The sequence below is a fragment of the Rhodococcus sp. P4_C10 genome (assembly GCF_056402135.1).
The window spans coordinates 113,687-170,428 of the sequence record NZ_JBFUHZ010000007.1 but is presented as its reverse complement, the minus strand read 5'-3'; the positions used below and the strand labels follow the sequence as shown (position 1 = coordinate 170,428).

The following is a 56,742-nucleotide window of genomic DNA, read 5'->3' as shown; positions in this document are numbered from 1 at the left end:
CGGTGCCGACGATGACCAGCACTTCGACTCCACAGCGCGGACAGGAGTCGTCGCCGGCCCGCAGCGCGGAGGTTCGGCACAGGAAGCCGCAGTCCGAGCATCGCAATATCTGTCCACGAAGTCGGCTGAACGGTGTTACACGCATCATCTAACCTTCCATCGTTGCTAGTTGCTAACCTTAGCAATTAGCAACCTGGAGAGGTTGTTCCTATCCGAGGAAGCTGCACATGTCAGAACTGGGGGACCCGAACGGGCCCACGACAACAACTGGCCTCGCCGGTGGTCGCCTCAGCGGCGCATTACGGTCTGTCGCCGAACTACTGCCCCGGTGGAGCGAGTGGAAGCCCGCGCTCGGCGCCCCCGGCGCCGACTTGCTCTCGGGTCTCATCGTCGCGCTGGTCGCGCTGCCACTGGCATTGGGCTTCGGCATCAGCTCCGGCCTGGGGGCCGCCGCAGGTCTGACCACAGCCGTCGTTGCCGGCGCTGTGGCCGCGGTGTTCGGCGGCTCCCGCTTCCAGGTGTCCGGTCCGACCGGTGCGATGACGGTGGTCCTGGTTCCCATCGTCGCCCAGTACGGGCCGACGGGCGTGCTTGCAGTCGGTCTGATCGCCGGGGTGATGCTCGTCGCGCTGGCGTTCGCCGGTATCGGCCGGGCCGTGCGCTACATGCCGGCCCCCGTCATCGAGGGATTCACCGCCGGCATCGCGGTCGTCATCGCCCTCCAACAGGTCCCGGCTGCCCTGGGAATACAGGGAGCCGAGGGCGAAAAGGTGTGGCAGAGCGCGTTCGACGCGGTGCGCCGATTCGTGGAGAGCCCGTCGACCCTGACGCCGGTGATCGCGCTGGTGGTGGCCGTCGCGATCCTCGTCGGCGGACGCTACTTCCCGAGGGTCCCGTTCTCGCTCGTCGCGGTGGCCACCGTGACCGTCGTCGCGCAGCTCTTCGACATGGACATCGCGCGCATCGGCGCCATCCCGTCCGGTTTCTCCGCGCCGACACTGAGCTTTCTTCACCTGGGCGACCTCACGTCCCTGATTGCGCCGGCGCTCGCCGTGGCGGCACTGGCGGCGCTCGAATCACTGCTGTCGGCGACCGCGGCGGATTCGATGGGCGTCGGGACCAGGCACAACCCCGACCGGGAACTGTTCGGGCAGGGGCTGGCGAATATCGCCGCACCCCTGTTCGGAGGCGTGCCGGCCACCGGCGCCATCGCGCGGACCGCGGTCAATGTCCGCTCCGGTGCCCGCACGAGGCTCGCGGCGCTGACCCACGCGCTCATCCTCGCCGCGATCGTGTACCTGGCCGCCGGGCTGGTCGCCGAGATCCCCCTCGCCGCGCTCGCCGGAGTCCTGCTGGCCACGACCGTCCGGATGGTCGAGACCGCCTCCATCCTCGCCATCGCCCGCGCCACCCGCGCCGACACGGTGGTGATGATCGCGACGTTCCTCGTCACCGTCGTGTTCGACCTGGTCACCGCGGTCGCCGTCGGTGTCGGATTCGCCGCGATCCTCGCGCTGCGGGCGGTCGCCAGGTCAGCGCGGATCGAGCAGGTGCCCCTCGAGAACGACGATCACTTCACCGAAGAACACGAATTGCTGCGCGAGCACATCGTCGCCTACCGCATCGACGGCGCCCTGTTCTTCGCCGCCGCACACCGATTCCTCCTCGAACTCGCCGAGGTCTCCGACGTGAAGGTGGTGATCCTGCGCATGTCGCGGGTCACCGCCCTCGACGCCACTGGCGCCATCGTCCTCAAGGACGCCATCACCAAACTCGAACACCGCCACATCAGCGTGCTCATCTCCGGAATCAAACCCGAGCACCTGCGCCCCCTCGAAGCCCTCGGCGTGTTCACCACCACAGACAGCGAGGACCGGCACATCTTCGAGACCACCCCACGCGCGATCAGCTACGCCCGAATGCTTGTCCTGCCCGAAAGTCACTACACCTCCACGAGCAACGAGGACTGACCATGCCAGCCACCACTTCCGGCAACACGCCGTCAACGCGCCAACATGTCGGCTACCTCGCCGGCCGAACCCTGCCGGCCGACCTGCACGACTGGGTCGTCAAGGACATCACCGGACCCGGCGCCACCCGCCGCTACGTGATCCGCTGCCTGGTCCCTCTCGTCCCGATCCTCGCGGCCCTGCTGTTCATCTCCGGTCCATGGCTCATCCGAATCAGCATGGTCCTTCTGCTGTTTCTGCCGTTCGTCTACTTCCTGTTCGCCCTGAAGAACATCTACCTGCGTCACCGCCTCGTCAGCCACGGACTCGAGCCTGAGCTCCTCGTCAGGCACAGGCAACCGCGGATCGACAAGGAACGCGAGGAGTACGAGGCCCGGTACCGGGCGGCCGACTAGCAGGACCAGCGAATGATCGTGAGTGCATCCACGATCTGCGGCACGGGTCCTTCGCCGGGAGTTCAACTTTCCGTTTGGATCCTTCGGCGGACATGGCCGAACAGGCCGAACTGGCGCCCCCAAAGCCCGACACATGACAAAGGACTGACAGGTGAACCACACACCAGAAGCAGCAGCGGAGAACGCCCGCAGCGGCGGCGCTCATCGCCGCGAAGACGACGCACCGCCGAGCGCCCCTCTGCACGATCGCCCTGGTCGGCACGCTCGGATCGACCCACCGGCGCAGCCGCAAGAGCCCCTCCGCATCGAACGAGAACAGCCACGAGGCGCCACGAGGCGCCCCACCGTGTGACCGACGAAAGGACCACTCACGCATGCCCATCGCCACCCTCAACGGAATCCGACTCAACTACAACGTCACCGGCACCGGGCCGCTGGTTGTTCTGGTGATGGGGTCCGGTAGCCCCGGCCGCGTCTGGAACACCTACCAAGTGCCGGCCTTGGTGAAAGCCGGATTCCGGGTCGTCACCTTCGACAACCGCGGCATCGCGCCGTCGGACGAAGGCGCCGACGACATGAGCATCGACGATCTGGCGGCCGATACAGCTGCGCTGATCGAATACCTCGACGGTGCGCCGGCGCACGTCGTCGGCATTTCGATGGGAGCACGCGTGGTCCAAGAACTTGCCCTTGCCCGCCCCGACCTCGTCTCCAGAGCCGTCGTGCTCGCCGCCACCGGACGACCCCATCCGATCGAAAGCACACTGAATCTGGGGCGCCAGGGCCTCCACGACCAGGCGGTGGAACTGCCACCGAAATATGCCGCAGCAGTGAACGCGCTCCTGCACCTGTCTCCTCGGACACTCGAGGACCCCGCCAAGGCGCAGGAATGGCTCGACATCTTCGAATTCTCCGCTGCGCCTCGAACCACGGCGGGGGTGCGCGCCCAACTCGGAATGGACCGATCACGCAACCGGCTCGAGGACTATTCACGCATCGTCGTCCCCACCATGGTGATCGGCTTCGCCGACGACCGGATGACACCACCCACATACGGCCGCGAGGTCGCCCACGCCATCCCCGGCGCTCGATACGAAGAGATCGCCGACTGCGGCCACTACGGATACCTCGAGCGGCCCGACGAGATCAACCGTCTGCTCGTAGAATTCCTGGCCGGCGCCGGGCCGTCAACAACGAGATGAGCTCCATCGCTCCGCCCAGGACCGGATAGACCGAATTCGGCTGGCACGTCACGCCAGGGATTGCCGGCGCGGTACCGGTGCACGCTGCCCTCGAAGACCCGACGGTCGTCGCGAAACGGACGCCCGCTCCGGCTGCCGGAGGACGGGAGCATCGGCCGGTCGCGCTCAGCCGACGGCAACCAGCTCCTGGCGGCCCCCCGTGCGCTCGGCCTCGTCGACCAAGGCGACCGCCAGGTCGGCGTACGAAAAGGCCGGCTCACCTTCCACGCTCCCGAGCACCGCGGTGCCCCCGATCCGGTAGCGACCGGTGCGCTCGGCGGCCTCGTCGAGGACGATCGGCGGCGGGGCCAGCATCACCCAGTCCAGTCGACTGTCGACGGTCCGCAGCACCTCGAGTTCCGCGACGTGGCCCAGTGAGAACTCCCGGGCCGGCGCGGGAAACTCCGGGTCGTCCAGCACCCGGACACCGGGCGCGGTCTCGAGCATCGTGCCGATCCCGAGGGTCACCAGGCGACCGGTCCCGGCGCGACCGAGGCCGTCGACGAGGGCCCGGGCGGCGGCGACGTAGAACTCCGTCGACGGGACGTCGATGCGCGCCGCGGCGCTGATCGCGACGTCGTGGCCGGCCGCGAGCTCGGCCACGCTGTCGGCACTGGTGACGTCCCCGGGCCGCACCGTCACGTCGGCCAGCCCGGAGTGCGGCGCGCGGTCGAGGTCGCGGACCACGGCGGTGACCCGGTGACCGCGCGCGACCGCCTCCGCGACCGCGCGACGCCCGGCACGACCGGCGGCACCGAAGATGATGATCCTGCTCATGTGGGGCTCCGTTCGACGGGGCCGGCACGATCGCCGGCCGATGCCGCGAAGGTAGCGAGGAGGGTGCCGGTTACCGCAACGATAGTTACGCTGACCAGGTGAGCAATCGACTCGAGCGGGACATGTTCGCGGACTGCGCGTCGGGTCCGGCGCCGATCCGGATCGGCGACAAGTGGACCGCGCGGATCATCGCGTGCCTGCGCGAGGCTCCCCGCCGGTTCTCGGAGCTGCAGGTCCCGCTGCACATGGTCAGCCCGAAGGTGCTCACCGAATCGCTTCGGGCGATGGAGCGCGACGGAATGCTCACCCGGACGGCGTATCCGGAGATCCCGCCGCGCGTCGAGTACGAGCTCACCGCGCTCGGGCGGTCGCTGTTCGAGCCGATGGCGGCGGCCTGCGCGTGGACCCGCGAGCACCAGGACGCGGTCCGCGACGCCCGGGCCGCGCACGAGTTGCGGGCCGGCGCCTAACCGACGTCGCGGTGCAGCCAGGTGACCTCCGCGCCCTCGCCGCCGCTGCGGTAGGGCTCGAGCTCAGTGTCCCAGTCGGAGCCGAGTGCGACATCGAGTTCCGACGCCAGGTCGCCGGTGTCCCGGTGCGCCGCGATGATGGCCCGGAGCCGCATCTCGCCGAGGATGACGTCGCCGTTGGCGCTCATCGACCCGTGCCACAGCCCGAGTCCCGGTACATGACTGAATCTTTCGCCGTCCACGCCCTCGCTGGCGTCCTCGGTCACCTCGAACCTCAGCATCGGCCAGGGTCGCAGCGCGTTGACCAGCCTGGCGCCCGTGCCGACCGGCCCCGTCCAGTTGCTGGTCGCGCGCAGCAGTCCTGGCGAGGCGGGCTGGGAGGACCACTTGAGATTGGCCCGGCAGTCCAGGGTCGCGGTCAGCGCCCACTCGACGTGCGGGCATACGGCCGCGGGCGAAGAGTGCACGTGCAGTACACCATTCGTGCCTTCAGCGAACTGATTCAACGCGTGCACGGGATACCTCCAGCTTCGACGAGGGACGTCTTCCCCAACGACCTCGTGTCGGCTCCACGCGCTTTCGAGGTATCAGTGTGCACCAGGGGCCAGCTTTACGCATCACGAACAAGTAACCGGCAGTTGGCCGACGGTCCGGCGCCTTCTCGGCTACGGTCCGGACACCTCCGCGAGCACCGCGTCGCTCAGCGGCGGCCAGGCCTGCTTCGCCCAGTCCCCGAACGGCTTGTCCGCCAGCGCCACACACGCGAGCGACCGCGCGGGGTCGACCCACAGGAAGGTGCCGGACTGTCCGAAGTGCCCGTAGGTGGCGGGCGAGTTCGCGGCGCCGGTCCAGTGCGGCGCCTTGCCGCCCTTGATCTCGAACCCGAGCCCCCAGTCGTTGGGCCGCTGCGAGCCGTAGCCCGGCAGCAGGCCGTCGAGTCCGGGGAACTGCACCGCGGTCGCGTCGGCGGCGGTCTGCTCGGAGAGCAGGGTCGGGCGCAGCAGTTCGCGGGCGAAGCGGGACAGGTCGGCGACCGTGGAGCGGGCGCCGTGCCCGGCCGGGCCTTCGAGCGTGGACGCGGTCATGCCCAGCGGCGCGAACACCGCCTCGCGCAGGTACTCGGGGAACTCGATCCCGCTCTCGGCGGCGACCAGGTCCGCGAGCACCTCGAAGCCGGCGCTGGAGTAGATCCGCTTGGCGCCGGGCGGGGCCGCCACCACGTTCTCGCCGAACGCGAGGCCGGAGGCGTGCGCGAGCAGGTGCCGCACCGTGGACCCGGGCGGTCCGGCGGGCTGGTCGAGCTCGACGGCGCCCTCCTCGACGGCGACGAGCACCGCGTACGCCACCAGCGGCTTGGTCACCGACGCCAGGGCGAACACCCGGTCCTGCTCCCCCGCCACCCCGATCGGGCCGTCCGGTCCGATCACCGCCGCGGCGGCATGGTCGACGGGCCACTGGGCGATCGCATTGAGGCTCTGCACCCGGCCAGCCTACGAGACCGCCCTCAGCCCTCCGCCAGCCTGGCCAGCCCTGCCGCCAGCGCCGGATCCGCACCCGAGGCCGACTGGAGTGCGGCCAGGAACGTGCCGGCCAGCACCTGCTCGAGCGTCGCCCGCTCGACGTCCGCGCTCGCCAGCCACCGCAGGCACGCGGCCTTCTCGAACGCCAGGCAGCCCTCGATCACCATGACCGCGATCTCACTCGGCGTATCGATGCCGAGCGAATCGAGAATCAGCTCGAACGAGGCCGCGTCCACTCGGCGCCCCAGTTCGGCGAGGCCCGAACTCCCACCGGCCCGCATCAAGGCCTGCCACCCGACGCTGTGCAGCTGCACGTGATCGAGGTAGGCCCCGAGCCCGGCCGTCAGCCGGCCGAGCAGGGGTCCCTCGCCGGTGGCCGCGGTCAGGTCCGCGATCATCTTGTCCGCCGCGGACTCCATCGCCGCAAAGACGAGCGCGTCCTTACCGCCGAAGTAGTGGTACAGCAGCCCGACGGACACCCCGGCCTCCGCCGAGATCTCCTGCACGGAAAGCCGTTCCGGCTCCCGGGTGGACAGCGCACGCAGGGTCGCCTCGATCAGCTCGGCGCGACGCTGCCCGGTCGTCAGCCGGGTGCGTTGCTCGGGCATCGGCGCCCCTCCCCTCGGTCGCGCTCACTCCAGGTCTCGAACACTATTGAAATGGCGTTCAACAGAGGCTACCGTCGAGTTTGCTATTGAATCCACTTTCAATACAGGGAGCCCGACATGACGCAGAGCGGCACCAACCTGGAAACGGAACGCTGGATCGAGACCACCGCGGGCCCGGTCCATCTGCGCGAGGTCGGCGCCCCGACCGGCAGCCCGCTGCTGTTCGTGCACGGCGCGCTCGTCGACAGTCACCTCTGGGACGGCGTCGCCGACCGGGCCGCCGCCCTCGGCTACCGATGCCTGCTGCCGACGCTGCCCCTCGGCTCGCACACCCGGCCGATGAAACACGACGCCGATCTGAACCCACCCGCACTGGCCGACCTCGCCGCCGAGGTGGTCGGGCAGCTCGGGCTCCGCCAGGTCACGGTGGTGGGCAACGACACCGGCGGCGGCCTGAGCCAGATCCTGACCGCCCGCCATCCCGATCTCGTGCGGACGCTGATCCTCACCGCCTGCGATGCCTACGAGCAGTTTCCGCCCCGGTCGCTGCGCGTCTTCTTCGCGCTCGGCCGGGCACCCGGCGTCCTCGCCCTCGGCGGGCAGCTCATGCGGACGCGGGCGGCGCGACGCTTCGCGATTCCCCGGCCGCTCAGCCATCGCGGGGTCAGCGACGGGGTGATCGCCGGTTGGACCCGACCGTTGCGGGACCGGGTGCTGCGCCGGGACACCGTCAAGTTCATGGCGGGGATCGATGCCTCGCACACCCTGGCCGCCGCGCAGCAGCTGCGCACCTTCACCGGCGGGGCGTTGCTCGTCTGGGGCGCCGACGACCGCGTCTTCGGCCTCGACCTGGGCCGCAGGCTGGCGGCCGACATCCCGGACGCTCGGCTCGAGCGAATGAGCTGCCCGGCGCCGTCGAGTGGTGCGAGGTCTAGTGGTCCGCGTCGGTGTACTTGATGACGCCGCGGAGGTTCTTGCCGTCCAGCATGTCCTGGTAGCCCTCGTTGATCTGCTCGAGGCTGTAGGTGTTGGAGATCATGTCCTGCAGGTTCAGCTGACCGGACTTGTACAGGTCGAGCAGCATCGGGATCTCGTGACGCGGGTTGGCGCCACCGAAGACGTTGCCCTTGAGCGTCTTCTGCAGCATCGCGAAGAGGAAGAGGTTCATCTTCACGTCCATGTCGGACATGTTGCCCATGGAGGTCACGACGCAGGTGCCGGCCTTGGCGGTCAGGGTCAGCGCCGGGTCCACCAGCGCGCCGTCCATCTCGCCCATGGTCAGGATGACCTTCTGGCACATCTTGCCCCAGGTCAGCTCCATGACCGGGACGATGGCCTCCTCGAGGCTCGCATAGGCGTGGGTGGCACCGAACTTGAGGGCCTGCTCGCGCTTGAACGGGACCGGGTCGATGGCGATGACGTGGCGTGCACCGGAGACCACCGCGCCCTGCAGCGCGGCCATGCCGACGCCGCCGACGCCGACGATCGCGACGGAGTCACCCGGACGAACCTGCGCGACGTTGGTCGCCGAGCCCCAACCCGTCGTCGTGCCGCAGCCGACGAGCGCGGCGACCTCGAACGGGATGTGCTCGTCGATCTTGACCGCGGAGTACTCGTGCACGGTCATGTACGGCGCGAACGTGCCGAGAAGGGACATCGGGATGACGTTCTGGCCGCGGGCCTGGATGCGGAAGGAGCCGTCGGAGATGGACTCGCCGGTGAGCAGGCCCATGCCGAGGTCGCAGAGGTTCTGGTGACCCTGCGTACACGGGTCACATGAGCCACAGGCCGGGATGAAGGACAGGACGACGTGGTCGCCCTCCTTCAGCCTCTTGACGCCCGGGCCGACCTTGGTGACGACGCCCGCACCCTCGTGCCCGGCCAGGACCGGGAAGGACGGCAGCGGGGTGGCGCCGGTGACGAGGTGGTAGTCGGAGTGGCACATCCCGGCCGCCTCCATGCGGATCTGGACCTCGCCCTCCCGCGGATCACCGAGTTCAATCTCCTCGACCGAGAACGGCTCGTTCAGTCCCCACAACAGCGCGCCTTTAGTCTTCATATTCGTTCTGGCCTTTCGTCCGCGTCAGCTTGTCGTGATCGAGGTGACGGTGATCACACGGCACACGATAGCCGGAATCCGGCCAAATTGGAACACGTTCTAGGCGAATTTCGTATCAGGGTGAAACGAAGAAGGAAACGCGCAGTTCAACGGGGGTGCACCCGCCGAACTTCCGGCGCGTCGGCAGCCCCCGGAGGGCGGGATTCCGGCCTCGAACTGGACGCTCGTTCGTCAGCCTCGCACATCGTGCAGATGATGAACACACTCGTGGGCGAGGGACTCCATGGCGAAGGCGGCCCCACGGTACGAACCGCCCCGGCGCCGCGTCAGCCGATCCGCAGCGGCAGGCTGTGGTGCCGCCGCACGAAGATGCTGGGCACCCACGCCGCATCGCCGGCGAGCCCGACGTCGGCGCTGCGGTCGAGGAGCAGGGTGATCGCCGCGAGCGCCTCCATCCGGGCCAGCGCCGACCCGAGGCAGAAGTGCGCGCCCTTGCCGAAGGCCAGGTGCGCGCGGATGCTCGAGCGGTCGAGGACGATCTCGTCCGGACGCTCGAACCGCGCCGGGTCCCGGTTCGCGGCGCCCCACAGCAGCAGCAGGTGACTGCCGGCCGGCAGCGCGACCCCGCCGAGGGTGGCGTCGGAGACGACGTGCCGGTGGTGCGCGCGGAACGGCGACTCCAGCCGCAGCGCCTCGTCGAGGAAGGCGTCGACCAGCGCGGGCTCGGCGCGCAGCCGCTCCTGCACCTCCGGGCGGGTGGCGAGCAGTCGCGCGGCGCTGGCGATCAGCCCCGCCGTCGACTCGCCGCCGGCGCCGACCAGCTGGATCAGGATCAGAACCGCGACGTCGTCGGTGAGCTCCCCGGCCCGGCAGGCGGCCGCGAGCACGCCCATGAGGTCGTCGCGTGGGTCCGCCTTGGCCGCGACGAAGTGGGTGTGGAGGTAGCCGGCGAGCTCCACGGACGACGCGACGAGCTGACCGAGCCGGTCCCCCGTGACCACCCCGCCGAGCAGTTCGGTGCTGTCGTACGCCCAGGCCAGCAGCTGCGGCACGTCCTGCTCGGGCAGGCCGACGAGGTGCGCGATCAGCGCCAGCGGCAGCTTGTCGGCCATGTCGGCGGCGTAGTCGATCCGGCCGTCGCGCAGTCCCTCGGCCCACAACCGGTCGGCCAGCAGGTCGACGGTCGGCCCGAGCGCCCGGATCCGCTTGCCGAGGGTGTGCAGCACCAGCTTGCGGTGACGGCCGTGGGTGGGGTCGTCGGCGGTGGCCAGCACGTGCACGGCCCGCCCGCCGCCGTCCATGTCGAAGGTGACCGGCGGCCCGTCCGGCTGCTGGACGAGGACGCCGGTCAGGTTGGACGAGAAGTCCGCGACGCGGGCGGTCGCCTCGGTGACGAGGTCCCAGGTGGAGACGAGGTAGAAGTCGGTGCCCGGGACGCGGTGGACCGGCGAGCTCTCGCGCAGCGACCGGTACAGCGGGTTCGGGTCGTCGAGGTTCGCCGGGTCGAAGATGTCGATCCCGTCGAGCGGCAACGCGGTCATCGGCGACTCCCAGCAGTAGTAGAACCCGTTACAGATTCACCACCGTTCACCCTCGCCGCAGCCCTGTCAAGCAGGGAAAACGGGCTGAGATCGACGCCCGAGCACCGCCCGGGCCGGGCGTCTCAGCGGCCCGGCGGCGCCCCGGCCCGCCGCTGCTCAGCGCCACGCCGGCCGGCGCCGCGCCTAGACTCACCCGCAATCTCGTCTCACGCATGAGACGACCGTGAGACAGAGGATCGGGGGCCTGGTGGACGCGTCGCACCGTCGGCAGGACTGGCTGGGCACGGACCCGCGGCGCGCCGCCGCGATCGCGCGGATCCGGGGCGCCGCCGCCGAACTGTTCCTCGAGCGCGGCCTCGACCAGGTCAGCGTGGAGGACGTCGCGGCGCGGGCGGGATGCTCCCGCGCCACCCTCTACCGGTACGTCGGCGGCAAGTCCGCCCTGGTGGGCGCGGTGGTCGCGGCCGCCGCGGAGACGGTGGCCGAGCGGGTCGCCGCCGCGGTGGCGCCGCTGACCGGGTCGCGGCGGATCGTCGAGGCGATCCTGGTCTCGGTGGCGGCGGTGCGCGCGGACCCGGCGCTGGCCGCCTGGTTCGCCCACTCCGGGCCCGGACGCGGCGACGACTACCTGGCGTCGTCACCGGACCTCGGCCGGATCGCCACCGCGCTGACGGGCATCGCGCCCGACGACGACGCCGCTCAGTGGATCGTGCGGGTGGTGATGTCGCTGCTGGCGCTGCCCGCGGCCGACCCGGCCGTCGAGCGGCGGACCGTCGAGCGGTTCGTCGAACCGGCGTTCCGGTAGCGCCGACCGTTCACGGGACCGTCGACGGCGGTCCACCCGCGGTCGGCCGCTCGGCCACCGGGGCAGATCAAGGTGACTCGCACTTCCCCCGTCGACCAGGAGATCACCCACCCATGCCCCTCACCCCACGCAGCGCGTTCACGACGCTTGCCGCGTTTGTCCTCGTCGGCGCCGGCACCCTCGGCGCCACCGGGACCGCCCTCGCCGGACCCGACCTGAACTCGCCCACCTGCGGGCCCTCCGCGGGCAGCCTGTCCGACCTGCTCCCCAACGGTTCGTCGAGCGGGTCGGCCGCCGGCTTCTCCGACTCCCCCTACCGCTGCGCCGAGGCCGGCGACCTCGTCGACGTCCGGATCGGCGACGTGCGCGCCACCCAGCCCTCGCTCGGGTACGACGAGGTGTACTACAAGCTCGGCCGGTACACCCTCGGCAAGGACCCGATCAACAAGAAGTTCGACGACTGGTGCGAGGCGAACGGTCAGGTCAAGGCGGTGTCGGCGACCCCGGCCGCCAAGATCTCCGACCCGGGGTCGTTCGCCTGCGAGCTGCCCGTCGGCCAGGAGACCGCGGAGTCCATCGCGCCGATGAAGACCGTGGTGGTGGGCCCCGCCGGCAAGCTCTACCTGACCGACGGCCACCACACCCTGACCTCCTTCTACGAGACCGAGGGTCCCGACGTGCACGTGCGGTTGCGCGTGCTCGGCAACCTGAGCGCCCTGTCGGGCAACGCCTTCTGGGCCGAGATGCACAAGAACGGGTGGGTCTGGAACCGCGACGTCGACGGCAAGGAGGTCCCGGTCGCCGGCCTCCCCGCCGGGGTGGGCCTGGCCAACTTCGCCGACGACCGGTACCGCAGCCTCATGTACTTCGCCCGGGACATCGGCTTCACCGCCGGGACCATCCCGTTCCAGGAGTTCTACTGGGGCGCATGGCTTCGCGACACCCAGGCCGCCGACCTGACCGGCTGGAACCCGCGCGAGCTCGCCAGCTACCTCGACACCGTCAAGCGGGTCACCAAGGCGCAGACGGCCCTTCCGGCCGGCGCCGTGGTCGACGCCGGCTTCACCGCGAGCCAGCTCGGCGTCCTGGCGGAGTGGAACGACGGTAAGGCCGAGGACAAGGGCGAGTTCGCCAAGGTGTCCAAGCCGTACTCCGACGGCAAGCCCGGCAAGATCGCGTACGCACTGGAATACAAGGCGGCGCACGGGAAGTAGGCGCCGTCACCGCCCGAGAATCGGCGGTGTCCGCATGACGACGAAGGCCCCGGAGCGATGTGCCGGGGCCTTCGCCGTGCCCAGCGACGGTAGAGTGCGGCCATGGCGATCAGCCGCAAGTCCAGGTACGCGCGGCGACGCAAGCGGCGGATGGACCTCGTCGAGCACGACCTCACCGCCCCGCAGTGGACCGCGCTACAGGAGGCATGGAACGGCTGCGCCTACTGCGGCGCCCGGGACCAACCGCTGCAGCGCGACTGCGTCCTGCCGATCTCGCGAGGCGGCCGCTACACGCTGGGCAACATCGTGCCGGCCTGCGCCTCGTGCAACTCCAGCAAGTGCAACGGCGAGGTCACCGCCTGGATGCGCCGCAAGGGACACGACGAGAAGGCCTTCCTGCTGCGGCTTCACGAGATCGGCTCGGCAATGAGCGCGCGCTTCCCGAATCCGCCGGACGACGACGCTCAGACCCCGGCAGAGAGCACCCGTCAGGGCTGAGAGGTCACACCGTCACGACCGTCTTACCTCGGGCACGCCCCTCGCTCAGACAGGTGACGGCCGCGGCGGCGTCATCGAGCGCAAAGGTCCTGCCGACAACGGGGGTGAGCTTGCCCGCCTCGACGAGCTCCGTGAGAACCACGAGGTCGTCCGAGTTCTCCGACGCGACGAACGTGCGGAGGTTCTGACGGACGAAGGGCGACAACAGGAGTGCGCGGATCTGGCGGTCCGTACCGCCGAGCCACCGGCCCGTCGTCTCGGATCCCACGATGACCACGGTTCCCCTCGGCGTGAGCGCCCGCCGCAGGTGTGCGAGCGAGCGATGCCCGCCGATGTCCAGGATGACGTCGTACCGCGTCGGCGGTTCGGCGATGTCGCGGACCAGGTAGTCGATGACGTGGTCCGCGCCGATCGAACGGACCATGTCGACCTTCGCCGTGCTGCAGACGCCGGTGACCTCGGCCCCGAACGCCTTGGCGATCTGGACCGCAAAGGTCCCGACCCCGCCCGAGGCCCCGACGACCAGCACCCGCTGCCCGGGCTTCACCCGCCCGTGGTCACGAACGGCCTGCAGTGCGGTGAGCCCGGAGACAGGGACGGCGGCTGCCTGCTCGAACGTGAGGGCCACCAGCTTGGGTGCGAGCGCGGCCTCCGCGGCCCGCGCGTACTCGGCCAATGCGCCCTCGGCGATGCCGAACACCTCGTCCCCTGGCCGCCACCGGGTCACCTTCGTGCCGACCGCCTCGACGACCCCTGCCAGTTCGCGTCCTCGCACCCGCGTCCGCGGCGCGCGAATCCCGTAGCCCGCGAGGCGAACCGGATAGGGCAGTCCGGTCATGATGTGACAGAGGCCGCGGTCCACCCCCACGGCCCGCACCCCGATCAGCACCTCGTCGTCACCAATCGCGGGACGGTCGATCACTTCCAGCCTCAAGACCGCGCCGGCCTCGCCGTACTCGTCCTGGACGATCGCCTTCATCGTTGTCATCTCCGCCACGGCCTGTCGTATTCCGTCTGCCGGATCCACTCGTAGGCACTCTCGCCCGCGAGATAGACTTACGTCGTAAGTATTACGCTTACTTTGTAAGTCCCGCAAGATTCGGGGACAGCTTCGAGATTGGGGACAGATGGGGAAGTCATCCGGCGCACCAACGCCCCGGGCCCGGTTGGACCGGGCGCAGGTGTTGAGCGCGGCCGTTGCGATTGCCGACGCGACGGGGATCGAGTCGGTCACCATGCGCAAGGTCGGCGCGAAACTCGGCGTCGAGGCCATGTCGTTGTACAACCACGTGGCCAACAAGGAAGACCTCCGTGACGGGATGGTCGACAGCGTCTTCGGCGAGATCGAACTCCCCGACGGACGAGCCGACTGGCGAGGCGCCATGCTCCGTCGGGCAGCCTCGGCCCGCGACGCACTCTCTCGCCACCCCTGGGCCACCGCGCTGATGAGCTCGCGGACCAACCCCGGCGCCTCGACCCTGCGACACCACGACGCCGTAATCGGAACCCTTCGGGGAGAGGGCTTTTCGATCGCAATGGCGGCGCATGCTTTCTCGGTCATCGACAGCTACGTCTACGGATTCGCACTACAGGAGGCGAGCCTGCCGTTCGACACCGCGGAGGAGACCACCGAGGTCGCGCATGCGATCCTCGCGCAATCCACCGCCGACGAGTACCCGCACCTCACCGAACTGGCGGTCGAGCACGTGCTGGCGCCCGGCTACGACTACGGCAACGAATTCGAGTTCGGGCTCGACCTGATACTCGACGGTCTCGACCGCGCTCGACGCGCGACCCGGTGAAACCGGCCCCGGAGTGAACACCGGGCGAAGTGGGGCGGGCGGGGCTCGAACCCGCGACCAATGGATTATGAGTCCACGGCTCTAACCGACTGAGCTACCGCCCCATTTCCGCACGGGCGACGCCGGCGGACTGCAGAGCAGAATGCTACCGGCCCCCGCGACTCGCACGAGAGCAGGGTGCGGTTACCCATCCGGGCGTACGACCGCCGCGACCGCCCACCGAGAAGGTGATCCTCGTCACATCTCAAACTACAGCCCGAACCGGGCGAACCCCCGACACAAAAGAAGCCGGCCACCAGGTGATCCTGGTGGCCGGCTTCTCAGTGTGCTCCCCCGACTGGACTCGAACCAGTAACCGTCCGATTAACAGTCGGAAGCTCTGCCAATTGAGCTACAGGGGATTACTTCAGCGCCTCCCGTTTCCGTTTGGCTGCAGAGAGACTTTAACCCATAACCCCACCCAGGTGCCAAATCGCCTGCCCAACGCGTTGTCAGGCACACTGTGGGCAGGCCGTTCGTCGGGGAGGAAAGCAGGAAATGATGCGCTTGTTGATCGGTATCGCCGCGGGCTACGTGCTGGGAAGCAAGGCAGGCCGGGCGCGCTACGAACAGATCAGCCGGGCCGCCAAGGCCGTGGCCGGCAGCCCCGCCACCAAGAAGGTCATCGAGGTGAGCCGTCAGAAGCTCTCCGACAGCCTCAGCACCCAGCCGAAGCTCGAGCCGCTCAAGCAGATCGACACCGAACCCGACACCACCATCTACGTGCCGCGCGAACGCCTTTGACGTCCTCACCGGCCTGAAGGCCGGTGATCCCTACCAGCGCCGATCGGCGCTCTCGGTGGGTTCCTGTTTCGTCGAGTCGTGCTCCACACCAGGCGGGGAGTCTTACCGTCTCTCCACAGGCGTTTCGCCTCTCCGCCCGTCCGGCGGCGAGGACGGCCGGCCTTCTCCTCCAACATGCGGGTGAACATGGCCCAGCCGGCGTCGTGCATGGACTTCGCCAGGCGGGTGCGGGCCAACCCCTTCACACACAGGTCCTCGACGAACACCGCTTGGTTCTCGCGGATCAGGGTCGTGGACTGCTTGTGCGCGAAATCAAGTCGAGCATCCCGAACGTGGGCGTGTGCGCGTGCGACCCTCCTTCGGGCCTTCGCCCGGTTCTTGCTCCCCTTCTCCTTCCGGGACAGGGTCTGCTGCGCCGTCCGCAACCTGCGTTCCGCGCGGCGGAAGAACCGCGGGGACTCGATGACCTTCCCGTCCGAGAGCACCGCGAACGTCGTCAGTCCGAGGTCGATACCCACCTCCGAGTCCACCTCGGGCAGGGGTTCGGCGGCGACGTCGACGACGAACGACGCGAAGTACCGGCCCGCCGCATCCCGGATGACCGTCACCGACGACGGCTCGGCCGGCAGTTCCCGGGACCAGCGGACCTTCACGTCCCCGACCTTCGGGAGCCGCAGCTTCCCACCAGCAGTGACCCGGAACCTCGCGTTGCGGGTGAACCGGACAGCCTGCCGATGATCGCGGCGGGACCGGAACCGCGGCGCACCGACCCTCGGGCCCTTGCGTCTCCCGGTGATCGAGGCGAGAAAGTTGCGGTACGCGGTGTTCGCGTCCGCGAGAGCCTGCTGCAGCACCACCGACGACACCCCGGCCAACCACACCTCTCCGGAGTCTTCTTGGCCGCGGTGAGGGCTTTCGACAGTTCCGCGTCCGTGGGATATGGCAACCCGTCGCGGCGGGCGTGCTCGCGTGCGGCGATCGCGTCGTTGAACACCACCCGAGCGCATCCGAATGCCCGCGACAACGCCTCCTGCTGCCCCACCGTGGGGTTCAGGCGGTACCGGTATCGGAGCTGCACCCACCGGTCATGACACCAGCCACCGACACCCCCCCACCGGCTGCACACCGGTCAGTCACACCATCGTGTCCAGAGCGCACTCGGTCCTGGCGGGCCTCCCGCGTGGGTCTTCACGTCCTCCGTGAATGACGGAGCATCCGCCCCAATTCGGGTAGCGGCTCCCGTCGGGGGCACGGAACTAGCTAGAGGTCCTCCGAGTTGTCCCCGACCGCCTGCTCGAGCAGGCTGCGCCGGTACTGCTCGAGCGCCACCAGGTCGCCGAAGAGCGACATGTACTCGTCGGGGTGGTCGGCCTGCGACATCCGCTGCAGCTTGGACTTGAGGTCGGCGACCTGCTGGCCCACCCACACCTCCTGAAGCCGGGCGAGCACCCGCGGGATGTAGTCGGCCATGTCGGAGGCCCGTATCGGCTCGACGGCCAGCTCGGTGACCAGCGACTGCAGCGGCTCCACCAACCGTCCCACGGCCTCCATCCACTCGGCGCCGCCGAGGCCGGCCCCGGTCCCGCCGGCGTCGGCGACGGCCTGACGGATCATCACGTAGGCGGGGTGGCTGAACGTCTCGACGGGCAGCGAGTCGAACACCGACCCGGCGATCGCCGGGTACTGCAGGGCCGCCTTGAGCGCGTCGCGCTGCGGCCACAGGGACGGGTCCTTGGGGTTCGGGCGGGCGGGTGCGGCGGGGCCGTCGGCGGCCGGCGCGGGCGTCTCGGCGAACGACCCGGACTGCTGCGGCCGACCCCGGGCCGCGTTGCGCGGCGAGTTGCGACGCGCCTCGTCGCGGACCCGCTTGATGACGGTCGGGATGTTGTCCCAGCCCACCCAGCCCGCGAGCTGACGCGCGTAGTCCTCGCGCAGCGCCTCGTCCTTGATCCGGGCCACCACCGGTACCGTGCGGCGCAGCGCCTCGACCCGGCCCTCGCTGGTCTCGAGGTCGTGCTCGGTGAGCAGCGACTTCACCACGAACTTGTACATCGGGATCCGGCGCGCCACCAGGTCCCGGACCGCCGCGTCGCCGGCGGCCTGCCGCAGCTCGCACGGGTCCATCCCGTCCGGCGCGACCGCGACGAAGGACTGCCCGGACATCTTCTGGTCGCCCTCGAACGCCTTGAGCGCCGCCGCCTGGCCGGCCGCGTCGCCGTCGAAGGTGTAGATGACCTCGCCGCGAAAGTAGCTGTCGTCCATCAGGAGTCGGCGGAGCATCGCCAGGTGGTCCTCGCCGAACGCGGTGCCGCACGCCGCGACCGCGGTCTTCACCCCGGCCAGGTGCATGGCCATCACGTCGGTGTAGCCCTCGACGATCACCGCCTGGTGGCCCTTCGCGATCTCCCGCTTGGCCAGGTCCAGGCCGAAGAGCACCTGAGACTTCTTGTACAGCATGGTCTCCGGCGTGTTGATGTACTTGCCGGGCATGGTGTCGTCGTCGAAGAGCTTGCGGGCGCCGAACCCGATCACGTCGCCGCCGAGATTGCGGATGGGCCACACCAGCCGCCGCCGGAACCGGTCGATGGGGGTGCCGCGCTTGCCGGGCGTCGCCAGCCCGGCGTCGATGATCTCCTTGGCCTCGAACCCCTTGGTCATCAGGTGCTTGGTCAGGGTGTCCCAGCCGTCAGGGGCGTACCCGCAGCCGAAGGTGACGGCGGCCTGGCCGTCGAAGTTGCGTCCGGTGAGGTACTCGCGGGCGGTCTCGGCGTCGGGTTCGCGCAGCCGCGCCGCGTAGAACTCCTGGGCCGCCGCGTTGGCGGCCACCAGCCGGGCCCGGGTGCCGCGGTCGCGCTGCACCGACGGCCCGCCGCCCTCGTAGGAGATGGTGTAGCCGACCCGGTCCGCCAGCTGCTCGACGGCCTCGACGAAGGAGACGTGCTCGATCTTCTGCAGGAACGAGTAGACGTCGCCGCCCTCGCCGCAGCCGAAGCAGTGGTAGGTCCCGTGGTTGGGCCGGGCGTGGAAGGAGGGCGACTTCTCGTCGTGGAACGGGCACAGGCCCTTCATCGAGTCGCCGCCGCTGCGCTTGAGCGCGACGTACTCCCCCACGATGTCTTCGATGTGTACCCGGTCGCGAATGGCCGCGATGTCTCGTTCAGAAATTCGGCCCGCCACTGGGCCAGTCTAGGGCCTGCGCCGCCACACCCCGTCAGCTCAGGGTCGATCCGTGACGCACACCTTAGGATTCGCGTCATGTCGTCTCCGAAGCGCAGGTGGCTGCGTCCCATCCTGGTCGGTTCGCTGGTCCTCGGCGTCGTCGCCGTGGTCGGCTTCTTCACGATCGCGCCCGGCGCCGTCGAGCGAAGCATGAACAAGACCGTCGCCGCCGACCTGCCGGAGGTCAGCGCGCAGACGCGCGAGCTGCACGACAGTCTGCAGATCGCCGACATGCACTCGGACACCCTGATGTGGGACCGCGACATCCTGAAGCGGTCCAGCCGCGGGCACATGGACCTGCCCCGCCTGCAGGACGGCAACGTCGCGCTGCAGGTGTTCTCGTCGGTGTCGAAGTCGCCGAAGAACCAGAACTACGACTCCAACTCCGACCAGACCGACAACATCGAGCTGCTGACGGTCGCCCAGCTGCAGCCGCCGCGCACCTGGGGCTCCCTGCTGCAGCGCTCGCTCTACCACGCGGAGAAGCTGGAGAAGGCGGCCGCGGACTCGGACGGGCAGCTGCGGCTCGTCCGCACGAAGGCCGACCTGGCCAGCGTGCTCGAGGACCGGACGGCCGGGCAGAACGTGACCGGCGCGCTGTTCTCCGTCGAGGGCCTGCAGAACCTCGAGGGCGACGCCGGGAACCTCGACCAGCTCTACGACGCCGGCATGCGGATGGCGGGGTTCACCCACTTCTTCGACAACGAGACGGCCGGCTCGATGCACGGCGAGGAGAAGGGCGGCCTCACCGACCTCGGGCGGACGGTGTTCGCGGAGATGGAGCGGCGCGGGGTCATCGTCGACATCGCGCACGCGAGCCACCCGGCGATCAAGGAGATGCTCGAGCGGGCGACGCGGCCCGTCGTGGCGAGCCACGGCGGTGTGCAGGCGACGTGCGACGTCAACCGCAACCTCACCGACGACGAGATCCGCGGCGTCGCGGCCACCGGCGGCGTGGTCGGGATCGGCTACTGGGACGCGGCGGTGTGCGAGCTGACCCCCGCCGCGGTGGTCGACGCGATCGAGCACGTGATCGAGGTCGGCGGCCTCGAGACCGCGGCGCTCGGCAGCGACTACGACGGGGCGACGACGGTGGCCTGGGACACCAGCCAGATCGCGGTGATCACCCAGGAGCTGCGCGACCGCGGCCGCAGCGACGACGAGATCCGGGCGATCATGGGCGGAAACACGTTGCGGGTGATGGCCGAGGTGCTGCCGTAGCGTTCCGCGCCTAGCCCCAGGCGGCCTGCGCACCGAGGCTCTGCTTGTCCACCCGCTCGAGCCGGCTCTCGGTGTAGGACGCGATCTGGTCGACGATCACCCGGGTCCGCGCCGCGTCGTCGGAGGCCCGTTCCCACGCGGGCAGCAACAGCGGGTCCAGCCCGGACGGCGCGGTGCGCAGCAGCCACTGCGCCACCCGGTGGATCCGGTCGCGTTGGCGGTCCTGCCGGGTCCGGTGCCCGGCGTCGGACATCACGTACCGCAGCGCGACCGTCTTGAGCAGCGCCACCTCGGCCGCCACGATCGGCGGGATCTCCAGGTCTGCGTCGTAGCGGGACAGCGGCACCCCGCCGGTGACGGCCCGGGTCTCGGTGACCGCGGCGGTCGCGAACCGCCCGACCAGCTCGCTGGTCAGGTTCTTCAGCGCCACCGAACTGGCCAGCGTGCCGTCGTAGCTGCCGACGCCGACGACCACCGGCAGAACCGAGAGTCGTTTCGCCGCCTCGACCAGCTCGCCGACGACCAGCCCGCGGAACTCCGAGGCACCCATCTCCGCGAGCGCGCGCTGCTCGGCGGGGTCGGCCAGCGCCCGCAGGTCGATCCGGCCGGCGATCACCCCGTCCTCGACGTCGTGCACGGAGTAGGCGACGTCGTCCGCCCAGTCCATGACCTGCGCCTCGAGGCAGCGGCGGGTCCCGGGCGCGCCCTCGCGCACCCACTCCAGGATCTCCGCGTCGTCCTCGTAGGCGCCGAACTTCGCGCCGGGCGCCGGCCGGGTCCACGGGTACTTCACGGCCGCGTCCAGGGCCGCCCGGGTGAGGTTGAGCCCCACGCTGCGACCGTCCGCGTCGAGGACCTTCGGTTCCAGGCTGGTGAGGATCCGCAGGTTCTGCGCGTTGCCCTCGAAGCCTCCGCAGTCCGCGGCCACCTCGTCGAGCGCCTTCTCCCCGTTGTGCCCGTAGGGCGGGTGCCCGATGTCGTGCGCCAGGCCGGCCAGGTCCACGAGGTCCGGGTCGCAGCCGATGCCGTCGGCGATGCCGCGGCCGATCTGCGCGACCTCGATCGAATGGGTGAGCCGGGTGCGCGGGGTGTCGCCGTCGCGCGGGCCCACCACCTGCGTCTTGTCGGCCAGCCGGCGCAGCGCGGCGCAGTGCAGCACCCGGGCGCGGTCGCGGGCGAAGTCGCTGCGCCGGGCGGAGGTGCCGGGCAGCCCGCCGACCTTCGGCGCCTCCACGACGCGGCGGTCCACGTCGTGCGGGCGGTACACCGCGGTCACCGGTTCGCCGTTCATCACTGCACCGCGGTGTACGGGAAGTCGGCCGAGAAGTGGGTGAGCTGGTACCAGAGCAGCGCGCCGGTCTCCCGCATGATGCCGTGCGCCTGCGACTCCCGGGTGAACACCGCCGGCCCCTGCCGGGTCGGCGCGGTCCAGGCCTCGAGCCCGGCGTCGCGGGCCATGGTCCGGGCGCGCAGCGAGTGCCAGGGGTCGCTGACCAGCACGGCCGAGGTCATCCCGTTCTCGCCCATCACCCGGCTGACGCCCTCGACGCTGAGCAGGGTGTCCGAACCCTCCTCGACGGCGATGATGCTGTCCGCGGGCACGCCGCGGCCGATCATGTAGTTCTTCCCGGACGCGGCCTCGGTGTAGACGTCCCCGACCTGCTTGCCGCCGACGGTGACCACCTTCGGCGCGACGCCCTTGTCGAAGAGCTTGACGGCCTGCTCGAGGCGCGCCGCGAACACCGACGACGGGGTCCCGGAGTACTGGGCGGCGCCGAGCACCACGATCGCGTCGGCCGGGGTCACGTCGCTGATCCGGGCCACCTGCCACACCCGGACCGCGGTCCCGCCGACCAGCACCACCGCGATCAGGATCGACCCGGCCACGAAACGGCGGGTCCACCGGGCCAGGGTGCCGCCGAACCCGAGTCGGTCGGCGTCGCGCTCGACCAGTGCTGTTGAACTCACTCCGTAAGTCTGCCAGCAACCGCGCGCGGCGCGTGGCCCGGCGCGCCCGTTCGGCGCCGGTCGAGCCGCTGGACCGCGACCGTCGGCGTGGCTCGCCGGTCGCGGCGGTGACGACAGCGAGAAGTCGCCCCCTCCCGATAGATTCATCCCCATGGCATTCGCACAGCCGCGCGCTCGCGCTCGACACGCCGACCACCGGGCCGGGTTCGCCCGCTTCTCACTCGCGGCGGTGTTGACCACAGTCGCGGCCCTGCTCGGGTTGCTCACCCTGCCCGGGCTCGCGGCGGCCGAGGCGCCGTTCCGGATGCCGGGGCAGATCTCGGACCGGATCGGCGTCCTCGACGACACCCAGCGCGCCGACGTCCGCTCCGCGCTGGACACCCTCTTCGACGAGCAGCACGTGCAGCTGTGGGTGGCCTACGTCAGCAGCTTCGACGGCATGGACGCCGACAGCTGGGCCGCCAAGACCGCGCAGACCAGCGGGCTCGGCAGCCAGGACGTGCTGCTGGCGATCGCCACCGACGACCGCGCGTACGCATTCGACGCGCCCTCGGACCTGAAGAACGTGACCTCCTCCGAGCTCGACAGCATCGAACGTGACGGCATCGTGCCGGCGCTGCGCGAGGACGACTGGTCCGGCGCGGCGATCGCGGCGGCGGGCGGACTGTCCGACGCGATGAGCAGCTCCGGCTCGTCCGGCACCGCGAAGTACCTGCTGGTCGCCGGCGCCGTGGTGATCGTCGGCGCGGGCGGCACCGTGCTGTACACCCGCCGCAAGAAGAAGGACCGGATCCGCGCCGGCATCGACGCCGCGCGGGACGTGGACTGGACCGACCCCGTCGCCGTGGCCGCGTTGCCGCTGACCACGCTCGACGCCCGCGCCCGGGAGGTGCTGGTGGAGACGGACAACGCGGTCCGCACCAGCGAGGAGGAGCTGAACCTGGCCACCGGCGAGTTCGGCGAGCACGCCACCGCACCGTTCACCGCGGCCTTCGAGTCCGCTAAGACCGCGCTCGCATCGGCGTTCACCATCCGGCAGCGGCTCGACGACGACGTGCCCGAGACGCCGGAACAGCAGCGGGACATGCTCGTCACCCTGATCTCCACCTGCAGCAAGGCGGACGCCGAACTGAACTCGCAGGTCGCCGAGTTCGACGGGATGCGCGACCTGCTGATCGACGCCCCGGCCCGCCTCGACGCCCTCACCCAGCAGGTGGTGGAGCTGACCGTGCGGATCCCCGCCTCGGAGACCGTGCTCGAGGGCCTGCGCACCGAGTTCCCGGCGCCGGTGCTGGCGCCGGTCGCCGAGAACGTGACCCTCGCCCGCCAGCAGCTGGCTTTCGCGGACCAGAACATCACCGCCGGCCGCGCCGCCACCGCGTTGCCCGCGGGCAAGCAGGGCCCGGCGGTCGCCGCCATCCGGGCGGCCGAGGGCGCCGTCACCCAGGTCCGCGACCTGCTCGACGGCGTCGACCACGCCGCCGACGACATCCGCAACGCCATCGCCACACTGCCCGCGGCGATGGAGGAGACCCGCAAGGACGTCGCGGCGGCCGTCGGGCTCGCGGAGTTCGGCGGCGAGCGGCTGGCGCAGGCGAAGGCCGCCGCGGAGGCCGCGCTGGCCCGGGCCGAGGCCGACCAGCACAACGACCCGCTGGGCGCGTTCACCGAGATCGCGAAGGTGGACGGCGAGCTGGACATCATCCTGGCCGCCGCGCAGGACGCGCAGCAGCAGGCCGAACGGGCCGCAGCGCGGCTGACCCAGGACCTCACCGCGGCGCAGGCGCAGATCACCGCGGCGACGGACTTCGTCAACACCCGGCGCGGCGCGGTCGGCGCGGAGGCCCGGACCCGGCTCTCCGAGGCGCAGCGGCACTACGAGGCCGCCCGCCAGCTGGCCGGCTCGGACCCGTCGAAGGCGCTGCAGCACGCCCAGGCCGCCGGCGACCTCGGCGCCCGGGCGATGCGGCAGGCCCAGTCCGACGTGCAGCGCTGGGAGGCCAGCCGCCGGCCGCAGCAGAGCGCGGGCAGCAACACCGGCGCGATCCTCGGCGGCATCCTGATCGACTCGATGATGCGCGGCGGCATGAGCGGCGGCTGGGGCAACCGCGGCGGCGGGGGCGGCGGCGGCCGCTCCCCCGGTTCGTTCGGCGGGCCCAGCAGCTCCGGCCGGATCACCCGCAGCGGACGGTTCTGAGCGCGGCCGCGTTCGCGCGGCGCTGACCGGTCCGCGGACCCGTCGGCCACGCGCGGTCGCCGGGGAGAGGAGGAGCGGTGAGCACCTCGCTGGCCCAGCCCGGTCTCGCCCTGGCCGTGGTGTGCACGGTGATGGCGCTGGCCGCGGCGTTGGTCTACCGGGTCGCGGCGCTGGACCATCCCCTGGTGGTACCGCGGGCGGCGCTGCGCGGCGCCGCGCAGTTGGCCGCCGTCTCGGTGGTGCTGGCCGCCGCGCTGGCGCACCTGTGGTCGGCGGCATTGGTTCTGGCGCTGATGTTCGCGGCCGCGTCGGTGACCGCGGCGCGGCGGGCCGACGCCGGACGGTCGGCGGCGTGGTTGAGCGTGGCCCTGGCGGCCGGCGTCGGGGCCGTGCTGCCGCTGCTTCTGGTCAGCGGGGTGGTCCCGTTGAAGGGCGTCGCCGTCATCCCGATCGGCGGCATCGTGCTCGGCGGCGCGATGACCGCGACCTCGCTGGCCGCCAAACGGTCTCTCGACGCCATCGCCCAGCGCCACGGCGAGGTCGAGGCGGCGCTCAGTCTGGGCCTGAGCCTGCGGGACTCGCGCATGGAGGTCATCCGGTCCGCGGCCGCCGACGCGCTGCTGCCGGGCCTGGACCAGACCCGCACCGTCGGGCTGGTCACGCTGCCCGGCGCGTTCGTGGGTGTGCTGCTCGCCAGCGGATCCGCCGTGCAGGCCGGGGCGGTGCAGATCCTGGTTCTCGTCGGCCTGCTGCTGGCGCAGACCTGCGCGGTCGCGATGACGATGGAACTGGTCGCCCGGGCGATCGTGACGCGGTAGTCGGCGTCAGTCGGTCATCCACGCACCCACGGTGTGCACCACCTGCAGTTCCGGCTCCCAGGGAACGATGGAATCGACCGCCGCCTGCAGTTCGCTGATCGGGGGAAGCTCCTCGGGACCGAGCACCGACACGGTCGGTGTGTCACCGTGCCAACTGACGTCGGTCACCTGCGCACCCGGCACGTCCGCCAGCCACCGCTCGCCGGCCTCGCTGATCTGCTCTGCCCACAGCGACGACAGGGTGTTCACCACCATGGGCACCGCGACGACGACCAGGCCCACCGCGAGGACGAGGTAGGCCCCGCCGCGCCTGCCCACGCTCCGCCCGTCCACGGCGCCGTACCCGGCGACCACCAGGACACCGGTCGCCGTGATGACCATCGCGAGGACGTTCGACAGGAACAGGACGAGTGCCCCCAGCGCGAGGGACGGCGCGTCGGAGCCGAGGCAGACCCCCACGACCGCCAGCGGCGGGACGAGCGAGATCGCGATCGCCACCCCCGGCAGCACGTCACCGACGTCCCGCCGCGCCACCGCGATGGCCCCGACCAGACCGGTCGCCAGTGCCGCCGTCAGATCCGACAGGTTCGGCGAGGTCCGTCCGAGGACCTGCGAGTTCGAGAGCACACCGGTCGGATTGGGGAGCAACTGGGCGAACACCGCACCGATGACGACGACGAGGACCGCACCGAGGGCCACGATCACGACGCTGCGCCAGATCAGCCGTCCCCGGCCGGTGGCGACGCCCAATCCGATTCCGAGAATCGGCGTCGACAGCGGGGCCACGATCATCGCGCCGATCACGGTCGCGGTGGAGTCCCCCACCACGCCGGCGACCGCGATCAGCCCGGAAAGGACCAGCATCGTCCAGAACGCCGACCGCTTGGCGCTGCGGTCGCCGGTGGCCAGGTCGAGGCGATCGTCCAGTTCGTCCAGATCGCGGCGTTGTGTGTCTGGAATCAGCATCTTCAATCCGGCCCTCTCCCAGCGATACTCGGTGCGCCGCGGCGACGGACCGCCGGCGCCGCGGTGCCCGATACTCACGCCGGTGTGACGATCGCGAAGTTCTTGTCGCCCGGGTCCAGGACCCCCGCGAGACGGGCGAGGACCGAGGCGTCGCCGCGGAGCTCGGCGCCGGACTTCGCGAGCCCCTCGGCCGACAGTCCGCCCAACCCGAGAACCGGCAGGGCCCGGGCGGTGGTGGTCAGGATGGCGTCGGCCTCGTCCTTCTGGCCGTGGGTGCTGTAGGTCAGCACCCCGTTGGCGAGCCGCAGCCGGTACCGCTCGCCCGAGTCGGTGAGCACGACGTCGATCGAGAGCTTCTCGTCCCACGCCTTCGGTCCGTTCACCTGGATCGCGATGGCGTCGAAGAGCATCGCCGGGGTCAGCTGAGCGATGACGTCGGGTGCGCTGGTCTCGGTCGGCGTGCCGAAAGATCCCTCACGCAGCTCGGTCATGCCGGAGAGGTACCAGCTGCGCCAGGTGCCGTTCTCCGCCCCGTAGCCGAGCTGCTCGTAGGTGTCGGCGAGGAGTTCCCTCGCCTGCGGGTGGTCCGGTTGCGCGAAGACCACGTGGTTGACCACCTGCGCGACCCAGCGGTAGTCGCCGGCGTCGAACGACTCCCGAGCCTTCGCGACGACCGCGTCGGCGCCCCCCATGAAGTCGACGTAGCGCTTCGACTGTTCGACGGGGGTGTGCTCCCACAGGCTCGCCGGGTTGCCGTCGAACCAGCCGAGGTAGCGCTGGTAGATCGCCTTGACGTTGTGGCTGATGGAGCCGTAGTAGCCGCGGGTGCTCCAGGCGTTCTCGATCGACGGGGGCAGTTGGATCTGTTCGGCGATCTCGGGCCCGGTGAGGCCCTTGTTCATCATCCGCAGCGTCTGGTCGTGCACGTACGCGTACAGGTCACGCTGGGTGGACAGGAAGTCGACCACCCGCTCCTTGCCCCAGGTCGGCCAGTGGTGCGAGGCGAACACGACCTCGACCTCGTTGCCGAACAGGTCGACGGTCTCGGTGAGGTAGCCGGCCCAGCCGTGCGGGTCCCGTACCACCGCGCCGCGCAGCGTCAACAGGTTGTGGAAGTTGTGCGTGGCGTCCTCGGCCGCGCACAGCGCCTTGAAGTCGGGGAAGTACAGCAGCATCTCCGACGGCGCCTCCGTGTCGGGCGCCATCTGGAAGACCATGCGGACACCGGCGACGGTCATCTCCTGACCGGTCGTGGTGATGATGTCGGTGGGGGCGATGAGGGTGACGGTCCCGGTGGACACCGTCTGTCCCAGTCCGGCGCCGACCTGGCCCTGCGGACCGCGCGCGAGCGCGGCGCCGTACATGTATCCGGCGCGCCGGCTCATCGCGGTGCCCGCGAAGACGTTCTCGGAGACGGCATGCTCGGTGAACCCTTCCGGCGCAATGATCTTCACCTTGCCGGTGTCCACCTCCTCCTGCGACACGAAGCCCCTGACACCGCCGAAGTGGTCGACGTGCGAATGGGTGTAGACGATCGCCTTGATCGGGCGGTCCCCCCGGTGCTCGCGGTACAGCTCCAGCGCCGCCCGGCCGGTCTCCTCGGAGAGCAGGGTGTCGACGACGACCACGCCGTCGTCACCCTCGATGAACGAGGTGTTCGACAGGTCCATGCCGCGCACCTGGTAGATCCCCGGGACCACCTCGAACAGCCCGTCTATCGCGTTGAGCTTCGACTGCCGCCACAGACTCGGGTTCACGGTGTCCGGGGCGCCGCCCTCGAGAAAGGCGTAGGTGTCGTTGTCCCAGAGCACCGTTCCGTCCTCGGCCGTGACCGCGTTCGGGACCCGGCGGGCGACGAGACCCCGGGTGGCGTCGTCGAAATCCTGGGCGTCGGAGAATGGCAGACTCTCGAGCAGCACTTTCTGCTGTCGGACAATGGACTCGGATGCAGGCTTCGATGTCATGACCATGTCGCCATGCTGCGACGCCCGGCGCCCGCCCACCTCACCTGAGGGGGGTGAATCGGTCACTCACCCGACCACGCCTTGTCGCGCACGGCCTGGGCGGCCATCGCCGCGCACCGCCGCGAATGGTCGTCGAGTGACGACACGGACCGGACCGATGAGATTTCGAGCTCCCGACGGTCTACCCGAGGGAGCCCACCGATCGCCACGAGAGGACCACATGACGTTCACAGCAGACCCAATGCGCTCGTTCGAGAGCATCGTCGGACGGTGGCAGACGTCGGGCACCGTGCTCGACGAGCACGGGCAACCTGTCGCGAGGATCGACGGCACCGACGAGTACGAGTGGATGCCCGGCGGCAGATGGATCGTCCATCGCGTCGACGTCACGATGGGCGACGACCACGTGCATGCCCTCGAGCTCATCGGCGAGCACGACGCCGAGACCGGCACGTACGCCATGCGGGCGTTCGACGGCTCCGGCGCGTACGGGGAGATGACCGCGCGCCCGAACACGGACGGATCGTGGACGTTCCTCGGCGACGGGATGCGCAGCACCCTCCGGCCGTCCGAGGACCGGTCGTCCATGACGGCGCGGTGGGAGCGGCGGATCGACTCCGGCGCCTGGATTCACTGGATGGACATGCGCTTCGCCGCCATGACGTAGCGCTCGCCGACAACGATTCGACGGGTGGTCGCCGGCGGTGCGGGTCTAGCCTGAGTCAGTAGGAGGCCGCCGCATGCTGCATGTCTCCCTCCTCGGGGAGCAGGCAATCACCGACACCGCGACCGGGACCGCCGCGACCCGGTCGCCGCGCGCGGTTGCCCTGGTGGCATTCCTGGCGGTGCACGCGGGCACCCCGCAGCCCCGGCAGCGCATCGCCGAACTCTTCTGGCCGGACTCGCAGGACGGTCAGGCACTGACCAACCTGCGCCGCGAACTGCACCACCTGCGCCGCGCCCTCGGCGACGCGGACTCGCTGGTCGTGACCTCGACGGACCTGTGCTGGCGCGACAGCGACACGTGCCGCGTCGACGTCCGGGCCTTCGACCTCGAACGCCGGGCCGCGCTGGCCGCGGCGGCGGCGGGCGACGACCACGCGGCCCTCGCCCACGCCCGGGCGGCCATCGCCGCGTACCGCGGCGAGTTCCTGCCCGGCGGGTACGACGACTGGCTGCTCGAGGCCCGCGCGGAGCTCGAGCGCCAGTGCGTGGACCTGTGCGACCTGGTCAGCGCGGCGAGCGCGCGCGGCGGCGACCCGGCGGCGGCAACCGAGGCCGCCCGTCGGCGGATCCGGCTGCAACCGCTGGAGGAGGTCGGCTACCGCACGCTGATGCGGTTGCAGGTCGACGCGGGTGACCGGGCCGGCGCGCTGAGCACCTACCACCGCTGCGCGTCCGTCCTCGAGCGCGAGCTCGGTGTCTCCCCCGAACCCGCGACCAGGCAGGCGGCGGCCGCCCTGCTGGCGACGCCGGCCGACGCGCCGCGGCCCGCCGGTCCCGTCGGCCGCTCCGGACCGGCCGCCGCCGAGTTCGTCGGCCGCGCCCGCGAGCTCGGCCTGCTCGGTGACCGGTGGCGGGCCGCCGCGGCGGGCCACCCGGGCATCGCACTGGTCGGCGGCGGCGCCGGGGTGGGTAAGACCCGGCTGCTGCGCGAGGTCGCCGCGCTGGCCCGGTCGCAGGGCGCCGTGGTGGCGGCGACCCGGTGCTTCGGAGCCTCCGGCCGGCTGCCGCTCGCCCCGGTGGCGGACTGGCTGCGAACCCCGGCGATCCGCGACGCGACCGCGACGCTCGACCCGCTCTGGCGCGACGAGGTGGACCGCCTGGTGCCGTCCGGCGCCGGTTCGTCCGGAGCTGCCGGTCGCCGGCCCCGCGATCCCGGCGCGGGTTCCCGCGCCATGGTCGACGCATGGCAACGCCACCGCTTCTTCGAGGGCCTGGCCCGGGCGCTGATCGGCGGCGGCCGCCCGCTGCTGCTGGTGGTGGACAACCTGCAGTGGTGTGACCAGGAGACGCTGACGTTCGTCGCGTTCCTGCTGGGACTGACCACGGACACGCCGCTGCTGGTGGCCGCGGCGCTGCGCGACGAGAACCACGACCCCGGCCCCGACCTCGGGGCGTGGACCGCGCGGATGCGGGCCACCGGGCTGCTCACGGAGCTGGACCTGAGCCCGCTCGACGTGGGCGACACCGCCCGGCTCGCCGAGGCCACGGCCGGCAGACCGCTGCGCGCGGACGACCTGGAGCTGCTGCAGGCGGCGACGGGCGGCTTCCCGCTGTACATCGTCGAGGCGATGCGCACCGCCGCGGAGGACGGCGAGACTCCCCTGCCGGTCGGCGATCTCACCACGGTGCTGCGCACCCGGCTCGAGCACGCGAGCCCGGCCGCCCGCGAGGTCGCGGGGCTCGCCGCCGCCGTCGGGCGGAACTTCACCCTCGACCTGCTCACCGAGGCCAGCGACCTCGACGCCGACTCCGTGGTCCGGGCCGTCGACGAGCTGTGGCGGCGACGGATCCTCCACGAGTTCCGCGACGGCTACGACTTCTCCCACGACCTGCTCCGGGACGCCGCGTACGCACAGGTCGGCCCGCCGGGGCGGTGGCTGCTGCACCGGCGCCTGGCCCAGGGCCTCGAACTGCTCCACGCAGACGACACGGATTCCGTCTCCGCGCAGCTCGCCGAGCAGTACGCGCGGGGCGGCCGGGCCGAGCGGGCGGTGGCCTACTACCGGCGCGCGGCCGACGTCGCGTCCGGCACGTTCGCCCACGCGGAGGCGATCCGCCTGCACCGGGCGGCCCTCGCGATCGTGCGCGCGCAACCCGGCGGTCGGGGCGCGCTCGCCCGGGAACTCGACATCCTCGAGTCGATGGCGGCGCCGCTCAACGCCCGGTACGGCTACTCCTCGCCCCAGCTGCAGCAGACCCTCGAGCGCTCGATCGAACTGGCCGAGATGCTCGGCCGCCGGGACTCGACGGTCGTCGCGCTCGTCGGACTCTGGACGTCCCGGTTCGTCCAGGGCGACACCGCGGGCGCGCACCGGGCCGTGTCCCGCGCGCTCACCCTGGTCGACTCCGACTCCGACGCCGACGCCGACACCCAGCTGAGCGGCAGCGCCCACTTCGCGTTCGCCGGGTCGGCCGTCAGCCTCGGCAGGCCGGCGGAGGCGCTGCACCACTTCGAGCTCGCCGCCGAGCTGACCCGGGGCGCCCACTCGTTGACGGTTGGAACCCGGCCGGACGTGCACTCCCTGGCCTGGTCCGCGCACGCACACTGGCTGCTCGGCCACGACGACGCCGCCCGGTCGAGCTGCCGTGACGCCGTCGCACTCGCCCGGGGCGCCCGGCACCCGTACAGCCTGGCCGTGGCCCTGGCGTACGGCGGCATCACCCTGCAGATGCTCGGCGACCGCGAGGAACTGCGGGACACCGTCGGCGAACTGCGGGACCTGTGCGACCGGTTCGACTTCGCCTACTACCGCGAGTGGGCGCTGATCCTCGGCGGCTGGTCCGAGCCCGGCTCGTCCGGGATCCCGCTCGCCCGGCGGGGCCTCGAAAACCTCCGGGCGGCAGGCTCGTTCGCCCGGATGCCGTACTGGCTCTCGCTGCTCGCCGACCTGTCGATGCGCGAGCAGCGGCCCGCCGCCGCGCGCGCGACCCTGGACGCCGCCGTCGTCGCCGGGCAGGCCCGCAGCGACCTGTGGTGGCTGCCCGAGGTGATGCGACTGCGCGCCGCCCACGACGACCCCGACAGCGCCCGCACCCGCCTGCGCGCCGCCGCCGCGATGGCGTCCGAACACGGCAGCGCCGCCCTGCTGCGGCGATGCGAACGCGACCTCAGGAACGAGCTGCCCGAGGCTCCGCCCGAGAACGACCTGCCCGAGGCTCCGCCCGAGAACACCGACGCGCGGGGCGTTCGCCCGACCCGATGACCGGGCGCCGGCGGACGAACGCTGCGCGAACGCCCGCTTCGTAACTTTGGTGATGCGGGCACCCGACGAGCGGGAGCCACACCACCGGAAGGGAAGCGTCATGTCCACCACGACGTACGAAGACCTGGCCGCGACGCTGCGCGGCGACCTGATCACCCCGTCCGACGACGGGTACGACGCGGCGCGGGCCGTCTACAACGCCATGATCGACCGGCGCCCCGCGGCCGTCGCCCGCTGCCGGGACGTCGCCGACGTCATCAACTGCGTGCGGTTCGCCCGCGAGCACGACGTCGAGATCGCGGTGCGCGGCGGCGGTCACAACGCCGGCGGCCTCGGGGTGTGGGACGACGCCCTGGTCATCGACCTGTCGCTGATGCGCAGCACCACCGTCGACCCGGTCGGCCACACCGTCCGGGTGGACGGCGGCTGCACCTGGGGCGACGTCGACCACGCGACCGTCGCGTTCGGCATGGCCACCCCGTCCGGCTTCCTCGCCTCCACCGGCGTCGGCGGCCTGACGCTCGGCGGCGGCATCGGCTACCTGTCCCGGCGCTTCGGCCTCACCGTCGACAACCTGCTCTCCGCGGACGTGGTCCTCGCCGACGGCACCTTCGTCACCGCCAGCGCGAGCGAGCACAGCGACCTGTTCTGGGCCCTGCGCGGCGGCGGCGGGAACTTCGGGGTCGTCACGTCGTTCCGCTTCCGCTGCCACGACATCGGCGAGCACGGCGTGGTCATCGGCGGCCCCGTGCTCTACGACCTCGCCGACACCCCGGCGGTGATGCGCTGGTACCGGGAGCTGCTGCCGTCGCTGCCGGAGGAGCTCAGCGGCTGGCTCGGGCTGATCACCGTCCCGCCGGCGCCGCCGTTCCCGGAGGAGCTCTGGGGCCGCAAGTCCTGCGCCATCGTGTGGTGCTACACCGGGTCGCACGAGCGGGCGGACGAGGTGCTCGAGCCGATCCGGTCGTTCGGCTCACCGCTGCTGGTCGGCCCGCATCCGATGCCGTTCAACGTGCTGCAGAGCGCGTTCGACGGGCTCTACCCGGCCGGGCTGCAGTGGTACTGGCGGGCGGACTTCTTCAACGAGATCTCCGACGCCGCGATCGACGTGCACTGCAAGTACGGTGCGCAACTGCCCACCGGGCACTCCACCATGCACCTCTACCCCATCGACGGCGCCGCGGGCCGGGTGGCCGACGACGCGACCGCCTTCGCCTACCGGGACGGCGGCTGGGCCGGCGTCATCGTCGGGGTGGACCCGGACCCGGCCAACGCGGACACGATCACCGCCTGGGCGAAGGACTACTGGACCGAGCTGCACCCCACCTCGGCGGGCGGTGCCTACGTCAACTTCCTGATGGACGAGGGCCAGGACCGAGTCCGGGCGTCGTACCTGGGCAACTACGACCGGCTGGCCGAGGTCAAGGAGCGGTACGACCCGGACAACGTCTTCCACGTCAACCAGAACATCCGGCCCGCCGCGGTGGCAACCCGCTGACGGACCACGAAAAGCGAAGCGCCGGACGCCCTTCGATCCGCGAGGCGGTCGAGGGCGYCCGGCGCTGTCGGTTGGGGACCTGGGGCTCCAGGAGCCGATCAGGCGCTGCGCGAGGTAGCCCTCGACCTTGTCGAGGGAGACGCGCTCCTGCTCCATAAAGTCGCGCTCGCGGACGGTGACGGCCTGGTCCTCGAGGGTGTCGAAGTCGCAGGCAAGGACAGGGCATTGTGCCCATGCTGGTGCATTCATGCTCACGAACACCGCGCCCGGCAGTTCTCCGGTGTCAGGTGTTCCCGGGCCGGCTGCTCAATCCCTGCTCGACCATCCACGCCGCGACCTGGATACGGGAAGCGAATCCGAGCTTCGCGAGGATCTGCTCGACGTGTCCCTGCACGGTGCGCGGGGAGACCAGGAGCTGCGCGGCGATCGCCTTGTTGGTCAGGCCCTGAGTCACGAGCTCAGCGACCTGCCGCTCGCGCTGGGTCAGCGCCGACAGCGACCCCGAGGGCTGCCCCTCCTCCTCCGACTCGGGGAGTTCGTCGAGCGCGAACGCGATCGCCTCCTCCGGGCTCCACCGCGCCCCTTCCCGGACGGCTCCCTCGAACGCCCGCTCACCGAGGACCTGACGGGTCTGCTGCTCGCATTCCGCGTGGTGCACCTGAAGCGTGCGGGCAACCACTCCGGCGCTGCCCACCCCCCGCCACATCGTCTCCACCGCGCCCAGCAGGAGCGCGGCACGTCGGGGGCGCTTCTCCGCACAGGCGATCCACGCCAGCGTCTCGACACACATCGCGGCGGCGAGCATGTCGTCCGCCGATCGGGACAGCCTCAGCCCCTGTTCGAGAAGGCCGGCGGCGCGCGGTGGATCGGCTTCCCACAGCGCGAGCCCGAGGGCGCAGGCCGCATATGCCCGGTAGACGAACTCGCCGGTCCGTTCGCTGATGGCAAGAGCTTCTGCTTGGTAACTCGTGGCCCTGGCCGCGTCGCCGAGCAGTCCAGATGCCAAGGTGAGACCGAGCAGTGTCGAGATCTGTCTGAGGTTGTTCCCCTGGTCCTGGAACGCTGCGAGGGCAATCTCCCAGCCGGCGAGCGCGCCCGACAGATCCCCGGCGATGGCGGCGAGGTACGCGCTCGCATGGATGACAGCCACGCGCATCGTGTCATCGTCCAGTTGCTCCGCGAGGTCGTATCCGGCCGCCGCCAACGCGGTAGCCGACGCGATGTCGCCCTGATAGCCGGCGAGCAAACTGTTCGCGCACAACGCTTTCACTCTGTCGACGGTCGGTTCGTCCCCGTGCAGCTCGAGCGCGCAGTCGAGCCAGTATCTGCCCTCCCGAAGGAGACCACGCGACAGCCAGAACGGGAACAGGCCGACGGAGATCTGCAGGCCCGTGTCGGCCTCGTCCGGCTCGCTCATGCAGAAGTGCAGCGCCTCGCGCAGGTTCGTCTGCTCACGGCCCAGTCGGGCCATGAGCTCGACCTGGCGGGGACCGATCCACTCGAATCTCGTCGTCGAGACAAGATCCCTGTACCAGCTCAGGTGCCGTCGACGGAGGACCGCGATGTCGTCCGGGCCGATCAACTCCTCGCGGCCGTATTCGCGCAGGGTCTCGAGCATCCGATATCGCGCCACGGAACCCGCGCCCTCGCAGATCACGATCGACTTGTCGACCAGCGAGGCCAGCACGTCGAGCACCTCGTCCGCGTGCCGGTCGCCCGCACAGATCCCTTCAGCCGCATCGAGTTCGAACCCGCCGGAAAAGATCGTCAACCGACCCCACAGCTCATGTTCGGCCTCGGTGCACAGTTCGCGGCTCCAGTCGATGGACAACCTGAGGGTTTGCTGCCGGCTCGGCGCTCCCCTGCGGCCACCCGTGAGCAGCTGATACCGATCGGACAGTCGGCCGAGAATCTGCTCGGCCGAAAGCGTGCGCAGCCGGACCGCCGCCAGCTCGATGGCAAGAGGGAGCCCGTCGAGCCGGTGACAGATCTGTGCCACGGCCACTCGATTGGCCTCGCTGAGGGCGAAACCGGGCACCGCCACGGCAGCGCGTTCGAGGAACAGGGTCGCCGCCTCGTAGCGAGCAAGGTCCTGCAGCGACGGCGGCTCGTCCGGATCCGGCACCGCGAGCGGCGGGACTCGCAACTCGGTCTCGCCGCCGACCGCGAGGGCCTCGCGACTGGTCGCGAGGATCCGCAGCCCCGGACAGCGTCGCAACAGGGTCATCGCCAGCGACGCAACCGCGTCTACCAGATGCTCACAGTTGTCGATCACGAGAAGCAGCTGTCGATCGCGCAGGTGACCCGCCAACATCTCGAGCGGCGGCGCACTCGAGATGTTCCGCGGCGCAACCGTGGCGGCCACCATGCCTGCAACGAGGGCCGGATCGCGCAGGTCGCCGAGCTCGACCAGCCACACCCCGTCCTCGAAGTCTCGTCTCGAGTCCGCGCCTACCCGCAGCGCCAGCCGCGTCTTGCCGACACCACCGATACCGGTCAACGTCAACAGCCGCGAAGTCGACAACAGTCGCCTCGACTCGGCAGTCTCGTTGCGGCGCCCGACGAAGCTGTTCAGTTCAACGGGGAGATTCCCCGACACCTTTGCACGGATGGTGGACGGCATCGTCACTCCCGTCTCCCCCGGCGCAGGGCCGCGATCGATATCGGCCGGGACCCGCCTCGTGGGCGAAGCTCCGACTTGACACTTTGGAGTGAACTGTAACGCCATGGCCGCGCGAGTCGTCGCGCGGATGCGAGATGCGGTCGCGGACGGCGGGGGGCCAAAAACAGGTACCTCCCCCCGCCATCCTGCCGTGGTGCTCGACACAGCCCCCGCGAAGAATGAGATTCGCCAGTTCCGCCAAGCGCGAAGGCGAGGTTCCTGATGCTCTTGCTCACACGACCGCCGCAGTCGACCCCTCGGTCGCCGGAGGTGTTGATGATCCGGAACTGCGCGCGCTGCGCGACGCTGCTGAATCCGGGGAGTTCCTCGTGCGACACCTGCGGAGGCAAGGACCTGCCGAAGATCCCGTCGACGGGGCTCGGGGAGATTCGAACCTGGACGGTCGTCGATCGCGAGTCCCCCGACAGGTGCGGTGATCCGATGCCGTGCCTGCTCGCGGTCGTCGCACTCGACGACGGACCCTGGATCTGCACCTGGATCGAGGGCGAGATCGCGGTTCGCTCGGACCAGCACGTCCGCGTTCAGTTCGATCACACGGCTGCCGGGGACCGGTATCCCGTGTTCTGCGCCTGTGGAGCCGACCGCTTCCAGGAGTTTCCCGCCGCATAACCCACAACCACCCAAGAACCTGTGCAGATTTCAACGATCATCCCCAGGAGCCGATAACGAACCAACGCCAATAATGCAGAAATATTCACATTAGAACATTCAAATAGCGCATTCACTCCGCCCCCGACAAAGTCGGCCCGGGCGGCAATTCTGCGTTGACCCAGGATTGATTGACCGACTTTTTGCTCCGATCAACAGTTATTCGTTGTCATCCGACGGACACGAAGGCCTCCGAGACCCAGTCAGCCCACGCCGTCGACCCGATCTGCAGTGCTTCGAAATGCAGGTCTACCTGGACTTGTATTCAACATATCGTGGAGACGACGCGTGCCGATCGAAGACTCTCGACGCGAACCAACTACCCCCTGGTTGCGGCCGCGACAATTCAGGAATCGAGTTCAAGGAGAAAACAATGGGAACCTTCCTCACCATCCTCACCGCGCTCGGGAATGCCGCCGCGGTTGGCAACCTGCTGAACTCGCTGAGCTGACAGCTCCGCTCGGGTCCGGTGCTCCCGAGGTGCACCGAATCCTGATGACCGCCACACCGGCGGTCGAGAGTGTGGTTCCTCCCCCGGCCCATGCGGGGCGGGCGACGAGAATGCGACGCCGGGACAGCCCTGCGTCGGGAAAGCACGCGGTCACCACGCGAACCTGACCGCACCAGCGAAAAGTAGGGATTACATGCCTTCGAACACAGTCCGCCGCATCGCCGCTCTCGCGGCGGCCGTCGCCCTTCCCGCCGGCCTGTTGATGGCCGGCGTCGGAGCCGGCGTCGCGAACGCCGCCGACCCGGCCTGCGCCCAGTCGAGCCACGACACCAAGCAAGACTTCTGGACCGTGGGGATCACCCACACGTACGACAAGACCGTCTCGGCGCCCGAGGTCGCCGCAGGCACCAACGTCACCTACAAGATCGTCGTCGGCACTACCAGCATCGGCAACCCGTACGTCAACTCCATCACCGACTACCCGCCCGCCGGCTTCGGCGCCCCCGTCTCGGCGAAGGTCACCGCCTACCACTTCGCCCAGGGCCAGGTCACCGAGGCCATCACCCCGCAAATCAGCGGCGACGGTCGCGGCTGGAGCATGAACAGCACCGGCTGGTTCGTCAACTCCGGCAACCCGGTGACCGCCGAGATCACCTACAAGGTCCCGGACAACACCGCGGCAGGCACGAAGGTCACCAGCGGCGGCATCGGCGTCGGCGGCACCGTCGGCGTCGGGACCGACAAGCCCGGCCTCACCTCGTGCTTCAACGTGCGGGTCAAGAACCCGGGCGAGGCCGTCCTCGGCAGCGCGGACGGCGCCGGCCTCGGCTCCTCCGAAGGCCAGATGAGCTCCACCGGCTCGATCAGCGACGTCCTCGGCGACACCATCACCCGAGTCATCACGCGACCGCCGCGCGCCGAGCACACGGCCCCCAACCCCCAACGCTGCGACCTTGATGTCGATGTCGACGGTCGCACAGCAGCGACCAAAGGAACACCATGACATCACGAGGGACCACCCGCGCCGTCGCCGCAGGCGCGGCAGCAACAGTGACGATGGGCGCATTCGCGCTCCTCGGCGCAGGCACCGCAATCGCCGCCCCCGCCACCATCGAATGGGACAGCGGAAGCTCCCACTACATCCGCACCATCAGCAATACCACCCCCGCCGTCGGCGACACGATCACCGCAACAACGAAATTCCAACGGACCAGCTGGGTCGACGAGTTCATCTACAACGTCAAAGACCGGCACCACTCCTGCCTGACCTACGTCCCCGGCTCCGCCAAGATGATCGGCCAGAGTGAGTACCCCGTCGCCAACCCCGAGGTCAACGCCGACGAGGCCTACGTCCGCGCCTCCTGGGGCTCGACCGACTGGGTCGTCCGCAACCGCCCCGGCTTCTGGGACGCCCCCATCTTCAGCGTCGCCTACAAGGTCGGCGCGAACTGCCCCCGCGGCATGGCCCTGACCACCGGCATGGACTACGGCGGATCCCTCGGCAGCGGCACCTTCGGAGACAAGGGCCCGTCGATCACAATCGGCAAGAGCAGCTCCACCACCGTCCTGGCCGCCGTCACCGGCGCCCGCGTCGGCGTGCCGAGCACCCTGACCGCCAACGTCACCGGTGGCGCAGCGGGCGACACCATCGAGTTCCGCGACGGCACCGCCTCGATCGGCACCGCCACCCTCGACGGCGCGGGCACCGCGACCCTCGCCTGGACACCCACCGTCCGCGGCGGCCACACCCTCACGGCCAGCTTCCCCGATACGGCGTTCGCCACCGCGTCCCAGTCCGCGCCGATCACCGTGCAGGTCGCCGAGCAGAACGCGACCTCGAGCGTCGCGATCGCACCGGTCACCGGAGCACAGGTCGGCCGTGCCTCCACCATCACCGCCACCGTCACCCCCACCGGCGCGGGCGGAACCGTCGAACTCCGTGACGGCGCAGCATCGCTCGCGACGTTGCCGGTCGGCGCGGACGGCAGGGTCGCCTACCAGTGGGTGCCCGCCGCGGCAGGCGCGCACACCCTCACCGCCACCTTCTCCGGCCGTGACAACGTCACCGGCTCCAACACCACCGCACAGGTGAACGTGGCCGAGGCACCCGTCTCCAACACCAACTCGACCACCACCCTCAACCCGGTCGGTGCCGCCGCCGTCGGCAAGGCCACCACCCTGACGGCCAAGGTCAACCCGGCCAACGCCGGCGGCACCGTCACCTTCAAGGACGGTGGCACCGTCATCGGCACCGGCCAGGTCGGCGCCGACGGAACCGCCACCGCCGCGTGGACCCCGGCCACCGCAGGCCAGCGCACCGTCACCGCCGAATATTCCGGCAAGGACACCGTCAACGCCTCCGCCGACCAGGAATCGGTGATCGTGGGACCCGGCGACAGCACCGGCGGTACCCCCGGAACCGGCGGCGGAACCGGCAGCCTCGGCTCGATCTTCGGCTCCTGACACCCACACCGTGAAGGTTCTGTCCCCGGCCTGGGCGGCCGGGGACAGCCCCCGCGGCCCCAACTGAACGCTGCGGCCTCGATGTCGACGGTCGCACTCCCCTCGACCGAAGGAACACCATGACATCACGAGAGACCACCCGCGCCGTCGCCGCAGGCGCGGCAGCAACAGTGGCCATGGGCGCATTCGCGCTCCTCGGCGCAGGCACCGCCGGAGCCGCCCCCGCCACGATCACCTGGGACAGCGGAAGCTCCCGCTACATCCGCGACATCAGCAACACCACCCCCGCCGTCGGCGACACCATCACCGTCAAAACGAGATTCGAGCGCACCAGCTGGGTCGACGAGTTCATCTACAACGTCAAGGACCGGCACCACTCCTGCCTGACCTACGTCCCCGGCTCCGCCAAGATGTCCGGCAGCAGTGACCACCCCGTCGCCAACCCCGAGGTCAACGCCGACGAAGCCTACGTCCGCGCATCCTGGGGCGTCACCGACTGGGTCGTCCGGAGCCGCCCCGGCTTCTGGGACGCCCCCACCTTCAGCGTCGCCTACAAGGTCGGCCAGAACTGCCCCCGCGGCACGGCCCTGACCACCGGCATGGAATACGGCGGATCACTCGGCAGCGGAAACTTCGGCGACAAGGGCCCGTCCATCACCATCGGCACGAACCCCAACACCACCACCGACTCGACCACCACGCTCAACCCGGTCAGCGGCGCCACCGTGGGCAAGTCCACCACCCTGGCGGCGAAGGTCAACCCCGCCAACGCCGGCGGCACCGTGACCTTCAAGGACGGCGGCACTCTCATCGGCGCCGTCCAGGTCGGATCCGACGGGACCGCCACCGCCGCGTGGACCCCCGCCACCGCCGGCCAGCGCACCGTCACCGCCTATTACTCGGGCAAGGACACGGTCGACGCGTCGTCCGACCAGAAGTCGGTGACCGTTGCACCCGGCGGCGGCACCGGCGGCACCGGCGGCACCGGCAGTCTCGGATCGCTTCTCGGCGGCTTCGGCTCATGAGCTGACTCCGCACACCGACCCCGGGCTCCGGCGCCATGCCCTCGCAGGCACCGGAGCCCGGCCTTCCCCGCAGCGCCTGCGGCGACGCTCGCACCGCACCGATCTGTGGAGAGATGATCTACCAGCAGACGGGACTCCAATCGTCCCGGCCGGTCCGGTAGCCCGAGCGCCGCGGCGACCGTCTCGGGCAACAACGCCGGATCGCGGCAGGTCGCCGAGCGCGACCAACCAGACTCCGTGGGTGAACCTCCCCTCGGCGATCTCCCGGCGCCGACCGACGAAACTGGTCAATCCAGCGGCTGGTTCCCGAGCCGGCCCTTCACGGAGGGAGCTAGGAGCCGATCAGGTGCTGCGCGAGGTAGCCCTCGACCTTGTCGAGGGAGACGCGCTCCTGCTCCATCGAGTCGCGCTCGCGGATGGTGACGGCCTGGTCCTCGAGGGTGTCGAAGTCGACGGTGATGCAGAACGGGGTGCCGATCTCGTCCTGGCGACGGTAACGGCGACCGATCGCGCCCGCGTCGTCGAACTCGATGTTCCAGTTCTTGCGCAGCGCCGCGGCGAGGTCCTTGGCCTTGGGGGTCAGGTCCGCGTTGCGGCTCAGCGGCAGCACCGCGGCCTTGATCGGGGCGAGCCGGCGGTCCAGACGCAGGACGGTGCGCTTGTCGACGCCGCCCTTGGCGTTGGGCGCCTCGTCCTCCGAGTACGCGTCGACCAGGAACGCCATCAGCGAACGGGTCAGGCCGGCCGCGGGCTCGATGACGTACGGCGTGTACCGCTCGCCGCTGGCCTGGTCGAAGTAGTTCAGGTCGGTGCCGGAGTGCTTCGAGTGGGTCGTCAGGTCGAAGTCGCCGCGGTTGGCGACGCCCTCGAGCTCGCCCCACTCGCTGCCCTGGAACTGGAAGCGGTACTCGATGTCGACGGTGCGGTCGGAGTAGTGCGACAGCTTGTCGGCCGGGTGCTCGAACAGGCGCAGGTTCTCCGGGTCGATGCCCAGGTCGGTGTACCAGGCCATCCGGGTGTCGATCCAGTACTGGTGCCACTCCTTGTCCTCACCCGGCTTGACGAAGAACTCCATCTCCATCTGCTCGAACTCGCGGGTGCGGAAGATGAAGTTGCCGGGGGTGATCTCGTTGCGGAAGCTCTTGCCGATCTGGGCGATTCCGAACGGCGGCTTCTTGCGCGAGGTGGTGAGCACGTTCGCGAAGTTCACGAAGATGCCCTGCGCCGTCTCGGGCCGCAGGTAGTGCATGCCCTCCTCGGTCTCGACCGGGCCGAGGTGGGTCTTGAGCATCATGTTGAAGTCGCGGGGCTCGGTCCACTGACCGACGGTGCCGCAGTCCGGGCACACCACCAGGTCCATCGTGACGTCGTCCGGGTTGTCGAGCTTCTTCTTCTCCGCGTACGCCTCCTGCAGGTGGTCCTGGCGGTGGCGCTTGTGGCAGTTCAGGCACTCGACGAGCGGGTCGTTGAAGACGCCGACGTGACCGGAAGCCACCCACACCTCGCGCGGCAGGATCACCGACGAGTCGAGGCCCACGACGTCGTCGCGGCTGGTGACCATGCTCCGCCACCACTGCTTCTTGATGTTCTCCTTGAGCTCGACACCGAGCGGGCCGTAGTCCCACGCGGACCTCGTACCGCCGTAGATCTCACCGCACGGGAAGACGAGTCCTCGACGCTTGGCGAGGTTGGCAACGGTTTCGACCTTGGACTTGGGTGCCACTTGGGGAGCTCTCCATCTGGGTAATAGATGCTGCGTCACGGGGGTTTGCTGGGTACCAGCCTATCTGCCCCCGGGGGCGTGCCCAATTCAACCGTTTGACATGCATACTCGTGCATATCAAAATGGAATCGATTTGCAATAAGGCGGCAGGCGGACGACCGATCCGCGGCCGCAGACCGCCGCCACGAGAACGTCAGGAGCCCGCCGAGTGAGCATCACCGACGCCGACGACGTGCACGGCGACCCGGGCCCGCACCACCACGGCGACACGTCCACGCCACCGGCGACACTGCCCAGCAAGGACGCGATGGCCGCGGCGGGCGACCTGCTGCGCGCCCTGGCCGCGCCGGTCCGAATCGCGATCGTGCTGCAGCTGCGTGAGACGGAGCGCTGCGTGCACGAACTGGTCGAGGCCCTCGGGGTCACCCAACCGCTGATCAGCCAGCACCTGCGGATCCTCAAGGCCGCCGGTGTGGTCCGTGGCGAGCGGACCGGCCGCGAAGTGTTCTACCGTCTCGTCGACGACCACCTGGCGCACATCGTGATCGATGCCGTCGCCCACGCCGAGGAAGGACCGAGACCGTGACAGAGAAGCCCGGGCCCCGTAGCCCCGTCGTCGTCGGCGTCCGCGCCACCAAGCAGCGCAGCGCAATCTCCGCGCTGCTCGACGACATCGACGAGTTCCGCTCGGCGCAGGACCTGCACGACGAACTGCGCAGGCGCGGCGAGGGCATCGGGCTGACCACCGTCTACCGCACCCTCCAGACGCTCGCCGACGCCGGCACCGTCGACGTGCTGCGCACCGACACCGGCGAGTCCGTGTACCGACGCTGCTCCTCCGGGCACCACCACCACCTGGTGTGCCGCAGCTGCGGCTTCACCGTCGAGGTCGAGGGCCCGATGGTCGAGCAGTGGTCGCAGTCGATCGCCGACGAGAACGGCTTCACCGACGTCAGCCACACCGTCGAGATCTTCGGCACCTGCCGCAACTGCTCCGCCTAGCGGCGCACGGCCTGATATCCCCCCGCGATCGTCACGGACATCGCAATTGCGATCTTGTGATGCACTCGGCGACCTGCACGGGAAGGACCGACGATGGTTCGTGACGTCGTGCGCCGTGCGCGCGAGCTGCTCGAGGTTGGCGACGAGGAGCAGGCGCACGCGATCCTGACTCTGGCGCTGGATGCGCAGCGGCGTGCCGCTGAGGACATGGAAGCAATAGCCGTGGCCGAGGCGACCGGGATGCTCGTCCGGTTGGAAGCCCCGTGCGAACCACGCGATGCCCTCGAGCGGCGCATCGCGAGGATGACCGAACTCACGGACGACTTCGACGCCGACGCCGTCCGTGAGGCGCGCGCGCTCGCCGAGCTCGAGTCGATCGAGTGGGTCCACCGGCACGAGCCCGACGACGCGATCGTGCTGGTCGACGTGCTGCGAGCGGCGGAGTCGTTTGCGGCGCGGCACATCGGGGACGATCAACCGCTCGGTGTACGGCAGGCACGAGCGGAGGCAATGTTCACCGCCGAGATCCTGCGGAGGCACCTGGGACGAGATCACCATCGGGTGGCAGTCGGACTCGAGACGCTGGCGCTCACGCTCGCCGCGGAATCCGACGACCGGTTGCGTCATCTGCGCATCGCCGCGCTCTATGAGGCGGCGCAGATCCGTTACGACATCGGTGATGACCCGGCGTCCGCGATCGCGCTGATGCACCGTGTGATCGCCGAGGCGGAGCCACTTCCCTCGTCGCGGGCGCTCCTGCACGCCGCGTCGCTCTGCCTGGTCGACGACGAGATCAGCCGGGGAGTGCCGGCGGCGGTGGCGATCGGCCACGGCCTGCGCGCCCTGGATGTGCCCGTCGCCGATCCCGGCTTCGAGGCGGCCACCGAACAGGCCCGGCATCTCGACCAGGTACTGGAGAGGCTTCCCGACACCGAGCGCGACCTTGCCGCCGTGGAACACTCCGCCGCACTGGTGGACCGCTACGCCACCTGCGCATCCGAGGATGCGCGTGAGGCGATCCTGTGGTGGGTGCTCAGGGGTGTCCCCGAGGACGCAGGCGGGGTGACGACGGTGGATCGACAGGTCCTCGCCCACGCCGACCACGCGTTCGGCACCGATCCGAGCCCGCTCACGGCGGCGGCACGGGCGCGCGTGGCGTCACGCCTCGCCGAGCTGACCGCGCACCTCGGCGATCCCGAGAGGGCCGTGCGGCTCTACGAACAGCTCGAAGCGCGATTCCCCGGGCACGAGCACGACGAGCGTCTCGTCGTGCCGCTCGCCCTGGCGATGGTCGACCGGGCGCTTCGACTCACCGACATCGGACGACGCGGCGATGCCCTCGAGGCGCTGGCGCAGGTGCCGCAGCGCTACGCACGTGCCGTTGGCGTGGCCGGCGTCTCTGCCGCGATCGCCCAGGCGAGGTACTGGCGGGGACGTCTGCTGCGGGAAGCAGGCGAGCTGGCCGAATCTCGCGGTGTCATCCGCGACACCGTGGATCGCTCGGCCCACGACGCCGACGCCGACGTGCGCATGTGGGCGGCGAACTCACTCTTCTCGGTGTGGCAGTCACCCGGGCTCGATCCGACCGAGATCGATGATGCGCTGCATCGCTTTGCGGACCTGTTTGCCGACGATCCGGACGTGCGCATCAGCCGCCTGGATGCCCGGCGACTCCTCCTTCAGGCGACACGCGCGGCAGAGCGAGGCGAACGCCAAGTGGCGGCGACCCTGCTGCGGGGCCTGGTGACGAAACACGCGGACAGCGACGACCCGGACATCCGCGACACCGTCGAACTCGCGACCGAAAATCAACGAATCCTCGCGATCTCCTCCCCCACCGATGCGGCCCCCGCCTCGCTGGGAGAGGCCCGCTACCGCGATCTTCGCGGACGGCTGTACGAGGCCGACAGAGCGGTCGACGAGGGGCGACACGCGGACGCCGAAGAAGTCCTCGCGGCGATTGCGGCCGACACCGTCACAGACCCCGATCAGAACATCGTCATGCTCGGGCTCGCGGCGCTGGACGTGCTCGGAGGTCTGTTGGTCGACGCGCGGCGGTGGGAGGAACTCGTCGCCGTCGCACGCAGCGCCGCCCTGCGCCGCCCCGGCCTCGACACCCGGGCACGCCGGGTGCACGCGCGTGGCCACCTGAGGCTCGGCATCGCGCTCGGCCGACTCGGCGAGGAGCGTGCCGCGATCGAGGCCTACGAGGCGCTCGAACTACTCGCCGACGGATCGACCGACGGCGACATCATGAGCGCCCGTGAAGTGGCCGCCTACAACCGCGCCGTTCTGATCGACGATCTGGGCGACCCGGTCGCCGCGATCACCGCCTACGACCACGTCCTCGCAGTCCACGACCGGTCCGTCGACTCCCCCGAGCGCCGGCTCCGCCGCGTCAAGACACTGCGCAACAAGGCGCTGCTGCTGACCGGTCTCGGCCGCCTGCCCGAGACGACCCACGCCCACCGGATGATCCTGGACATCGCGGGCGCCTTCCCCGACCCCGAGATCACCGAGCGAGCCCGCAAGTCCGCCTTCGACCTGGCGGCCTGCTACTCGCGGCTCGGCCAGCATCGAGCGGCGTCGGACCTCTACACCTGGATGCGCTCCGCCCGCCATCTCGGTTTCAGCCGTGACGAGCTCAAGAGCATCGCACGCTCCGCCAAGACTGCCGCCCGCGAATCCAAGCGCGCACATCGGTGAAGAGTTGATCCCGGTCGCGCACTCGAGCGCGGCGACTAGGGCAGCAACCCCTGCCGCCCCTGATCCGCACCCGAGAGCACCAGCAGCAGCATCGTGGTGAGCGCCTCGTCCTCGAGCCCGGCGGCCGGGAAGGTGTAGCGCAGGATCACGTCGGCCAGCTTGCCGCGGGTGATCACGGTGATCGACCCGAACTGCATCATCGAGTTCTTCTCGGCAACCTTCTTGTGCAACGCGGGCTTCGCCGGGCGGTCCCAGGCCAGCACCGCGGTCACCGACAGCACGTCCAGGCCGGGCGAGAGGGTCACCGCGCGCAGCGAGCACAGCGCGCCGGCGTACTCGAAACCCAGCGACCCGTCCTCGGACACCCGGACCTCGGTGAAGTGCGACAGCGCTTCCTGCGCTCTGGCCTGGAGGAGTTCGGCCGTCTCGGCGGCCACTACTTGACCCCGCCACTGTGCTTGTTCATTTGACTCCGCCAAACCGTCGGTCGCGGGAGGCGTACTCCACGCAGGCCGCCCACAGGTCGCGGCGGTCGAAGTCGGGGAAGAGCTTCTCCTGGAACACCATCTCCGCGTAGGCGGACTGCCACAGCAGGAAGTTCGACGTCCGCATCTCGCCCGACGGCCGCAGGAACAGGTCGACGTCCGGCATGTCCGGCTCGTCGAGGTACTTCGCGACGGTCGCCTCGGTCACCTTCTCCGGGTTCAGCTGACCCGACGCCACCCGGCGCGCGATTTCCCTTGCCGCATCGGCGATCTCGGCCCTTCCGCCGTAGTTCACGCACATCGTCAGGGTCATCACCGTGTTGTCCTTGGTGAGTTCCTCGGCGATCTCGAGTTCCTTGATGACGGAGGTCCACAGTCGCGGCCGTCGACCGGCCCAGCGCACCCGCACGCCCATCTCGTTCATCTCGTCGCGCCTGCGGCGGATCACGTCGCGGTTGAAGCCCATCAGGAACTTCACCTCGTCGGGGCTGCGCTTCCAGTTCTCGGTGGAGAACGCGTACGCGGAGAGCCACTTGACGCCCACCTCGATGCACCCGCAGACCGAGTCCATCAGGACCGCCTCGCCGCGCTCGTGTCCGGCGGTGCGCGGCAGCCCACGCTCCTGCGCCCAGCGGCCGTTGCCGTCCATCACCAGGGCGACGTGCCGCGGGATGAGTTCGGGCTGCAGGATCGGCGCCCGCGCCCCCGACGGGTGCGGGTCCGGGGGCCGGACGGCCCGGCTAGGCGTGGCTTGCGGTTCGCGTCGTCGAATCACGGTCCCCATCCTGCCCGACCGGGCCAGGCGCCTGCGCCACCGGTGGCGATTCCACCGGCCCGACGCCGGCCGCGGCGGGCGCCGGATCCACCGCCGCGTGCGGCCGGTGCCGTTCGATCAGCGGCAGGGTGCGTAGTTGTCGTTCCAGGTGCCACTGCAGGTGCGCGGCCACCAGCCCGCTGGCCTGGCTGCGGATCGCGCCGGGGACGTCCTCGGTGCGCGCCCAGTCGCCGCGCGCGAGGGCGTCCATCAGGTCCAGCACCCCGGGCGACGGGGTCGCCGCGCCGGGCGGGCGGCAGTGCACGCACACCGCGCCGCCCGCGGCCACGTGGAAGGCCCGGTGCGGACCCGGAGCGGCGCACCGCGCGCACTCCTCCAACGCGGGGGCCCAGCCCGCGAAACCCATGGCCCGCAACAGGAATGCGTCGAGGATCAACTCGGCTGGACGCGCCTGCTCCCCCACCGCGCGCAGGGCCCCGACGGTGAGCTGGTGCAGCCGCGGGGCCGGGGCGCGTTCCTCGCCCGCCAGGCGTTCGGCGGTCTCGAGCACCGCGCACGCGGTGGTGTACCGGCCGTAGTCGTCGACGATGTCGCCGCCGAAGGCGTCGATGGTCTGCACCTGGGTGACGATGTCGAGGTTGCGGCCCGGGTAGAGCTGCACGTCGATGTGCGCGAAGGGCTCGAGCCGGGCGCCGAACTTGGACTTGGTCCGTCGTACGCCCTTCGCCACCGCCCGCACCAGCCCGTGCTGGCGGGTGAGCAGGGTGACGATGCGGTCGGCCTCGCCCAGCTTGTGCTGGCGCAGCACCACCGCATTGTCCCGGTACAACCTCACAGACCCGATCTCCCGTCGCTTCGCTCGCCCGGCGCAATTTCCCCGTCGCTTCGCTCGCCCGTCCAGTCTCCCACGGTGCGGCGACGCTCCCGTGCCCGCGAGGCGGCCGGGTCGCGCGTCCCGCGCCGGCGCCGTCCGTCGGTTCACCGCGCGCGGACCTCCCCCGTCTGCCAAGCTCGACTATGGCCTCGAGACGGATTCTCGTGTTGGCATGCGTTCTCGCACTCCTGTCCGCGTGCGGGTCGAACAATCCGTCCTCCCCCGGCATCGACTCCACGACCACCACCGTCCGGACCACCGCGGCCTCCGCCGATCCGGCCCAGGCCGACGCGGTGATGAAGATCGTGCGCGACGCCATGTCGCAGGCCCACCTGAAGTCGGCGATCGTGCGCGTCACGATGGACGACAAGGAGATCGTCACCGCGGCGCTCGGCGAGTCGATGACCGGCGTCCCCGCCACCACCGACATGCACTTCCGCAACGGCGCGGTGGCCATCTCGTACGTCTCGACGCTGCTGCTCCAGCTCGTCGACGAGAAGAGGGTGAGCCTCGACGACAAGGTGTCGACGTGGCTGCCCGACATCCCGAACTCCGACCGGGTGACGCTCGGCCAGCTCGCCCAGATGACCTCGGGCTACGTCGACTACGTCATCGGCAACACCGAGTTCGACGCCGCCATCTACGCGGACCCCTTCCGCAACTGGACGCCCGAGGAACTCATCTCCTACGGCGTGAACAAGCCGCTGCTCTACGAGCCCGGCACCAACTGGAACTACGCGCACACCAACTACGTGATCCTCGGCCTGGCCCTCGAGAAGATCACCGGTCAGCCGATGACGCAGCTGATGCAGGAGAAGGTGCTCGGGCCGCTGAGGCTGGCGAACACCACCGATCCGGGGACGGCGGCGATCCCCGAACCCGTCCTGCACGCGTTCAGCTCCGAGCGCCGCGAGGCCCTGCAGATCCCCTCCGGCGCGCCGTTCTACGAGGAGTCCAGCTTCTGGAACCCGTCGTGGACCATCACCCACGGCGCCATCCAGACCAGCAACATCTACGACCTGCACGCCACCGCGGTCGCGATCGGCACCGGCAAGCTCCTCTCGCCGGAGTCGTACCAGGCGATGGTGTCGACGGCGCTGCGCGGCAAGACCACCACCCTGCCGGGGTGCACCACCTGCTTCGAGCAGAACATCGGCTACACGTACGGGCTCGGACTCGTCATCACCGGCGACTGGCTGATGCAGAACCCCCTGTTCAGCGGCTACTCGGCGGCCGAGGCCTACCTGCCGTCGAAGAAGATCGCGATCGCCGTCGCCACCACCTACGACCAGGCCGCCTTCGACGGCACCGGCGCCTACACGAACGAGGCCGACCTGCTGTTCCGCAAGATCGGCGCCCAGCTCGCGCCCGACGACGCCCCGCCCATGCCGCCCGCCAAGTAGCCGTCCCCGCCCCAAGTACCGGCGTCCCCAATGTCACATCGGGGACCCCTATGGGTAACCGATGTGACATTGGGGAAGTCACATGCCGCAGCTCATGCGGAAAACTGTTCGCGCAGCGTGAGCTTCTTGAACTTGCCGGTGGCCGTCCTCGGAATGGTGGAGACGATCTCGAACCGCTCCGGCAGCTGCCACCGCGAGAACTCGGTCGACAGGTGCTCACGCAACTGCTCCGGGTCCGCGGTCATGCCGTCCCGGAGCACGAGTACCGCCAGCGGACGCTCGCCCCAACGGGGGTCGGGCACGGCGATCACCGCGGCCTCGGCCACCGACGGGTGTGCCATGAGGTGGTTCTCGAGGTCGACCGAGGAGATCCACTCGCCTCCGGACTTGACCAGGTCCTTGGAGCGATCGCAGATCCGGATGCAGCCGCGGTGGTCGATGCGGACGATGTCTCCGGTACGGAACCAGCCGTCAGCGGTGAAACTGTCGGCGCCCTTGCCGTTGTGGTAGGCCGCAGCCACCCACGGACCGCGCACCTCCAGCTCGCCCATGGCGCGGTCGTCCCACTCGATGAACCCGTCGTCCTCGCTGCGGGCCCGGATGTCGACGAACGGCATGGCGACCCCCTGCCTTGCCCGGAAGGCGTACTGCTCGTCGGCTTCGGCCTCCCGAAGATCCACGGGAAGCCGGCTGACCGTGCCCAGCGGTGCGGTCTCCGTCATTCCCCACGCCTGGACGACCGTCAGACCATGCCGGTCGTACCCCTCGAGCAGGCTGCGCGACACCGCCGCCCCGCCGACGATCAACCGATCGAGGTGGCCCAGATCCCAACGCTGCGGCTGCGCGTCGAGCGCGTCGAGCATCGCCATCCACACCGTGGGCACCCCGGCCGTCATGGTGACCTTCTCCGTGGCGATCAGGTCCAGCACGCTCACCGGATCCAGCTTCGGCCCGGGTAGCACCAGCCGCGCCCCGAGCAGCGCAGCGGCGTAGGGCAGGCCCCACGCGTTGGCGTGGAACATGGGCACGACCGGCATCAGCGTGTCCTGTGTCGACACCCCCAACGAATCGGGCAGTGCCGCGGTCAGCGAATGGAGTACCAGCGCCCGGTGCGAGTACACCACGCCCTTGGGTCGTCCGGTGGTTCCGGACGTGTAACACATTGCGCCGGCACGCCCTTCGTCGAGTACCGGCCACTCCATCGGCTCGGCGGCACCGATCAGGGCCTCGTAGTCGAGGGTCCCCTCGGGTGCCGCGCCGGTGTGCGCGACGACGATGACGTGCTCGAACCGGTGCGCGTGACGGAAGGTGTCCAGCACATCGAGCAGCGATTCGTCGACCACGATCACCCGGTCCTGCGCATCGCCGACGATGAATCCGAGCTCCTCGGCGTGCAACCGTGGATTGAGGGTGTGCACCACCGCCCCCATCGCCGGGACCGCGAAGTACATCTCGAGATGTTCGGCCTGATTCCACAACAGCGTCGCCACCCGGTCACCGTCGGCGACACCGAGCCCCGCCAACGCGGTGGCGAGCCGACGCGAGCGCCGGGCGCACGCCCCGAGGGTGGTCCGGGCGATGCTGCCGTCGGGGCGGCGGGAGACGACCTCCTTGCCACTGTGGAATCGCTCGGCACGCTCGACCACCGCGGTCAGCGTGAGCTGGTAGTCATCCATGGTCAGGCCGTTGATCACGTAACACTCCTTGGTAGGGGAAGAATTCGGCGAAGGTGGTCACGCACGGACCGGGCGAGGGTGCGGCCGCCAGCGGGGGCCACGGGCGGTGTCCGTGGCCCCCGCTCGACTGGGGGCGCCGTCGCAGGTCAGGCGTGGTGGGTGAACCCGACCTGGCCCGGGCGGCGGTTCGGCGCATAACCGAGCTTCGCCAGGGTCTCGTCGGCGTCGGCGTAGGTCTCACCGATCTTGTAGATGTCGCGAGCGTCCTTTCCGGTGGCGACCTCGCGTCCGAGTTCGCCGGCGATCCGGACCAACTGCTGGATCTGCTGAACCGAGGTCATCTTCTCGCCCTTGCGGCCCCAGATGGTGTCCTCGTTGCCGCAGCGGGTGTGCAGGCCCATCGCGATCGCCATCGTGTTGACGGGCAGCACGCTGCGCATGAGGGACTCCAGGGTCAGGGCCGCTCCGTCCGGGACGCGCTGGATGAAGTTCATGATGTTGTACGGGTTCGGTCCCTCCATGCCGCCGCCGATGCCGGTCCAGGTCACATTCAGCGGGCCGGTGTAGACGCCGCGGCGGATGAGACGCTCGACGCTCTCGAGTCCGGTGATGCCGGTCAGCGCGAACAGGGGCTGGATGCCTGCGGCCTGCAGGCGGCGCAGGTGCTCCTCAACCCAGGCCGGGCCGGCCGGGATCGTCATCTCCCGGTACGTCTCCTGCAGTTCCGGACGCGCCAGGGACGTACCCGCGATGTCGTCCGCGGTCAACAGCTCCGCGATGTTCATCTGGCTGGTGTTGATCGCGATCGTGACCTGGTCCGGCTTGGGGTCGAGTTCGGCGAGCATGTGCCGGGTGTCATCCGAGAGCCACTTTGCCTCCGCGCCTTCACCTTCCGGCGCGAACGAGATCGAGCCACCGACCTGGAGGACCATCTCCGGGACGGCCTCGCGCAGCCGACCGAGCAGCTCGTTGAACTTCGAGAGCCGCTTGCTGCCCTTGCCGTCGAGCTCACGGACGTGGATGTGCAGTACCGACGCGCCGGCCTCGTAGCAGTCCACCGCCTGCTGGACGTGCTCGTCCATCGTCAGCGGCAGGTCCTCACGGAAGTCGTTGGGCTCCCACTCGGGGCCGTACGGTGCTGCGGTGATGACCAGCTTGTCCTGGTTCTCCGGGAAGAGTGCATCGTCGTGGAAGTGCATGGTGTTGCTCCTGTCGGGTGTATTGAAAAGCGTTGCCGAGGAAAGGTTCTGACGGAATCGCGGTGGGCGCCGGTCAGATGACGGCGCCGCCGTTGGGGCTGATGACCTGACCGACGAGGTAGTGGGTCTCGCCAGCGAGGTAGACGGCAAGGGAGGCGTACTCCTCGGGAGTGCCGAGTCGGCCCACCGGAACGATCTGGAACAGGCTGCGCTTCTGCGCCTCGGTGGCGTTGTCGAGGTACTCCTGGAACGGAGGCGTCAAGACCCCTCCGCAGGCGATGGCGTTGACGTAGATACCGGCGCCGGCGACGTCGAGTGCGACCGTCTTGGTGAGGCTTGCGACGGCGGCCTTGGTGGCGGAGTATCCGGGGCTGTGCGTGCTGGCCGCGGAGGTGCCGGCGATCGAGGTGATGTTGATGATGCGTCCGTACTGCTGCGGCTCCATGAACTTCAATGCTTCACGGGTGCAGTAGAAGACGCCGTGCACGTTGACGCCCCACCACTTGAGCCAGTCGTCGTCGGTGAGGCCGCTGGTGATGCCGATGGACTGGCGTTCCATGGGCGTGGTGACATAGGCGTAGTGACGGTTACGTCGGTCTTCGTCTGCAGGCGAGTTGGGCACGCGGGCCGCGTTGTTGACCAAGATGTGGACGGTCCCGAACTGCTCGGCAGCCCGGGCGAACATCTCGACGACCTGGTCCTTGGACGAGACGTCGCAGCGCACGGCCAGACTCTTGCGTCCCAGTGCCTCGATCTCGGCGGAGACCTCCGCCAGCTTGTCCTCTTGAAGGTCACACAGGACGAGATCCGCGCCCTCCCGTGCCATGGCGAGCGCGATCGACCTGCCCAGGCCCTGTGCCGCTCCGGTGACGACGGCAACCTTGTCGAGTAGCTGCTGCATTTCTCTGATCTCCTTCAATGAATGGGATGACAGGCCGTGCGACGCTCAGACGGCCGACGGAATCGGATGAGCGGGGATCTATCCCGTGGCCACGAGCGTGTCTGTGGCGGCGGGCGATGCCTCGCCGGAAGCCTTCGACCCCACCACGGCAAGTCGGCGAAGGCCGGCCGGGTAGAGCCTCATGCCAAGGCCCAGGACCACGATCGACACGACGGATGCGAGTGGGACCCACTGCAACGCACCGAGCAGGCCCAGTCGATCGGACAGCAGCCCGACAACGAACGGCCCGAGTGCCAGCCCGAAGACGTTGTTCGCGAGTACGCCCACACCGAGGGCCGAGGCTCGGATCGACGGGTGGGACAGGCTGGCGACGATCGCCGTCGTGGCACCGGAGAATCCGGAACAGAAGAACGCCCCGACGCCGATCAACACCATCTGCACGGGCCCGTTCGCCAGCTGGAAGCCGACCATCAGGCACACCATCGCGATGGCGGCGAACGCGATCGCCGCACTCCACCTGCGTTCGGGTCGCCGGCGACCGAACCGGTCGGCAGCGATGCCACAGAGCACCGTTCCCGCGCCGATCAAGAGCACGAAGACCGCTGCCGCCAACCCGGCATCCGTGGCCGCCATGTCGTGGTAGCGGTTGAAGTAGCTGGGAAGCCAGGCGAGCAGCACACCCGAGACGAAGAACTGGATACCGGCACCGACGTATGCACAGGTCAGAGAGGCGTTCGTCAGCAGGCTCGAAATCGGGGCGCGTCCACTCCCGGAGGCGGGCGCCGCTGAGATCGGCCGGTCGGTGGCATGACGCGCCAGCCGCTGCTCGTTGACGAGGATCCGGAACAGGATGATCAGACACAGACCGAAGGCCGCCATGACCAGGAAGGCCGCACGCCAACCGAGCCGATCCGCGAGCACGCCGCCGAGCGCGACACCGACGACCGAGCCGAAGAACGCCGCACCGAGAATGGCGCCGCTGAGCGAGGCATGCAGGCGCGGGGCAAAGACTCCCAGCATGACGGCCATGCCCACACTCGCGTAGGCGGCCTCGCCGAACCCGAGCAGAAATCGTGCGCCGAGCAGCTGGGAGTAGTTCCCCGCCGCGGCGCACAGGACGGTCGCGACACTCCACAGCACTGCCATGAGGACCACGCTGCGGACGCGACCCCAACGGTCGGCGAGCAGTGACATCGGCAGCGCCAACACACCGACCATCAGGGCGACGACGCTGGTCAGGGCCGCAAGTTGCGAATCCGACAGATCCCACTCCGCTTTCAGCACGGGGAAGACGGAACTGAGTACCTGCCGGGACATGTAGTCCGACATCATCAGCCCGAAGATCAGGGTGAAGACCACCCACGGAAAGATCTTCGAGGGGGCGCCTACGCCGGGGACCGCTCGGGGTGGCGTGGGCGCCGGGGATTCCAGTTCCATGCGAATTCCTGTTCGTGAAGGGCGCGTTGGGGCGACGCGTCTCGGATATGACCGGTTCGGAAAGCTCGCTGCGGTCCTGAACCAAGGTGTGAACTGCACAACGGACGTGCGTCGATGCGGCGGCGCCTTGATTCGAAGGCGCCACATCAAGTCCTGACAGGGCATGCGACGGCCGGGGATTGCCCAGCGGAGCCACCGCGCGGACGGATGCGACCAAGCGCGGTGACTCATGTCACGCTATACGTATTGGGGCAAGATCACTTGGCCCATTGGGACACATTCTTTGGCAGCTTGGGACAGGGGCAATCGATGACGGCGCAGAAGGTACGGAGTTCGGCCCTGACCGGGTACGTCGAGTTGACCCAGTCCCTCGGCGCGGACCCCGATCTGTTCATGCGCGCGGTGGGCATCGACCCGACCGCCCTGGCCATCCCGAACACGTGGCTTCCCGCGGAGCGCGTCGACGAACTGCTCGAGCGCACCGCCGAGGCAACGTCCTGCATGGACTTCGCGGTCAGGATGGCGGACGGAAGGGGCGTGTCGATACTCGGGGCAGTGGGGTTGGCCGCCCGGGAGGAGCCGGACGTCCGCAGCGCGATCGCGCTCATACTGCGCCACATGCGGGTACACAACGAGGCGATCCAGATTCGGCTCGTGGAGTTGAACGGGCTTGCCTCACTGCGGATCGAGCCCGCGCCCGGGATGACGCTCGGTCGCCAGTCCATCGAACTGATCGTCGCGTCGTTGGCCCGGATCCTCAGCGCGTTCCTTCCGGACGGTTGGCGGCCGCTGTCCACGTGCTTCGTCCACGACGCGCCGGCCACACTCGATGTCCATCACCGTGCATTCGGGACGGGTATCGCGTACGAACGGGACTTCAACGGGTTTGTGCTCTACTCGAGCGACCTGGACTCCGTCAACCCGTTGTCGGACCCGATGTTCCAGCCCTACGCGAGGCAGTACCTGGACCTGCTCGCGCCGCCGGAGGATGCCTCCGCCGTCGGACGGGTGCGCGAGATGATCGAGGCGCTCCTGCCGGGCGGAAAGTGCACCGCGGCCCGGATAGCGCGCAGCCTCGGGATGGACCGGCGAACCCTGCACAGACACCTGTCCCAGGCGGGCGAAAACTACTCGTCCGTGGTCGATTCGGTGCGCGCCGATCTCGCGCGGCGGTACGTCACGCGCGGGAACCGGAACCTCACCGACATCGCTGGCGAACTCGGCTTCTCGGACCTGAGTGCCTTCTCGCGCTGGTTCCGCCGACAGTTCGGCATGAGTCCGACCGCATGGGCAGCCCGGGAACGCGAACTCGGCACGCGGTCGCCAGGAGACCCTCCGGCGAGGTAGCACCCCGGCCGGATCCCCCGCGTCTCGCCCGAAACCGGCACGGCCACCCGCCGCCGGCGCTACTGTTCGTTCGAACGAACAGGACGGAGACACCCGGTGACCACTCACGCCGAAGACACCCGCGAGCTGGGGCTCGAGGACACCGCCGCGGCACTGGCGAACGGGACGACCAGTTCCGTCGACCTGGTCCGGCGCAGCCTCGATGCCGCCGAGGCCAGCCAGCCGAGCCTCAACGCCTTCCGGATCCTCCGGCGCGAGGCCGCCCTCGCCGAGGCCGCCGACGCCGACCGCCGCCTGGCCGCGGGTGAGCGCGCACCGCTGCTCGGCGTGCCGATCGCGGTCAAGGACGACGTGGACGTCGCGGGCGAACCCACCGCATTCGGCTGCCCCGGCGAGTTCCCCGCCAAGACCGCGGACTCGGAGTCGGTACGTCGGTTGCGCGCGGCCGGAGCCGTCATCGTCGGCAAGACCAACAGCCCCG

The 56,742-nt window shown here is 69.9% G+C and carries 50 protein-coding genes, 2 tRNA genes and 1 pseudogene (1 of these 53 running past the window's edge); 27 read left to right on the top strand and 26 right to left on the bottom strand.

From position 1 onward, the window contains the following. Positions 1-227: 227 nt before the first annotated feature. The 3 genes from AC1DWC_RS06520 to AC1DWC_RS06510 all read left to right on the top strand — a co-directional run bounded on the left by AC1DWC_RS06520 (position 228) and on the right by AC1DWC_RS06510 (position 3,567). Positions 228-1,970, top strand: a complete 1,743-nt coding sequence (locus tag AC1DWC_RS06520) for a SulP family inorganic anion transporter (RefSeq protein WP_477843481.1) — start codon at positions 228-230, stop codon at positions 1,968-1,970. Between the two features lie 2 nt (positions 1,971-1,972). Beyond that, complete coding sequence (locus AC1DWC_RS06515) at positions 1,973-2,365, top strand: DUF5313 family protein (protein WP_477906670.1); 393 nt, start codon at positions 1,973-1,975, stop codon at positions 2,363-2,365. Between the two features lie 374 nt (positions 2,366-2,739). Next, entirely contained in the window at positions 2,740-3,567 is an 828-nt protein-coding gene (locus AC1DWC_RS06510; RefSeq protein WP_477906669.1) for an alpha/beta fold hydrolase, read from the top strand. Here the strand turns inward: AC1DWC_RS06510 and AC1DWC_RS06505 are convergent. Both AC1DWC_RS06505 and AC1DWC_RS06500 read right to left on the bottom strand, forming a co-directional pair. Beyond that, positions 3,483-3,719 carry a hypothetical protein gene (locus AC1DWC_RS06505; protein WP_477906686.1) on the bottom strand — a complete coding sequence of 79 codons (237 nt, stop codon included), beginning with the start codon at positions 3,717-3,719 and terminating at the stop codon, positions 3,483-3,485. The two genes, AC1DWC_RS06510 and AC1DWC_RS06505, sit on opposite strands and share 85 nt — an antisense overlap. A gap of 13 nt (positions 3,720-3,732) precedes the next feature. Further along, positions 3,733-4,383, bottom strand: coding sequence for an NAD(P)-dependent oxidoreductase (locus AC1DWC_RS06500; protein WP_477906668.1), 651 nt, complete (start codon positions 4,381-4,383; stop codon positions 3,733-3,735). Positions 4,384-4,481: 98 nt separating this feature from the next. Here AC1DWC_RS06500 and AC1DWC_RS06495 point away from each other — a divergent pair, with 98 nt between their 5' ends. Next, the gene (locus tag AC1DWC_RS06495) at positions 4,482-4,853 is read left to right on the top strand and encodes a winged helix-turn-helix transcriptional regulator (RefSeq protein ID WP_477906667.1); all 372 of its coding nucleotides are present in this window, start codon (positions 4,482-4,484) and stop codon (positions 4,851-4,853) included. Here the strand turns inward: AC1DWC_RS06495 and AC1DWC_RS06490 are convergent. The 3 genes from AC1DWC_RS06490 to AC1DWC_RS06480 all read right to left on the bottom strand — a co-directional run bounded on the left by AC1DWC_RS06490 (position 4,850) and on the right by AC1DWC_RS06480 (position 6,981). After that, positions 4,850-5,368 carry a DUF3145 domain-containing protein gene (locus tag AC1DWC_RS06490; protein WP_072845822.1) on the bottom strand — a complete coding sequence of 173 codons (519 nt, stop codon included), beginning with the start codon at positions 5,366-5,368 and terminating at the stop codon, positions 4,850-4,852. The two genes, AC1DWC_RS06495 and AC1DWC_RS06490, sit on opposite strands and share 4 nt — an antisense overlap. 150 nt (positions 5,369-5,518) lie before the next feature. Then, positions 5,519-6,334: a serine hydrolase domain-containing protein gene (locus tag AC1DWC_RS06485; RefSeq protein ID WP_477906666.1), complete on the bottom strand. Its 816-nt coding sequence runs from the start codon at positions 6,332-6,334 to the stop codon at positions 5,519-5,521. Between the two features lie 23 nt (positions 6,335-6,357). Next, positions 6,358-6,981 carry a TetR/AcrR family transcriptional regulator gene (locus AC1DWC_RS06480; protein ID WP_477906665.1) on the bottom strand — a complete coding sequence of 208 codons (624 nt, stop codon included), beginning with the start codon at positions 6,979-6,981 and terminating at the stop codon, positions 6,358-6,360. 117 nt (positions 6,982-7,098) lie between these two features. Here AC1DWC_RS06480 and AC1DWC_RS06475 point away from each other — a divergent pair, with 117 nt between their 5' ends. Beyond that, a complete protein-coding gene (locus AC1DWC_RS06475; RefSeq protein ID WP_477906664.1) occupies positions 7,099-7,938 on the top strand; it encodes an alpha/beta fold hydrolase in 840 nt (279 codons plus the stop codon). Here the strand turns inward: AC1DWC_RS06475 and AC1DWC_RS06470 are convergent. Together AC1DWC_RS06470 and AC1DWC_RS06465 are read right to left on the bottom strand one after the other, a co-directional pair. Beyond that, positions 7,913-9,040: an NDMA-dependent alcohol dehydrogenase gene (locus AC1DWC_RS06470; RefSeq protein ID WP_477906663.1), complete on the bottom strand. Its 1,128-nt coding sequence runs from the start codon at positions 9,038-9,040 to the stop codon at positions 7,913-7,915. The two genes, AC1DWC_RS06475 and AC1DWC_RS06470, sit on opposite strands and share 26 nt — an antisense overlap. A 326-nt stretch (positions 9,041-9,366) precedes the next feature. After that, positions 9,367-10,581, bottom strand: coding sequence for a cytochrome P450 (locus AC1DWC_RS06465; RefSeq protein WP_477906662.1), 1,215 nt, complete (start codon positions 10,579-10,581; stop codon positions 9,367-9,369). A gap of 223 nt (positions 10,582-10,804) precedes the next feature. On the opposite strand from AC1DWC_RS06465, the gene AC1DWC_RS06460 reads away from it, so the two are divergent. The 3 genes from AC1DWC_RS06460 to AC1DWC_RS06450 all read left to right on the top strand — a co-directional run bounded on the left by AC1DWC_RS06460 (position 10,805) and on the right by AC1DWC_RS06450 (position 13,098). Then, positions 10,805-11,386, top strand: coding sequence for a TetR/AcrR family transcriptional regulator (locus tag AC1DWC_RS06460; protein ID WP_477906661.1), 582 nt, complete (start codon positions 10,805-10,807; stop codon positions 11,384-11,386). A 113-nt stretch (positions 11,387-11,499) separates the two neighbouring features. Beyond that, on the top strand, positions 11,500-12,600 hold the full coding sequence (locus AC1DWC_RS06455) for a ParB/Srx family N-terminal domain-containing protein (RefSeq protein ID WP_477906660.1): 1,101 nt from the start codon (positions 11,500-11,502) through the stop codon (positions 12,598-12,600). A 150-nt stretch (positions 12,601-12,750) separates the two neighbouring features. Next, positions 12,751-13,098, top strand: coding sequence for an HNH endonuclease (locus AC1DWC_RS06450; RefSeq protein WP_477906685.1), 348 nt, complete (start codon positions 12,751-12,753; stop codon positions 13,096-13,098). A 4-nt stretch (positions 13,099-13,102) separates the two neighbouring features. On the opposite strand, the gene AC1DWC_RS06445 is transcribed toward AC1DWC_RS06450, so the two are convergent. Then, positions 13,103-14,086 (bottom strand): NAD(P)-dependent alcohol dehydrogenase, encoded by a 984-nt coding sequence (locus AC1DWC_RS06445; protein ID WP_477906684.1) that lies wholly within the window; start codon positions 14,084-14,086, stop codon positions 13,103-13,105. 139 nt (positions 14,087-14,225) lie between these two features. Between AC1DWC_RS06445 and AC1DWC_RS06440 the strand changes: the two genes are divergently transcribed. After that, positions 14,226-14,900: a TetR/AcrR family transcriptional regulator C-terminal domain-containing protein gene (locus tag AC1DWC_RS06440; protein ID WP_477906659.1), complete on the top strand. Its 675-nt coding sequence runs from the start codon at positions 14,226-14,228 to the stop codon at positions 14,898-14,900. Positions 14,901-14,930: 30 nt separating this feature from the next. Here the strand turns inward: AC1DWC_RS06440 and AC1DWC_RS06435 are convergent. Both AC1DWC_RS06435 and AC1DWC_RS06430 read right to left on the bottom strand, forming a co-directional pair. Further along, a tRNA-Ile gene (locus AC1DWC_RS06435) sits at positions 14,931-15,004 on the bottom strand. A 224-nt stretch (positions 15,005-15,228) separates the two neighbouring features. Then, positions 15,229-15,301 (bottom strand) — tRNA-Asn (locus tag AC1DWC_RS06430). Positions 15,302-15,437: 136 nt separating this feature from the next. On the opposite strand from AC1DWC_RS06430, the gene AC1DWC_RS06425 reads away from it, so the two are divergent. Then, positions 15,438-15,683 (top strand): hypothetical protein, encoded by a 246-nt coding sequence (locus AC1DWC_RS06425; protein WP_477844514.1) that lies wholly within the window; start codon positions 15,438-15,440, stop codon positions 15,681-15,683. A gap of 5 nt (positions 15,684-15,688) precedes the next feature. Here AC1DWC_RS06425 and AC1DWC_RS06420 read toward each other — a convergent pair whose 3' ends face one another. Both AC1DWC_RS06420 and dnaG read right to left on the bottom strand, forming a co-directional pair. Continuing rightward, entirely contained in the window at positions 15,689-16,549 is an 861-nt protein-coding gene (locus tag AC1DWC_RS06420; protein ID WP_477906658.1) for an RNA-guided endonuclease InsQ/TnpB family protein, read from the bottom strand. Between the two features lie 394 nt (positions 16,550-16,943). Continuing rightward, complete coding sequence (gene dnaG, locus AC1DWC_RS06415) at positions 16,944-18,860, bottom strand: DNA primase (protein WP_477906657.1); 1,917 nt, start codon at positions 18,858-18,860, stop codon at positions 16,944-16,946. A 78-nt stretch (positions 18,861-18,938) separates the two neighbouring features. Here dnaG and AC1DWC_RS06410 point away from each other — a divergent pair, with 78 nt between their 5' ends. Continuing rightward, on the top strand, positions 18,939-20,123 hold the full coding sequence (locus AC1DWC_RS06410; RefSeq protein WP_477906656.1) for a dipeptidase: 1,185 nt from the start codon (positions 18,939-18,941) through the stop codon (positions 20,121-20,123). A 10-nt stretch (positions 20,124-20,133) separates the two neighbouring features. Here the strand turns inward: AC1DWC_RS06410 and AC1DWC_RS06405 are convergent, their stop codons facing one another. Together AC1DWC_RS06405 and AC1DWC_RS06400 are read right to left on the bottom strand one after the other, a co-directional pair. Further along, entirely contained in the window at positions 20,134-21,414 is a 1,281-nt protein-coding gene (locus tag AC1DWC_RS06405; protein WP_477906655.1) for a deoxyguanosinetriphosphate triphosphohydrolase, read from the bottom strand. After that, positions 21,414-22,091: a YdcF family protein gene (locus AC1DWC_RS06400; RefSeq protein WP_477844507.1), complete on the bottom strand. Its 678-nt coding sequence runs from the start codon at positions 22,089-22,091 to the stop codon at positions 21,414-21,416. Before AC1DWC_RS06400 ends, AC1DWC_RS06405 begins: the two co-directional genes overlap by 1 nt. A gap of 151 nt (positions 22,092-22,242) precedes the next feature. Between AC1DWC_RS06400 and AC1DWC_RS06395 the strand changes: the two genes are divergently transcribed. Further along, positions 22,243-24,288, top strand: coding sequence for a TPM domain-containing protein (locus AC1DWC_RS06395; RefSeq protein WP_477906654.1), 2,046 nt, complete (start codon positions 22,243-22,245; stop codon positions 24,286-24,288). A 77-nt stretch (positions 24,289-24,365) separates the two neighbouring features. Continuing rightward, positions 24,366-25,106 (top strand): ABC transporter permease, encoded by a 741-nt coding sequence (locus AC1DWC_RS06390; protein WP_477906653.1) that lies wholly within the window; start codon positions 24,366-24,368, stop codon positions 25,104-25,106. Positions 25,107-25,112: 6 nt separating this feature from the next. On the opposite strand, the gene AC1DWC_RS06385 is transcribed toward AC1DWC_RS06390, so the two are convergent. Then, positions 25,113-26,072, bottom strand: a complete 960-nt coding sequence (locus AC1DWC_RS06385; protein ID WP_477906652.1) for a DUF389 domain-containing protein — start codon at positions 26,070-26,072, stop codon at positions 25,113-25,115. A gap of 74 nt (positions 26,073-26,146) precedes the next feature. Next, a complete protein-coding gene (locus tag AC1DWC_RS06380; RefSeq protein WP_477906683.1) occupies positions 26,147-28,036 on the bottom strand; it encodes an alkyl/aryl-sulfatase in 1,890 nt (629 codons plus the stop codon). A 220-nt stretch (positions 28,037-28,256) separates the two neighbouring features. Between AC1DWC_RS06380 and AC1DWC_RS06375 the strand changes: the two genes are divergently transcribed. The 3 genes from AC1DWC_RS06375 (at position 28,257) to AC1DWC_RS06365 (ending at position 33,463) form a co-directional block, all read left to right on the top strand. Next, positions 28,257-28,703 (top strand): DUF1579 family protein, encoded by a 447-nt coding sequence (locus AC1DWC_RS06375; RefSeq protein ID WP_477906651.1) that lies wholly within the window; start codon positions 28,257-28,259, stop codon positions 28,701-28,703. A 73-nt stretch (positions 28,704-28,776) separates the two neighbouring features. Beyond that, positions 28,777-31,965, top strand: a complete 3,189-nt coding sequence (locus AC1DWC_RS06370; RefSeq protein WP_477906650.1) for an ATP-binding protein — start codon at positions 28,777-28,779, stop codon at positions 31,963-31,965. 100 nt (positions 31,966-32,065) lie between these two features. Continuing rightward, the gene (locus tag AC1DWC_RS06365; protein ID WP_477906649.1) at positions 32,066-33,463 is read left to right on the top strand and encodes an FAD-binding oxidoreductase; all 1,398 of its coding nucleotides are present in this window, start codon (positions 32,066-32,068) and stop codon (positions 33,461-33,463) included. Positions 33,464-33,553: 90 nt separating this feature from the next. On the opposite strand, the pseudogene AC1DWC_RS06360 reads toward AC1DWC_RS06365, so the two are convergent. Both AC1DWC_RS06360 and AC1DWC_RS06355 read right to left on the bottom strand, forming a co-directional pair. Then, positions 33,554-33,679 (bottom strand): annotated as a pseudogene (locus tag AC1DWC_RS06360) (His/Gly/Thr/Pro-type tRNA ligase C-terminal domain-containing protein); the annotation flags it as partial. A 67-nt stretch (positions 33,680-33,746) separates the two neighbouring features. Next, positions 33,747-36,086, bottom strand: coding sequence for an ATP-binding protein (locus AC1DWC_RS06355; protein ID WP_477906648.1), 2,340 nt, complete (start codon positions 36,084-36,086; stop codon positions 33,747-33,749). Between the two features lie 315 nt (positions 36,087-36,401). On the opposite strand from AC1DWC_RS06355, the gene AC1DWC_RS06350 reads away from it, so the two are divergent. From AC1DWC_RS06350 to AC1DWC_RS06330, 5 genes are all read left to right on the top strand, one after another. Beyond that, on the top strand, positions 36,402-36,755 hold the full coding sequence (locus AC1DWC_RS06350) for a Zn-ribbon domain-containing OB-fold protein (protein ID WP_477906647.1): 354 nt from the start codon (positions 36,402-36,404) through the stop codon (positions 36,753-36,755). Between the two features lie 280 nt (positions 36,756-37,035). Then, positions 37,036-37,245 carry a hypothetical protein gene (locus AC1DWC_RS06345; protein WP_477906646.1) on the top strand — a complete coding sequence of 70 codons (210 nt, stop codon included), beginning with the start codon at positions 37,036-37,038 and terminating at the stop codon, positions 37,243-37,245. A gap of 193 nt (positions 37,246-37,438) precedes the next feature. After that, positions 37,439-38,248, top strand: coding sequence for a hypothetical protein (locus tag AC1DWC_RS06340; protein WP_477906645.1), 810 nt, complete (start codon positions 37,439-37,441; stop codon positions 38,246-38,248). Beyond that, on the top strand, positions 38,245-39,708 hold the full coding sequence (locus AC1DWC_RS06335; RefSeq protein WP_477906644.1) for an Ig-like domain-containing protein: 1,464 nt from the start codon (positions 38,245-38,247) through the stop codon (positions 39,706-39,708). The genes AC1DWC_RS06340 and AC1DWC_RS06335 overlap by 4 nt, the downstream gene beginning before the upstream one ends. Positions 39,709-39,827: 119 nt before the next feature. Further along, positions 39,828-40,733 (top strand): Ig-like domain-containing protein, encoded by a 906-nt coding sequence (locus AC1DWC_RS06330; protein WP_477906643.1) that lies wholly within the window; start codon positions 39,828-39,830, stop codon positions 40,731-40,733. A gap of 331 nt (positions 40,734-41,064) precedes the next feature. Here AC1DWC_RS06330 and AC1DWC_RS06325 read toward each other — a convergent pair whose 3' ends face one another. Continuing rightward, complete coding sequence (locus tag AC1DWC_RS06325; RefSeq protein ID WP_477906642.1) at positions 41,065-42,456, bottom strand: glycine--tRNA ligase; 1,392 nt, start codon at positions 42,454-42,456, stop codon at positions 41,065-41,067. 214 nt (positions 42,457-42,670) lie between these two features. On the opposite strand from AC1DWC_RS06325, the gene AC1DWC_RS06320 reads away from it, so the two are divergent. The 3 genes from AC1DWC_RS06320 (at position 42,671) to AC1DWC_RS06310 (ending at position 46,164) form a co-directional block, all read left to right on the top strand. Beyond that, the gene (locus AC1DWC_RS06320) at positions 42,671-43,042 is read left to right on the top strand and encodes an ArsR/SmtB family transcription factor (protein ID WP_477906682.1); all 372 of its coding nucleotides are present in this window, start codon (positions 42,671-42,673) and stop codon (positions 43,040-43,042) included. After that, complete coding sequence (locus AC1DWC_RS06315) at positions 43,039-43,458, top strand: Fur family transcriptional regulator (RefSeq protein WP_477906641.1); 420 nt, start codon at positions 43,039-43,041, stop codon at positions 43,456-43,458. The genes AC1DWC_RS06320 and AC1DWC_RS06315 overlap by 4 nt, the downstream gene beginning before the upstream one ends. 93 nt (positions 43,459-43,551) lie before the next feature. Continuing rightward, positions 43,552-46,164 (top strand): hypothetical protein, encoded by a 2,613-nt coding sequence (locus AC1DWC_RS06310; protein ID WP_477906640.1) that lies wholly within the window; start codon positions 43,552-43,554, stop codon positions 46,162-46,164. A 35-nt stretch (positions 46,165-46,199) separates the two neighbouring features. Here AC1DWC_RS06310 and AC1DWC_RS06305 read toward each other — a convergent pair whose 3' ends face one another. From AC1DWC_RS06305 to recO, 3 genes are read right to left on the bottom strand one after another with little or no spacing between them, the layout of a single operon-like run. Further along, positions 46,200-46,601, bottom strand: a complete 402-nt coding sequence (locus AC1DWC_RS06305) for a hypothetical protein (protein WP_477906639.1) — start codon at positions 46,599-46,601, stop codon at positions 46,200-46,202. 25 nt (positions 46,602-46,626) lie between these two features. Continuing rightward, the gene (locus tag AC1DWC_RS06300; RefSeq protein ID WP_217635607.1) at positions 46,627-47,424 is read right to left on the bottom strand and encodes an isoprenyl transferase; all 798 of its coding nucleotides are present in this window, start codon (positions 47,422-47,424) and stop codon (positions 46,627-46,629) included. Next, a complete protein-coding gene (gene recO, locus AC1DWC_RS06295) occupies positions 47,390-48,259 on the bottom strand; it encodes a DNA repair protein RecO (RefSeq protein WP_477906638.1) in 870 nt (289 codons plus the stop codon). The genes AC1DWC_RS06300 and recO overlap by 35 nt, the downstream gene beginning before the upstream one ends. 182 nt (positions 48,260-48,441) lie before the next feature. Here recO and AC1DWC_RS06290 point away from each other — a divergent pair, with 182 nt between their 5' ends. After that, positions 48,442-49,701: a serine hydrolase domain-containing protein gene (locus tag AC1DWC_RS06290; protein WP_477906637.1), complete on the top strand. Its 1,260-nt coding sequence runs from the start codon at positions 48,442-48,444 to the stop codon at positions 49,699-49,701. 92 nt (positions 49,702-49,793) lie between these two features. Here the strand turns inward: AC1DWC_RS06290 and AC1DWC_RS06285 are convergent, their stop codons facing one another. The 4 genes from AC1DWC_RS06285 to AC1DWC_RS06270 all read right to left on the bottom strand — a co-directional run bounded on the left by AC1DWC_RS06285 (position 49,794) and on the right by AC1DWC_RS06270 (position 54,914). Next, positions 49,794-51,395, bottom strand: coding sequence for a long-chain fatty acid--CoA ligase (locus tag AC1DWC_RS06285; protein WP_477906636.1), 1,602 nt, complete (start codon positions 51,393-51,395; stop codon positions 49,794-49,796). A 128-nt stretch (positions 51,396-51,523) separates the two neighbouring features. Further along, a complete protein-coding gene (locus tag AC1DWC_RS06280; protein ID WP_477840328.1) occupies positions 51,524-52,576 on the bottom strand; it encodes a beta-keto acid cleavage family enzyme in 1,053 nt (350 codons plus the stop codon). 73 nt (positions 52,577-52,649) lie between these two features. After that, entirely contained in the window at positions 52,650-53,477 is an 828-nt protein-coding gene (locus tag AC1DWC_RS06275) for an SDR family NAD(P)-dependent oxidoreductase (RefSeq protein ID WP_477906635.1), read from the bottom strand. Between the two features lie 78 nt (positions 53,478-53,555). Next, positions 53,556-54,914 carry an MFS transporter gene (locus AC1DWC_RS06270; protein WP_477906634.1) on the bottom strand — a complete coding sequence of 453 codons (1,359 nt, stop codon included), beginning with the start codon at positions 54,912-54,914 and terminating at the stop codon, positions 53,556-53,558. A 309-nt stretch (positions 54,915-55,223) separates the two neighbouring features. On the opposite strand from AC1DWC_RS06270, the gene AC1DWC_RS06265 reads away from it, so the two are divergent. Then, a complete protein-coding gene (locus AC1DWC_RS06265) occupies positions 55,224-56,261 on the top strand; it encodes an AraC family transcriptional regulator (protein ID WP_477906633.1) in 1,038 nt (345 codons plus the stop codon). Positions 56,262-56,357: 96 nt separating this feature from the next. Next, positions 56,358-56,742, top strand: the start of a protein-coding gene (locus tag AC1DWC_RS06260; protein ID WP_477906632.1) for an amidase. The gene runs 1,031 nt beyond the window's last position; the window shows 385 of its 1,416 coding nt (coding positions 1-385); its start codon is at positions 56,358-56,360; the stop codon falls past the right edge of the window.

Excerpts from the sequence above, each read along its gene's own strand:
- AC1DWC_RS06520 (WP_477843481.1), top strand. The coding sequence starts at position 228 with ATGTCAGAACTGGGGGACCCGAACGGGCCCACGACAACAACTGGCCTC.
- AC1DWC_RS06515 (WP_477906670.1), top strand. The coding sequence starts at position 1,973 with ATGCCAGCCACCACTTCCGGCAACACGCCGTCAACGCGCCAACATGTC.
- AC1DWC_RS06510 (WP_477906669.1), top strand. The coding sequence starts at position 2,740 with ATGCCCATCGCCACCCTCAACGGAATCCGACTCAACTACAACGTCACC.
- AC1DWC_RS06505 (WP_477906686.1), bottom strand. The coding sequence starts at position 3,719 with ATGCTCCCGTCCTCCGGCAGCCGGAGCGGGCGTCCGTTTCGCGACGAC.
- AC1DWC_RS06500 (WP_477906668.1), bottom strand. The coding sequence starts at position 4,383 with ATGAGCAGGATCATCATCTTCGGTGCCGCCGGTCGTGCCGGGCGTCGC.
- AC1DWC_RS06480 (WP_477906665.1), bottom strand. The coding sequence starts at position 6,981 with ATGCCCGAGCAACGCACCCGGCTGACGACCGGGCAGCGTCGCGCCGAG.
- AC1DWC_RS06475 (WP_477906664.1), top strand. The coding sequence starts at position 7,099 with ATGACGCAGAGCGGCACCAACCTGGAAACGGAACGCTGGATCGAGACC.
- AC1DWC_RS06470 (WP_477906663.1), bottom strand. The coding sequence starts at position 9,040 with ATGAAGACTAAAGGCGCGCTGTTGTGGGGACTGAACGAGCCGTTCTCG.
- AC1DWC_RS06465 (WP_477906662.1), bottom strand. The coding sequence starts at position 10,581 with ATGACCGCGTTGCCGCTCGACGGGATCGACATCTTCGACCCGGCGAAC.
- AC1DWC_RS06455 (WP_477906660.1), top strand. The coding sequence starts at position 11,500 with ATGCCCCTCACCCCACGCAGCGCGTTCACGACGCTTGCCGCGTTTGTC.
- AC1DWC_RS06450 (WP_477906685.1), top strand. The coding sequence starts at position 12,751 with ATGGACCTCGTCGAGCACGACCTCACCGCCCCGCAGTGGACCGCGCTA.
- AC1DWC_RS06445 (WP_477906684.1), bottom strand. The coding sequence starts at position 14,086 with ATGACAACGATGAAGGCGATCGTCCAGGACGAGTACGGCGAGGCCGGC.
- AC1DWC_RS06440 (WP_477906659.1), top strand. The coding sequence starts at position 14,226 with ATGGGGAAGTCATCCGGCGCACCAACGCCCCGGGCCCGGTTGGACCGG.
- AC1DWC_RS06425 (WP_477844514.1), top strand. The coding sequence starts at position 15,438 with ATGATGCGCTTGTTGATCGGTATCGCCGCGGGCTACGTGCTGGGAAGC.
- AC1DWC_RS06410 (WP_477906656.1), top strand. The coding sequence starts at position 18,939 with ATGTCGTCTCCGAAGCGCAGGTGGCTGCGTCCCATCCTGGTCGGTTCG.
- AC1DWC_RS06405 (WP_477906655.1), bottom strand. The coding sequence starts at position 21,414 with ATGAACGGCGAACCGGTGACCGCGGTGTACCGCCCGCACGACGTGGAC.
- AC1DWC_RS06395 (WP_477906654.1), top strand. The coding sequence starts at position 22,243 with ATGGCATTCGCACAGCCGCGCGCTCGCGCTCGACACGCCGACCACCGG.
- AC1DWC_RS06385 (WP_477906652.1), bottom strand. The coding sequence starts at position 26,072 with ATGCTGATTCCAGACACACAACGCCGCGATCTGGACGAACTGGACGAT.
- AC1DWC_RS06380 (WP_477906683.1), bottom strand. The coding sequence starts at position 28,036 with ATGACATCGAAGCCTGCATCCGAGTCCATTGTCCGACAGCAGAAAGTG.
- AC1DWC_RS06375 (WP_477906651.1), top strand. The coding sequence starts at position 28,257 with ATGACGTTCACAGCAGACCCAATGCGCTCGTTCGAGAGCATCGTCGGA.
- AC1DWC_RS06370 (WP_477906650.1), top strand. The coding sequence starts at position 28,777 with ATGCTGCATGTCTCCCTCCTCGGGGAGCAGGCAATCACCGACACCGCG.
- AC1DWC_RS06365 (WP_477906649.1), top strand. The coding sequence starts at position 32,066 with ATGTCCACCACGACGTACGAAGACCTGGCCGCGACGCTGCGCGGCGAC.
- AC1DWC_RS06355 (WP_477906648.1), bottom strand. The coding sequence starts at position 36,086 with ATGCCGTCCACCATCCGTGCAAAGGTGTCGGGGAATCTCCCCGTTGAA.
- AC1DWC_RS06350 (WP_477906647.1), top strand. The coding sequence starts at position 36,402 with ATGATCCGGAACTGCGCGCGCTGCGCGACGCTGCTGAATCCGGGGAGT.
- AC1DWC_RS06345 (WP_477906646.1), top strand. The coding sequence starts at position 37,036 with ATGCAGGTCTACCTGGACTTGTATTCAACATATCGTGGAGACGACGCG.
- AC1DWC_RS06340 (WP_477906645.1), top strand. The coding sequence starts at position 37,439 with ATGCCTTCGAACACAGTCCGCCGCATCGCCGCTCTCGCGGCGGCCGTC.
- AC1DWC_RS06335 (WP_477906644.1), top strand. The coding sequence starts at position 38,245 with ATGACATCACGAGGGACCACCCGCGCCGTCGCCGCAGGCGCGGCAGCA.
- AC1DWC_RS06330 (WP_477906643.1), top strand. The coding sequence starts at position 39,828 with ATGACATCACGAGAGACCACCCGCGCCGTCGCCGCAGGCGCGGCAGCA.
- AC1DWC_RS06310 (WP_477906640.1), top strand. The coding sequence starts at position 43,552 with ATGGTTCGTGACGTCGTGCGCCGTGCGCGCGAGCTGCTCGAGGTTGGC.
- AC1DWC_RS06290 (WP_477906637.1), top strand. The coding sequence starts at position 48,442 with ATGGCCTCGAGACGGATTCTCGTGTTGGCATGCGTTCTCGCACTCCTG.
- AC1DWC_RS06280 (WP_477840328.1), bottom strand. The coding sequence starts at position 52,576 with ATGCACTTCCACGACGATGCACTCTTCCCGGAGAACCAGGACAAGCTG.
- AC1DWC_RS06275 (WP_477906635.1), bottom strand. The coding sequence starts at position 53,477 with ATGCAGCAGCTACTCGACAAGGTTGCCGTCGTCACCGGAGCGGCACAG.
- AC1DWC_RS06270 (WP_477906634.1), bottom strand. The coding sequence starts at position 54,914 with ATGGAACTGGAATCCCCGGCGCCCACGCCACCCCGAGCGGTCCCCGGC.
- AC1DWC_RS06265 (WP_477906633.1), top strand. The coding sequence starts at position 55,224 with ATGACGGCGCAGAAGGTACGGAGTTCGGCCCTGACCGGGTACGTCGAG.